The following is a 57671-nucleotide window of genomic DNA, read 5'->3' as shown; positions in this document are numbered from 1 at the left end:
AATCTGGCTAGTAATGATATCATGAATTCTGGTAAAACGGACAAGATCTTTGAGGATGCCTTAAAGAAATACTACAAGCATGTATACCCGGAGAGCACTGACCAGGATTACGAGGAATATAAAAAGGTGCTGTCTAAGTCCCAAAAGAATGACCTGGAATCTGAATTGAATGCTTTTTATAGTAAAGAAGTGGTATTGTATGGAGGATATCTGAATCAGATTGAGGTAAATGAGAAGGCGATAACGGCCCAAGCCATTTTGGAAGTGGCAACGGGGCTTGCTGGATTTGGTATTTCCAAGGGTATTATGAAGTTTGGTTCTAAAGGGGCTCAGAGTGTAGTTAAAGGTGCTGAAACTGTTTCTAAGATAGGAGATGACTTTGGAAAATTAGGAAAAGTAATTGAAAATCCTGGACTTAAAGTAGATTGGGGACAGTACTCAAAACATGGATTAGGAAGGATGGTGGAACGCAATGTTACAACAGATATGGTAAATGATTGGGTAAGAAATGGAAGGGTACTTCAACAGAGTGGTGGGCAATATCTATATATAACAAAAGAGGGCGCTGCCGTCGTCAATCCTAATGGAAAACTAATAACAGTTATGTCAAAGTATGATTTCGATGAAGTGATGGAAACAACTGTGACTAAGCTGTTTGGAAAATAGGGGAATGATAAAAATTGATTTATAGAAAAATGGAACAAATCATAAATGAATGGGATCCAATGAGTCTATTTCCACACTTTCCAGAGAATGAATATAGGACGGAGATTGAAAAAATTTATAATTCATATAACAAATCGTGTGACAAAGAGTCCCTTGGTAAACTTATATATAAAGTATTTGTAGATGAATTTGGAGATGATGTGTTTAAATTTGATGAAAAAAAATGTACAGAGATAGCCAGTTTGATTTTATTTGAGGAAAAGAATAGTTGATATATTTATACCCAACAAAATTCATAATATCTTGATTATTAGAAGCCACATGTTTGGAGATTTTCTGTACCGGTAGTGAAACAAATATTGGCTTACGATTAAAGAAGCCTAAGATAAAGCTAACCGCTTACCTTGACTGGCATTATTGCCGTTCAAGGTTTCTTTTTTTCGTTATGTCCTATAACGCCAAGACGAAGGTAACGACCGTGACGCTTGCCCCTGGCGTAACTGTTAATTTCAATGTAAGCAGCAAGTCAGATCAGAAAACAAAGGGCTATAGCGTTCAAAATGGACGGATTGTGCTGGATAACAAACAATATGACTAGCTGAAGTCATTACAGATAGTAAAGGTAACCTTGTTAATACATTTCCAGGAGGATTAGATTTTGGGGAGTGATTATATGTTCAAAATTATTTTGGAATCAGTAGATGCTAAACAACTGGATAAGGTGTATGAAAAGAATAATGTGAATTATTTAGTAAGAGATGAAGAAAATTTCGAAATATTAGGTGAGTTGTCTACTTGTGGTTATGATGTATTTTCAAGTGATGATATGGATAAATTGTTGTTAGAACTTGAACGATTGAAAGAAAAGGTACACGAAGTCCTAGCAGTTAAACATATTGAGGAAATAATATCATTAGCTGTTAGGTGTAAAGAGACGAAAGGCAGTAGATTAATATTCACTCCTTTTTAGATTAGATAATGTTTGTTAACCACGGCTAATGCCCAGTGTGTGGAAAGTCGTCGTTTTGATCGTCCATGATACAGCAAGATATTTATTCCATGAAATATTTTTAGATTAACATAATCGATTTCTATTTAAACCTTGATTGGCTTATTGCTGTTCAAGGTTTATTTTTAAGAGGACCCGCATGGGTATAATTTCAACCTGGGACGATTCATATCGGAGGAGACCTACAGAGGACAGGGAAGATAGTCCAGCCAGGTAAACTTTATTTTAGGTAGGAGGCGAATAAATTGGCAAGATTTTTATGTAGATGTGGTGAAACGTTATCTAATTCATTGACTCCAAACGATATCCAACTAAGAGTTTATACAGATAAAAAATGGGATGATATTATCAATTTAGGAACCATTGATTCAGTAGATATACCGTTCCCTGAATATGATGTTTGGCGTTGTCTCAAGTGTGAGAGAGTTTATGTATTTGATGGGGATACAGTAATAAAAACATATGTTTTAGAAACTGAAAAGTAATTTTTAGGTTAGCGCTCTATGCTGTGAATACCCAGTGTGGAATGCCCCATCCATATAACAGTAACACAGTTGGTACAAGTAATAATGGAAATATAATACCCTACCATGTAAAACGAGGGGAAGATTTATGGAATTTGTTAAATAGCAACAAGCATCATAAAACTATTAACCCGTTTGAGTAAAAGAGGAGGTAACCGCTATGCCCAAAATGACATGTAGTTGTGGGAATGGTCTTAATTTGCAGAAGATACCGTGCGAAATACAGTATAACTTTATTTCAGATGTGGATTATGACAAATTTCACGGTAGCATTGATGCAGAGGATTTATATCAAGAAATGAAAATGTTTTTCAAGTGTTCTGATTGCGGGAGTTTATGGGTGCTTTGGGATGGATTTGATGAAAATCCAATTCAGTATGTCCCAGTGCTGAAATAAAGTAAGATATAACCTTGATTAAGTAGGTGCTACTTAAGATTTTTTTTGGAGTAAACCTAAGAAAATTTACATATATTTACTTGTGCCGATGCACATTCATCAACAAATAGAGGGTGAAAAAATGGTTAAGGCTAAGCTTGCAATAGATTGCAACTTTTATCAAGTTGAACCGAGCAAACCTACGATATCTCCATTTGAGATTCAATATTTTGAATTGCAAGTAGGAGATGAAATTATTGGGTTTCAAGATGATCAAGAGTGGGAAGGTACTGTAAGCTACGATCCGACTTATCCAGATGAGATGCAGTGGTATCTGGACTTGAACAACAGTATCGAGCATCCTGTATCACAGGAAAGGATGGAAGGAAGAAGTGAAGGAGGTAGGGCTGCCATGCCTATCGGAGAAATTAGGGGAGAATTACTGGTTGTGGAAGCGATGCTTGCTGATGGGATGGATATTGACAAGGTTAGTCAATATACTCGACTATCAAGAACGAGGTTAGAAAACATTAAGAGAAGAAATAGTTGAATTTTATCCTTAGAGGTGCGTTATGAAGGAGGCGTATAGAGGGTGCCCACTGAGCTTGAATTTGTATGTGCAAATGAAATTTATGTCCAATTAGCAATTGGGGGAGAAGATGTTGGAAGCTAATAATCTACGGAATATATTTATTAAAGGAGTCAAAAAAGAAAAAATAAACTCTTTAGAGTATATAAAAGATCAGTTTGACTCATTTAATAAGAATATAGAGTATTTTGATGAGCTTATGAATGCCTTACTAGAATTGTCTTTTATTGAGACAGACAGTGAAGTGAAAATTGAAATTTTTGAAGTATTATTAAAGGCCGCTGTATTTCAAGACATAGATAATATTAACTTTGATAAGTTGATTGAAAATTTGGAGAACACTCATGAAGAGTGCTTAAGTAGATGTATTGACATATTAAGCTTTACCCATAAGGTAAATTATCTACCGATTATAGAAAGATACCTCAAGCATCCAAACCTGTATGTCCGCGAATCTGCTGTAATGGCAGTTAGAGAAATAACTGAATTTGAATCTTAAATTGTTCAACTGGAGGGCCTTTAGCTCATTAATCTAAAATAAGCTCCTAGCTCTAATATGCTAGGAGCTAATTGCTTAATGTCCAATTTTAACCTAAGCTTGCTAATTCCTTGGCCCTACCCATTCCACATGCGCCACGGCCCGGATCTCGACCCACTGCTCGGGGAAGGCCAGGTAGGTAACGCCGATCAGGCTGCCGGCGGGCCGGTGATGATCGCCCAGGTATTCCTTGAATAGATCGATGACGGGTCCCCCATGCTCTTGGGCGTTAGTTAGGTAGATCTCGACATAGGCGAGATTGGCTTTGGTGATGCCAAATTCTGTGAGTACACGGTCCAGGTTGTTCAGGGTCTGCTGGGTTTGCAACTTAATATCGCCAGCTCCGACGAACTCACCTGTGGCATTGTGAGAGAATTGACCTGAGATATAGAGCGTACCGTTGACGCTGTATCCTTGCGAGATGCCATGATCCCAGAGATTGTGGTTATATGTTTTGACGGTAGTCATGTGAACCTCTCCTTTACTTCAAAGTATGGTTAGTATAAACTGGGCACAAAGAAAGGGATAGTACGCACTTTAAAGATAGGTACTATCTGAAAGGATAGTGTGAAATATGGGCATATCCGATTTAAACGGCAAGGATACGCGTATTCAGGACACCCCGTTTGGCTATACAATGTCCGTAATTGGCGGGAAGTGGAAGATGGTGATTCTGTACCTCTTGGCCGAGAAGCAGCCGGTTCGCTTCAATGAGATGAAGAGACAGCTTGGGGCCATCACATACAAGACATTAAGCTCTCAGCTTAAAGAACTAGAGGCAGATGGGATGGTTGAGCGCATAGAATACCCACAGGTACCGCCCAAGGTAGAGTACAGCCTCACGGAGAAAGCGCAGACGCTACTGCCCGTACTGGAGCAGCTATGTGATTGGGGCATTAAGAACCATGACAATGGCTAAGCAATACGATTATGATCTTGTAGCATATTCCTAATAGGCGGTGAATTTGTGGGAGCCAGTATTAAAGATGTTGCGCGAAGAGCGGGCGTATCGGTCACCAGCGTCTCGCGTGTACTTAATGGAGAGAAATACATAAGCGAGACGCTATTAGCCAAAGTCAATCAAGCCATCGCGGAATTGAATTATACCCCAAGTCATATTGCTCGCAGCTTGAAGAAGCAGAAGACGGATATGATCGGAGTCATCGTTCCCGATATTACGAACCATTTCTGCTCGACCATCCTTAGCAGCATTGAGAAGACGGCAAGCGAGCATGGCTACAGCCTGATGATCTGCAATATCGCTGAGGATCTGGATAAGGAATATACGTATTTGCAATCCTTTCAAGAGATGCGGGTGGATGGCATTCTCATTATGCATCAGAAGGTGGATGAGCGGATCGTATCGTTGATGGAGAGCCTGACCATTCCTACGTTGTTCACTTGTGTTAAATCTCCTCTGCCTTCCAAGCGCTCCGTGCTGATCGATGATTATCAGGCGGCCTTTGACGCTACCACGTATCTGATCGATTGCGGACATCGTCAGATTGCTTTTCTTGGGGGGGATTTGAGGGATATTACGGCTGGTGATGCACGTTATCGTGGTTATGTGGATGCTATGCAGACTTATAAGCTAGAGGTGGACCCGCGGTATGTCCGGTTTGGGGACTATAAAATGGAGAGCGGCCGGAAGCTGATGTCCGATCTGCTTCAATTACAAGAGCTGCCTACGGTCGTATTTGCTGCAAGTGATGATATGGCTGTAGGTGCTCTGAATGTGGCTCTTGATTATGGACTGAGAGTTCCTGAGGATTTATCAATCGTCGGGTTTGACGGTAGTCGGATTGCAGAGGTGGTAAGGCCCGCCTTAACCACCATTCAGCAGCCCATGGAGGAACTTGGCCGAATATCACTGGAAAGCCTGCATGCTCTAATTGAGAAGCAGGATACAACTGTTCCTCCTGATCTTATCCTTCCGCATCTGCTAGTAGAGCGTGAGAGTTGCCGTAGACTATAGCTTGCCTAAATATAATAAATTTTACAAGAGTCGTAGCTTCCTTGAGGAAGGACGGCTCTTTTTGCATTTGCAAAGTTTAATAAGCCCTTAAACAAAATCTGAATAACATTTTACAAATGGCCGTTATGCTTATAAATATCGTTCTGGTATCGATACCAGAAACCTGAATGAAGAGAGAAGAGGTGACTCCAATTGGCCGTTCTACTCGCCACTGAAGGCAAATTGACGCCGGTTAGCTCCAAGACACATATTACCTATCAATTTCAATTAAATCACGAGTGCGAGTTCCTTGATATCGATTTTAAGTATGCCCCCAAGCAATACCAGGACAAAGCGGCCTCTCATGCGCTCATCATGGAGGCGATTGAGAAGTATGCAGAGCCGGAGTGGGCAGAGCCCTACAAGAAGAATTGGGAGGGGTTCTATCCGCTGCAAAATTTACTCACCCTCTCTGTGGACGGGCCTGAGGGGTTTCGCGGCTCAGCACATCGCCACCCGCCGGAGCAGCAACACCGAATATGTCTAGATGCTGGGCTGACCTCACCAGGTTTCATTCACGGCAAGCTAGCCCCAGGTGTTTGGAAAATAACGGTTAGTGTGCACTGTGTAGTCACGCCGGAATGTCGTTATGTGCTGGAAGTGAGAGGAGGAGAGATTGTTGACTGAGTGGATTCCGTTTGAACTGCACACTCACACCCCACATAGTGACGGGAGGCACACCTTGCTGGAAATGTGCCAGACAGCGGCTAGGCTGGGTCTGCAAGGCATCGCATTAACTGACCATAATACCGTGTCGGGGTTGATCGATGCAGAAGCAGTAAGTCAAGAGACAGGCATTGCCATTATCCCGGGTATGGAGTGGACGACTTTCTATGGACATATGCTGACGCTGGGCGCGCCTTATTGTGAGTGGAGAGATCTGGGGCAAGGCGATATTGCCAAGGGAATTGCCCGGGTACACGAGCAAGGAGGCATCGTAGGCATCGCCCATCCCTATAGCATGGGCAGCCCCATTTGTACGGGATGCCATTGGGAGTACACGATAGAGGATTGGGAGCAGGTGGATTACATGGAGGTATGGCATGAGACGATGCCTCCGATCAAGAACCATAATGTGCCGGCCCTGCGGCAATGGACGGATTTGCTTAATCAAGGATACCGGATATCGGCTACTTCGGGCCGGGACTGGCATCATTCCGGAGACCGCGATGCTTTGGCGGCATACACGTATGTCGGGCTTGAGGACACCGAGAGTCCAGCCTCTTCACAGGCGGTTGTAAAGGCTATTCGGCAAGGCAGATTATGTCTGAGTATGGGACCGGTCCTTGAGGTAAGCCTTCGTGTAGGTGGGAAGAGCTATCGACTAGGCGATGAAGTGCCGCTGCAGGAGGTAAACAGTAACGAGCCGGCGCAGCTATCCGTAAACATCACCCGTTCTTCTGTTCCAGAAAGACCTTGGGGGGCAGATGAGGGCTGTATGCTGATCATCACCTCGAATCTAGGCGAACTGTCCAGAGTGTCTGCGGCTGGGCGAACGCAATGGATAGAAGGCTTGAGTCTGGAAGGCTTGCGGTGGTTCCGGGTTGAGCTATTCGGTCCGATTCATGGCCTATTAGCAACGATAGCCTTCACGAATCCTATTTATGTTGAAATTTAATTTGTTCACCTTAGCATGGCCTATCTTTTTGAGCCAATTGATTCAAACCTTGATTTATACCATAGACACGCTAATGCTGGGACGCTATTCCGATCTGGCGGTAGCTGCGGTAGGAACCGTTGCCCAAATAATTACAACGGCTAATCTGATCTTCGGGTTCATCACCATAGGAGCCGGCATTATTATGAGCCAATTGTTAGGGTCAGGCAGGCCGCTGGAGGCAGGGCGTATCGCCAGGATAGCTCTGTTAGCTAATCTGTTCCTGGGTCTGATCGTAAGTGTGGGGTTGTTCTTTGGGGCCGAGCTCATTTTGCGGGCCATCTCTATGCCACCGGAGCTGATGGACTATGGGAAGACCTTCCTGACGATTACGGGCGCAGCTTCGGTGGCAGCGGCGTTTGTCATGACCGTGGAAATGATGCTGCGCATGAACGGGATGGTCAAGCGAATGCTGGCCTTATCACTGACGGTTGTCATCATCAATACCATCGGCAATTATCTGGTGTTATTCGGTCCCCTGGGTTTGCCTTCCTTCGGGGTACAAGGGGTCGCTTGGGCGACCGTTGTCAGCCGGTTTGCGGGTGTGGCATTGGCTGTGGTCATGCTGCTTCGCAGTTTGCGCCAGCATCTGTTTGCCAAGAAGCAGGATAGATTTCGCTTTGCGGATCTACGGGAGATTCTCCGGCTCGGGATTCCATCTGCAGGGGAGCACCTATCCTATTCCGCCTCACAAGTGGTGATAACGGCCATTGTGACGCTGCTGGGAACGGCGGCGATTACGACCAAGATATATACACAGTCGATTACCGGGTATGTATTCCTGATCTCCACCTCCATCGGCCAAGCCACAACCATTATGATCGGTTATTCATTGGGAGCAGGGCAGCGAGCCCAGGCCAAGCTAACGGGAAACAGACATTTACAGATTGGCCTGGTTATCAGCTTCCTGGTGAGCCTTATGCTCTATTTGTTCTCTGGCCCAATTATCGGGTGGTTCACAGAAGACCGTGTCATTATAGCGACAGCCCGGAATTTGCTGCTGTTATCCGTAGTGCTGGAAGCGGCAAGAGCCTGCAACGTCATTATGATTGCGGGACTGAATGCCAGCGGGGACGTCAGATTTCCGGTGATGGTTGGGCTCATTCTGATGTGGGGAGTCAGCGTACCGTTAGCCTATCTGCTTGGTATTGTTCTGGAGATGGGCATCTATGGCATCTGGCTGGCGTTCATTATAGATGAATGGATACGAGCGGCCTGTATGATCGTACGCTGGAGATCGGGAAAGTGGCAGAAGGTTCGTTTATCTGCAGTAACGAGGGAAGTACAAAAACTATAAAAACGGGGGAGGGGAGGACAGGTTCCTGTCCATGCTTATGTCCAAAACGGTAACGGCGGTACTGGAACAGCAGGCTAGCTGGAAGCGACAGAAAGTTTCCAAGAGAGAGCCAGGGCTGGCCTGGTATGTGTTCTTGATGCCGACATTATTGGGGATCTTGCTATTCATGGTGTATCCGCTGCTAGAATCACTTCGATTAAGCTTTGTCAAAGGAACAACCGAGCAGTTTGTTGGATTTAGCAATTATGCCAATGTTCTGCAATCGGGAACGTTCTGGTATGCCATGTATAACACGCTATACATGACCATTTTTCAACTTATCATTGCTATTCCCGCCGGGTTTGTCATCGCCTGCTTGATTAACAATTTAATGCGGGGCGGGGGCTTCCTGAAGGTATTATTCTATATTCCCAATGTCACCTCAATGGTGGCAGCGGCTACCGTGTTTTTGGCTATTCTTCATCCAGATGGCCCCATCAACTACGTATTGCAATCGTTGGGCTTTGAGAAAATTGTGTGGCTATCGCAGCCTTATTCGGCCAAGTGGGGCGTAATTATCCTGGCAATTTGGCACTGGCTGGGGTTTGTCATCATCATTAATCTCGCTAACCTGCAAGCCATCTCCCATGACTACTATGAGGCTGCTTCAATTGATGGGGCCTCACGGTTCCAGCAATGGCGGTATATTACGGTCCCCAATATGGTGGGAAGCCTGACGATTCTGTTCATTATTGGCTGGATTGGCGGACTTCAGCGATTTACCGATGCTTATATGCTGGGCGGGTTGCAGGGAAGTCCGGCGCGGTCTTTGCACACAGTGGTTGGCTTTGTGTTTGAACGAGGTTTTGGCGGTCATGAATATGGCCTGGCTTCCGCAGCCACGTATATTTTGTTCCTATTTATTTTACTCTTAACCTATTTCAACACCCTGGTTACGAAAATGAAAATCTAGAAGGAGGGTAGACAGCCCATGCTGAGCAACAGACAAGCAAGACAAATATCGGACGTTCTCTTATTCCTGTTCCTGCTCGCCCTTGGTATCATCATGCTCTATCCCTTCCTCTGGATGATTAGCGTCAGTCTGGAGCGAACGGCTAACGTCAGTATTCCATTCCCCCCGAGGTTGATCCCGGAGGAATTTTCCTGGTTCAATTATAAGCTGGTGTTTGAAAATGGGGCCTTGCTGAGCGCCTACGGAAATTCCCTAGTCATTGCTCTCTTTAGCGTACTGCTTAGCGTGTCTTCGGCGCTGCTTGGCGGGTATGCCTTCTCCAGAGGCAACTTCAAGGGCAAGCGGCTGCTATTCTTTGCGGTTCTGGCGACGATGATGATTCCCTTTGAAGCTAGACTGATCCCTATGTTCACGATGTTCAATGAACTTGGCATGATCAATACCAAGTATCCACTGATCTTCCCGGCGGTGATTAATGCCATGGGCATTGTACTGGCGAAGCAATATTTTGATAACTTGCCAGAAGGTCTGCGAGAGTCGGCCAAAATAGATGGCGCTGGTGAATTCAAAATTTTCTTTCATATTTTCGCTCCCTTAACCGGTCCCATTACAGCGACACTAGGAATTCTCTCCTTTCAGGACAGTTGGAATTCCTTTCTATGGCCGCTTGTGGTCATCAATGACCAGCATTTGAAGACGGTTCCCTTATTCCTGTCCAGCTTCTCAACTGAAAATGGTGGAAGACTGGCCGGAGTGACGATGGCCACGGCGGGAATGAGTATTTTACCTATACTTCTGGTGTTTCTGTTCTTCCAAAAATATATTATCCGCAGTATTGCTCTAAGTGGTCTGAAGGGAGAGTGATAGCAGGAACGTACCTAGGAGCGAGAAGCCATACAGATAACCGGTGAACCTTGTAAGCTTTGTAGCAGCACCAAAAATGCCAATTAATCAGGAGGGTATGCATGTACAACCATCGTAAGCTGAATTTGACAGTGATTCTTTTTCTAGCCTTGGCCTTATTACTGAGTGCCTGTGGAGGGAACGCGGCATCCAATGCTTCAAGCAACCAGGCAAACCCAGGAGCGAACACAGCCGGAAATAGTGGAAGTGAGGAAGCCAAGCCAGAGGAAGGCACCAAGCCATCGGGAACGCTTAAGGTTCAATTGGTTGGAGATTTCGTGCTTGAAGATAAGACTGATCCGGTATCGGGCCAAACCTCCCGGGGTGTGAAGGTACTTAAAGAGGAATTCGAGCGGCTTTATCCGGGGACAACCGTGGAATTCGTACTGATGGGCTGGGATAACTACAATGAGAAGACACAAACCATGCTTCAATCCGGGGCTGCCGATGTCTATCAGGTTCCGGGTATTACCTCCTTTACAGAGCAAGGGTTGCTGGAGCCGTTGCAGCCTTATATTGACAAGGATCAATTCGACTTGGGCGTGTATCTTGACGGTCAGGTGGAGGGCTGGAAGACGATGGGGCCAAGCGATCAGGAGCCGCAGATTTATGGGTTGCCTTTCATTGGAGATGCGCGCTTGATCGTGTATGATAGCCAGCTATTTGAAGATTGGGGCGTAGAACCGCTGTCGGAATCGCCAACCATGCAGGAAATCGTGGAGAAGGCGGCTGCAATGACTGGCAAAAATCCGAAGACCGGAGAAATGAACTACGGACTCACCTATAAAGGTGGGGATGCTGCAGACACCGTAATGAACATCAACGAGTCTTTGGGCGGCAAATGGGGTGAAGGCTTCCTGTGGAAGGACATGAAGCTGGAATTTGATAGCGAGACGATGATTCAATCCCTGGATTTGTTGAAAGAAGCGACAAAGTATGCACCTGAAGGGGTATTGGCGGGACAAGGTGCGGAGAACTTCCTGCGCGAGAATAACAATGTAGCCATTAACCTGCGTATCGTACCAGGCTTCATCAATGACATCGCCACCTTTGGCCTGGAAGATCGCTACAAAGCGGCTCTATTATTCAAAAATCCGACTACAGGCACGGGTGGCATGTTCGCAGGCAGTCCCTTCTCCATCGGAGCCTCAGCCAAGAATAAGGACCTGGCTTGGGAATGGGTGAAGTTCAGTAGCGGCGAGTTCTTCCAACAATATATGTGGACGGATCAGCGTTCACAAAGTATGCCGGTAGTCAAAGCGGCCAGAGAATGGGACAGCGTGAAGGAGATCCCGCAAATGGACATTATCCTGGAGCAAATGAGTCAGCTCTGGACGCCGCGTTATCCGTACCGTTCCGGGCAACCACGTTATATCCTGTCCGAAAATGTGGAGCGTGTCTTGCTGGGCGAACTCTCCGCAGCCGACGCGATGAAGAGAGCCCAAGAGGAAGCCACCGCTTGGCTAACTCAGCAGAACTAATATACTACAGCCCCTGGCTATCGCCAGGGGTTTTTCTATATTTACCCATAAAATATTAAACATAAATTTTGGATAAGGAGGGATATTAACATCAAAAAAAGAAGGTGACCTGCACGTGGAGATATATAATGCAAATGGTAACTATAAAGCTGGAGACATCGTGTATGTGATTTATCGCAACCCTCATACACAAGACGTAGCTAATGTACAGCAGGCGGCAGTCATACATGATCCTGAAAATCCAGGTGCGTTGGCCGTCTTTTTATATGAAACGTACTATCCATTAACGGCAGAAATGGCGGTATATACCACGGAGTCGGAAGCCAATGAGGCCTATAGCTACTATTTCGGCGGTACTGTGGAGGAGAGCTTTCAATGAATGCTCCTTTTATGCCGCGACTCGTTTATTTTGAGCCAGACGCTTTGGAGTACCCTTTAGGGGTAAGCCTGCATGAGAAGTTCCAGAAGATGAACCTGGACATTAGATACACCACATCGCACAATCAGGTGCGGAATCTCCCCGGTGACAGTGATTTGCAAAAATATCGGGTTGCGAAATCCACGCTGGTCGTGGGTGTACGTAAAACGTTGAAATTTGATACCTCCAAACCTTCCGCGGAATATGCAATTCCTTTTGCAACGGGATGTATGGGGCATTGTCATTACTGCTACTTACAGACCACCATGGGCAGCAAGCCTTATATCCGTACCTATGTCAATGTGGAAGAAATATTAATGGCGGCGGATAAATATATGGAGGAGCGGATACCTGAATTTACCCGGTTCGAGGCCGCTTGTACTTCAGATATTGTGGGTATCGACCACTTAACACATACGTTAAAAAGAGCGATTGAGCATTTTGGACAGTCCGAATATGGCAAGCTGCGTTTTGTAACCAAGTTTCACCATGTGGACCATTTACTCGACGCCAATCATAACGGAAAAACGAGATTTCGGTTTAGTGTAAATGCGGATTATGTCATTAAGAACTTTGAACCGGGGACATCCCCATTGGCGAAACGCATTGAAGCGGCTGGTAAAGTGGCACGTGCAGGTTATCCACTTGGTTTCATTGTAGCGCCAATTTATTTGCATGAGGGCTGGAAGGAAGGATACTATCATATGTTCGAGCGGCTGGATCAGGAGCTGGATGAGGGGGTAAGAGACGATATTACCTTTGAGTTTATTCAGCACCGCTTCACGAAGCCTGCCAAACGTGTCATTGAGAAAAATTATCCGATGACCAAGCTGGAACTGGATGAAGAGAAACGCAGATACAAGTGGGGCAGATACGGGATTGGCAAATACATTTATCAGAAGGATGAAGAAGCAGAATTGAAGGAGCATCTTCATGAATGTATGAATAAGTTCTTCCCCCAGGCGAAGCTGGAATATTTTACGTGAACAAGAATGACAGCCCCAGGCCATCGCTTGGGGCTATCGCAAACTGGAAGGAGTGCACCCGCGGAGCTGGCGAAACGCCCGGTTGAAGGTGCGCACATTCGTAAATCCGCATTCCAGGGCAATATCAAGCATGGTCTGATTGGAGGTGCGGATGAGTTCCTCTGCCCTATCTATACGGATGCTATTGAGATAAGAAGGCAGGCTCATGCCTGTGGTGTGTTTGAAGGTGCGTGAAAAATGATAGACACTCATATGTGCCTGGCGAGCTGCCTCCTCTAGCGTAATGGGACGGGACCAATGCTCCTCCAGGTAGTCAAGCGCTTCGCGCATGGCTTGGCGGCTTCCGCTGAAGCGATGGCTCTGGGAAAGGGTCAGTGGCTCACTAGGGACGTGACGAAGAATTAGCCCACTGAGCTGGTAGAGCAGACCAAGCATGATGGTTTCGTAATGGGCAGATTTGTCCCGTTCTTCACGAAGCAGCTCATGCATCAACTCCCCGGCCTGATTGGCAAGATGACCACCGCCCGTGTCAGGTCGCCCTGCATTTCCAACATAAGGAGAGAGCAGACGAAGATGGTCAGGCCATCCACCGGGAGCTCCGATAGTTTGCGGATTAAAGATGACCAGAAGCATAGTTGATTCTAGCCCTGTGCTGTCGTAATAATGAATATCCCCGCTGCTGCAAATCGCCATATCTCCCGCTTGCAGTAGCCAGCTTTCCGAATTGATACCTACTTGCACACTCCCCGCTGTAACATATATCAGTTCCACATCCTGATGCCAGTGAGCCAAGAACGAAAGGTCCTGCAATTGCATGGTACTGATGCGTAGGTTGCCTCCATAATAGCGCTGCTCATGATAAGCCTTCAACTTTGTTGCCCCCTGCTTATTATTTAAAATCATTGAACGAGTACATAAGTGATCGATTACTGGACTGCTAAGCATAAAATAGCAAAAAATGTCCGATTGAACAATGGATTTGGCGAGCTTTTCCCGGCTGTGCGGCTTACAATTTGAGTGAATAGATGGAAAGTTGCTGCAACTACAGTACGGGAAGGAGAACATAAACATATGGCTAGGAAGGCTTTAATTGTACAAGGTGGCTGGGACGGGCACGAGCCTGTTCAGGTATCCGAAATATTCGCTGATGTACTAAAAAAGGAAGGCTTCGAGGTAGAGATTTCGGACACGCTGGACCGTTTTGCGGATGAGGACAATTTGAAGAGTCACGATCTGCTCGTACCGATCTGGACGATGGGAGAGATTAAGGAGGAGCAGCTTCGCTCTGTGCTCCAGGCGGTACAGTCCGGCGTGGGCATTGCTGGCTGTCACGGAGGCATGTGTGATTCCTTCCGCAATTCAGTTGAATGGCAATTTATGACCGGATCACAATGGGTCGCCCATCCCTTCAATGATGGCGTCGAGTACGAGGTGAATATGGTGATGAACAGCTCCAGTCCGCTGGTTGAGGGGATTCAGGACTTCAAGGTCAAGTCGGAGCAATATTATCTTCATGTAGATCCTTGCGTGAATGTACTGGCGACAACGACCTTTGCGCTGAGTGAGGGGCCTCATTCTGCAAACGGTATCATTACGATGCCTGTCGTGTATACGAAGAAGTGGGGACAGGGCCGAGTGTTTTACAATTCACTGGGGCATCACGCCGATATTTTTGATATTCCAGAGGCGCGGGAACTGATGCGTCGTGGCTTCTTGTGGGCAGCCAAGGTGTAGGAACATTAAATTCAGGCTAAAGGCGGGATCATTGTTGAATAAAATCAAGGTTGGTATCGTGGGCTGCGGTAATATCAGCGGCATCTATCTGGAGAATCTGACGAACATGTTTGCAAATACAGAGGTCTATGCAGTTGCGGATACGATTCGTGAACGGGCGGAGCTTGCTGCGAAGACCCACGGCATTCCGCATGTATGGACAACAGAGCAGCTATTGTGCTCCCCGGAAATAGAAATTGTGGTGAACTTGACGACACCAGCAGGTCACTATGAAATTTGCAAAGCAGCCCTGATGCAGGGCAAGCATGTCTATGTAGAGAAGCCCTTATCACTGGAGTTCGAGCACGGGTTGGAGTTAACCAGACTGGCGGAGGAGAAGGGACTTATGCTTGGCTGTGCGCCGGATACCTTTCTGGGAGCTGGCCTGCAGACCTGCCGGAAGCTGATTGATGACGGCTTTATTGGCGATCCGATTGCCGCTACAGCCTTTATGCTGTGTCACGGACATGAGGGCTGGCATCCTGATCCGGAATTTTACTATTTAGAGGGCGGTGGCCCGATGTTTGATATGGGGCCTTACTATTTGACTGCACTGGTATCTTTGCTAGGCTCGGTAAAGACCGTATGTGGGATTGCCAGAAAGACCTTTCCACAACGAACGATTACGAGCAGTCCTAAGTTTGGTCAGCAAATAGAGGTGCAGGTGCCTACGCATGTGGCGGGAACGATGGAATTTGCTTCGGGACCGGTGGTGACGATGGTGACCAGCTTTGACGTCTGGGACAGCACTCTGCCGCGAATTGAAATTTATGGCTCGGCCGGCACGTTGATTGTTCCTGATCCCAATACTTTTGGTGGCCCGATTCTATTCAAGCCGGCTGGCGGAGAAGGCTTTGCTGAAATTCCGTTGCTCCATAGCCATGCCATGAACAGTCGGGGCATTGGCGTAGCGGATATGGCTGCTTGCATGGTTAGCGGGCAAAAACATCGAGCCAATGGGGAGTTAGCAAATCATGTTTTGGAGATTATGCACGCATTCCATATCAGTTCGGAGTCAAAGCGATACGCAGAGTTGACCACATGCTGTGAGCGTCCAAGACCGCTTGCACCTGGGCTGATTCAAGGCATATTAACTTAACCTTTAAACAAATGGATATTTCTTCTAATTTGTAAACGAAGCTTGTATAATGAAACTAGCTTGTTTATTGAGAGGAGACCTGCACCCGATGTCAATGTCTTTGCCGAGGAAAAGCCAGAAGGAACTAGGAATATCGCCAAGTAAAATCCTGGATTTTATTGATTACTTGGAAGCGCATTCAATAGAGGTGCATAGCTTTATGCTGCTGCGCCATGGTCATGTGGCTGCTGAGGGCTGGTGGCATCCGTATGGGCCGGAACTGCCTCATATGCTATTTTCGCTTAGTAAAAGCTTCACTTCCACCGCTATAGGTCTGGCTGTACAGGAAGGAAAATTGAGTGTAGATGATCCAGTCATCTCTTTCTTCCCTGATGAGCTACCGGCTGAGGTGTCGGCAAATTTATCTGCTATGCGCATTAAGCATTTGCTCATGATGGGGACGGGGCATACCTTCGATACAACAAGTGATATGCATCAGGCTCCGGACGGTAATTGGGCCAGAGCTTTTCTGGCGTTGTCCGTCGAGCTTGAACCAGGAACGCATTTTCTTTACAACACAGGGGCCACCTATATGCTCTCAGCCATTTTGCAGAAAGTAACGGGACAGACGCTGCTGCAATTTTTACAGCCTCGTTTATTTGAGCCATTGGGTATTACTAACCCTTCGTGGGAGAGCTGCCCGAAGGGCATTAATACAGGCGGTTTTGGTCTGAAAGTCAGAACAGAGGATATTGCGAAGTTTGGACAGCTATATTTGCAGAAGGGAATATGGCAGGGCCAGCGCTTGGTGAATGAAGATTGGATTGCCGAGGCCACAGCCAAGCAGATCTCAAATGGGGACGGCGGAGAGAGTGATTGGGCGCAAGGGTATGGCTACCAGTTCTGGCGGTGTCGTCATGGAGTGTATCGGGGGGACGGGGCATTCGGACAATTCTGCATCGTGATAGAGGAATGGGATGCTGTACTGGCCATGACCGGGGGAACCAATGATCTTCAAGGGGTCCTGAATGGAGTGTGGGAGCATTTAATTGCTGCATTCAAGAGTAGCGGCAGCGAGGCAGTGGAAGAGCCTGAGGCTGTTGAACTGCTGCAGGGCAGATTGAACCAACTGAAGCTGGAACCTCCTTGCTTGCAGCAGGAGCCACAGTCGCAGTGGGAGATGAACGCTAATAAGAGCTGTTATCGACTTGAGTCCAACCCATTGAAGCTGGAGACGATTCAGATTGAGTTCGTAGAGGATACGGCAATACTGCAAATTCGGGCGGAGGGTACGGACCACCGAATTGAGCTGGGCAGGCAGCGCTGGGTCCCTGGCAGAACCTCCTTCTTTGGCGAAGAGGAACAAATAGTGGGCTCGTATACCTGGAAGGAGCAAGGTCGGCTGTTGTTGACGATCCAGCGGGTTGAGACGCCGTTTTGCATCACGATATCTTCGGAGTATAGAGCGGCTGACGACCAAATAGAGCTTCAAGTGAGCTGGAATGCTTCCTTCGAGCCGGATGAACCTCCCGTTCTGCGGGGCAGACGGATCTAAAAAAATCTTCACAGGGTATTCCCTATATCTAAGAGAGATGTTATGATACAAAATAAGATAACAACTCCAAAGGGGAGTAGCTGTACAGTAAAGTCGTCATTACGGGATGAGAATCCTCGGCTTTATTGGCAACATTACGTTGTTAGCGAGACCTTTGCCTATAGTGGCAGAGGTCTCTTTTGTTAAGGTCTCTGCCGAAGTAGGCAGAGGCCTTTTTGGTTATATCGGGCTCATAGGTAGGGGTGCCAGGTTATCCGAGTCTATGGTTCGTAACGGAGGTGAGCCGTACCAGAAGGAGTATGAGGCCAGAAAAGGCTGGAGCAACGATAACAATAACTAGAGAGACAGGAGTGGTAAAATGGATATTTCAATTTTCATGGAATACGCTTGGGTACTGGTGGTACTCATTGTGCTAGAGGGACTGCTCGCTGCCGACAATGCATTGGTACTGGCGATCATGGTTAAGCATTTGCCGGATGACGAGCGGAAGAAGGCTTTGTTTTATGGTCTGACCGGTGCTTTTGTTTTCCGGTTGCTCTCGTTGTTCATTATTTCGTTCCTGGTTAATGTGTGGCAGGTGCAAGCGATTGGTGCCTTGTATTTATTCTTTATTTCACTGAATCACATTATCCGGAAGGTCCTTATGAAGAAGACAGAGCCGGCGCCGGAAGAAGCATTACTACCAGATCAAGTGAAGAAGAAGTCTGGCTTCTGGATGACGGTGTTAAAGGTAGAATTGGCCGATATCGCCTTCGCGGTTGACTCTATTCTAGCGGCAGTAGCTTTGGCCGTGGTATTGCCGGATACGCCGTTGCCTAGCATTGGCGGTATGGACGGCGGACAATTTCTGGTTGTCTTCCTCGGTGGGTTTATCGGGATGATCATTATGCGTTTTGCGGCTAACCTTTTTGTGGGACTGCTAAAACGCAAGCCGGGACTGGAAATCGCAGCCTTTGTTATTGTGGGGTGGGTAGGTGTCAAGCTGGCCGTGTATACGCTAGCGCATCCTTCCCTCGCGATGATTCCTGAGAGCTTCGCTAAAAGTCCGGCATGGAAATTAACCTTCTATGTGGTATTGATTGCAATTGCTTTGGCGGGCTGGTTCTTGTCCAAGGACAAGAAGGAGACGAATACCACTTCTGGCGAGAAGCTGGACGTTTCCCAGGCGGACAGCCAGGCATAACGTGGATTTCTACCTTATAAGAATTTATTGAATCAGGAAAATCCAGGAACAATAGCGATCGGAAGAACCCTACAAACCCGTAGGGCCTCGTCGGACACATGGCAAGAAATGATTTTGGTTTTGAGCCAATAATAAAGGACCTTTTAAGCTCGTGATCTATCGGTAGCTTTTGCTTCCAGTAGATCAGATAGGCTTGGAAGGTCCTTTGTGTTCTACGACTGGGTTACAGCTTAACCCAGGCCATCAAGCCATCCGGCTGGTCGGGATTGATGCCGTGGCGCTCGGCACTGGAGAGCGCAGCGATTTGCGGGATGAAGATGAACGGGATACCACGAACTGCGGCATCCAGCGGCTGATCGGTCGTGATGGCCAGATCCACGATATCCTGCGGCAGCACGTCTGCCCGGTCGGCAAAGGCAATGACGGTAGCTCCGCGTTCCTTGAGATCCTGCATGAGGTTGCGCTGATGGTCCACATCGTTGTCAGATAAGGCGGCGATAACGAGCGTTTCCCGCCCAATCGTCACCATCGGTCCATGGCGAACATCAAGAAGATGATAGGAATGGGCTTGTGTTTTGGCGATTTCCGTCAGAGCAATTGCTCCTTCCGCGGCCAGCCCCTGAAGCTCCCCGTCTGCCAGTACGACGGCATTACTCCAGGCAAAATCGGAAGTCCGGCGAATTCCTTCCTCGGTGCGAGCCATGTAGGCTTCACCTTGCTGAATGGCTGCTTGCAGATCGGCAATCAAGGCCTCATCACCAGCCAGAAAGGCGGCTAACAGTAGGTTAACAGCATAGAGATTGGTGACCGTACGAGTCTGGCAGACGCTATGATCGAAGGCCCACGGCAGGGCCAGAGCACAATCGGCTACTTGAGCGAGCGGCGAATTTTCTACACAGGAGATGGCTAGTACCGGCGTTCGCTGTATAGCTTGAACCTGGCGAAGGGCTTCCACGACTTCACTAGTGCTACCCGAACGTGACGGGGCAATGATCAACGTGCCTTCAAGCAGCGGACGATAACGCCGGGCATGTAACATCAGGTCCCCGGCAGCCAAAGCTACCGCAGGCAGGCCAGTACGTAATCGAAAAGTAAATGCCGCCGCCTCACTTAAGCAATAGCTGGAGCCACAGCCTACAAAGGTTACACTCTTCACGTCTTGCGCCTGGACAAAAGCAGTTAGTTCCTCACGCTTAGATAGCATATAATCGTAGGTTTGCTGTAAAGCCTGGTATTGGCCCTTAATTTCACTATAGGTCAAACTCATAATAGGTACCCTCCCACATACAAAATGAAATGACTCTTTATGTCAATTTTATAATTGATTCACTCAAAAAATCAACTAAAAGATAATTTTAATCAAAATAAATGGCTTAAACTCGCAAAATACAGATTTATTTTTTCTAAAATGATTGAAATTATCAAATAAAAAGATTATTATAATCACAAGTACAAAAATTATCCATTTTTCATGAAAGGAGGAATCGGAATGCCACTCATCTCGTCCACGGAAATGCTGCAAGTTGCTCGCAGGGAGAAGTACGCTGTCGCTGCCTTCAATGTACATACCCTGGAAATGCTTCAGGCGGTCGTCGAAGCTGCAGTAGAGACAGCATCCCCGTTAATCATCCAAACGACGGTAGGCACCGTCAAGCATCTGGGTCCGGATTACATTGCCCATGCCGCGAAGACGGCGGCGGATCGTACAGATTTGCCAATGGCACTGCATCTGGATCACTGCACGGATTTTACGACCATCATTCAATGCATTCGTGCTGGCTACACCTCGGTAATGATTGATGCTTCAATGTATCCTTTCGAAGAGAATGTAGAGCAGACCCGTAAAGTCATGGAGGTTGCCATAGCTTCCGGCGTTAATGTAGAGGCGGAGCTGGGAAAAGTAGGCGGGGTTGAGGACAACATCGTGGTGGATGAAAGGCATGCCTCATTGGCTGATCCCGAAGAATGCGTGCAATTCGTGGCACAGACGGGTGTACTCACGCTTGCCCCGGCTATCGGAACGGCACATGGTATCTACAAGGGACGCCCCGACATTGATTTTGCCCGAATTGCCCGAATCGCTGAGTTGGTTGATGTTCCCTTGGTGCTGCACGGCGGCTCCGGTGTTCCGGCCGAACAAATTCACCAAGCCGTGGCACTGGGCATGTCGAAGGTGAACATTGCGACCGAGCTGCGTATTGCCTTTTCTAATGCCATCAAGGGCGTATTTACGGATCATCCTGAAGAGAATGATCCCCGTAAGTATATGGTTCCGGCGAAGGAAGCGGTCAAACAGTTGGCTATGGAGAAAATGCGGCTTTGCGGCAGCATCGGCAAGGCTGGCATTGCGCGTTGATAACGGTGGCTGTATTGCAATCTATCCTGGCATCCTCCACAATAGAGCTAACACGGCTGGGCTTGTCTGCCCGGACACATTCAGAGGTTGTTTAAAGGAGAGAGCCATGCACTATTCAAAGGGTGAATTGCGCCGAGCGAAGACGCTCGAATTGATTAAATCCCACGGCAAAATTTCGTTGCAGGAAATCATCGAGGCGATGGGTTGCTCGGAGGCTACGGCCAGACGCGATCTGGATGTGCTGGAGAAGGCCGGAGGGATCATTCGTACAACAGGCGGGGCCATTTACGAAGGAGCGCTGATGCCTTCGGCTGCGGAGTTGCCTTTTGCCGCCAAGCGAGACTTTAAGCGGCTGGATAAGGAGCGGATTGCTCAAGCGGCGGCTGCACTTGTTCAGGAAGGGGATATTATTTGCCTGACCGGGGGAACCACAACGTTCTTTATCGCCAAAGCGCTGAAGCAGCGCCAGAATATTACGGTGGTTACTAATGCCGTGAATATCGCCTTTGAGCTTGCTGATGCCGAGGGAGTTCAAGTAGTGGTCATTGGCGGTGTAATGCGTGCCAAGAGTTATGAACTGAGTGGTCCATTAGCCGAGAATGTGATTGATAAGATCAATATTACCAAGATGTTTCTGGGGGTAGACGGAGTATCGTTGAACCACGGCTTCACGATGCACTCCGAGCTAGAAGCTCATATTGCCCAATTGATGATGGAACGTTCAAGCAGCGTGTATGCTGTATTCGACCAGAGCAAGCTGGAGAAGAGCGCTTTATTTACGATTACTCCGCTGAATCAGGTAACGGGTGTAATTATGAATAGACCGCCGGAGGGATGGTTTGAGCAAGCGTGCCGGGAGCAGCAGATTGCCATACATACACCCTTAGACCATACGGCTTCCGTATAAAATACGCCTGATATCCTCAAGCAACCTCCCCTTCAGATGCTGACTAATATGCGGAAGATAAGGGGATGTGCGAATGCGGTTATCCAAATGGATGTTACTACTTGCGGTGATTTGCGTAGTGTTCGTCGCGTCAGGCTGTACAGGCTCCTCGGCTACCAGCGGCAATACGTCCGCGAACCCGCAAGGCCAAGATAAGGTGAAGCTGGTCTTTTGGAGTCACCAGGAAGATGCAATTGTAAACGCATACAAAAAGCTTGTTGCTGAATTTCAGACCCAACACCCCGATATTACCATCGAGTATCAGACCTTTCCCTATGATGTATACAATCCGAAGCTGAAGGCATCCTTCTCGGCGGAGACACCGCCGGATATCGCCGAGATGTTCGGAACCTGGGTACCCGCTTATTCCAAAAATGACTTGCTCGTCGAAATACCTGATAGTGAACATGTGCAACAGGAGTATTATGACGCTCCTATAGGTGCGTATTTACGGGATGGCAAGTTATATGGCTTGCCGCTGGAATACAACATTGAGAACGGCGGAATGTTGATTCATCCGCAAATGCTCAAGGAGCAGGGCTTGGAGCAGCCCCCGTCCACTTGGGCAGAACTGGTCGAATACGCCAAGAAGCTGACAGTGCGCCAGGGGAATACCTTGCAGATTAAGGGCTTCGACTTCGTATCCTCCGACAATATTACCTTTACTTTCCTATCCTTGATTCTCCAGCAGAATGCTAGCTTCTGGGGCGAGAATGAGCATGTCAACTTCCGGACGCCAGAAGCGGAGAAGGCGATGTCTGAGCTGGTCTCTCTGATTGCCGAACACAAAGTTGCGGATTTGACGACCTTTGGCGGCGAACTCGATACCTCCGACTACTTCTTCCGTGGCAACTCAGCGATGACCTACCGCGGTCCGTGGACTATTTCGGCAGGCTTGAACAACTATAAGGTCAGCGATTTTGAATACGTACCTGTGCCTTCGTTCACGGATAATCCGCCTACCTTTGCGGCTGAATCCGGCTGGGGTCTGACCGTGGCGAAGCGAAGCAAGCAGCAGGAGGCTGCACTGAAGTTCGTACAATTCGTTTCACTCAAGGAGAATCTGGCTGCCTGGAACACGGACACTTTTACCGTTCCAGCCAAGAAGGAAATTGCTGAAGATCCTGAATTCCTGAACAACAATCCATATATGAAGACCCCGATCGAAGCTTTACCGCTTGGTCAATGGATCGGACCCGTAGCGGATCGCGACTATTTCTTCAAGCAGGTCAATGACCACTTTCAATTAATGGTTACGGGCCAAATGAGTGTGAAGGAAGGACTCGCGAAGATCGAACAGGCCATTAACGATAACCAGGACCAACATAAGCGATAGGGGTGTGTTCGGGCATGCGTGTTGCTGTTTCGGCCAATAAGGCCAATAAGTTGAAGCCAACGGGAAGAGCTGCAGGCCTGCGGGCCAAGCGGAGATTTATCCTCATCTCGCTCATACCTATTTTGCTATTGTTTGGCGTATTCGCTTTCCTGCCCATTGCCTGGAGCTTGGGGTTATCTGTCTTTCAGTATGATCCGCTTAGCTCCAAGGCTATCTTCGTAGGGGCAGAGAATTATATTCGCATGGCCAGTGATGCCGTGTTTTTGAAATCATTATGGATTACCTTCAAGTTCGTGGCGATTACGGTTCTGGTCAATATCGTGATTACATTATGCATAGCTTCCGCTATCCAGCGGGTCAGAATTCCTTGGCTCAAGAGCTTGTTCCGTACCTTGTTCTTCTTACCAACCATTGCACCGCTGGCAGGAACGGCCATCGTCTGGAGCACGATGTTTAATTACAACAACGGTCTGTTCAATCTCATTTTGTTGAAGCTGCATCTGACGCCCATTCAGTGGCTGGCTGATCCCCAGTACGCCCTTTATTCCGTCATTATGATGACCTTGTGGGCGGATATCGGTTACAACGTTGTACTGTTCATTGCCGGATTGGACTCCATTCCGGACATGTACTATGAAGCCGCATTACTGGAAGGGGCGGGGAGATGGCGTATTTTTTTTCAAATTACGTTGCCCTTGCTGCGTAGGACGCTGTTATTCGTGTCGGTAACGACGGTAGTTTCTTACTTTCAGGCATTCCCGCAATTTCAAATCATGACCAAGGGGGAGCCCTTCAACGAGACGCGGGTACTGGCGTTACATATTTACGATCAGGCCTTTGCCAGCTCCAATATGGGCTATGCCTCTGCCATGGCGACGGTGTTCCTTATGGTTATCCTGCTCGTCACGCTGGTGCAATTAAGAGGGGGACGCGCCAATTGGGAGCATTAAGAGGAGGTAGAGTCCATGCTGCATCGACGTAGCGCTTGGGATGGAGTAGTGATCCTTGTATTGGCTGTAGCGGCTGGCATCATGCTGGTGCCGTATGCCTGGATGGTTCTGTCTTCGCTGAAGAGCAATATGGAGATCGTAGCGGGTACAGGAGGCTTGATTCCCAGGGAGCCCAGTCTGGAAGGATATCGGACAGTATTCCGGGATGCTCCCTTTGTGACCTGGCTGTTCAACAGCTTGGGAACCTCCATCGTGATTACGGTTGCGACCTTGTTCACCAGCGCGCTTACGGGATATATTTTCGCCAAACATCAATTTAGGGGCAAGAAGCTGCTGTTCATTCTCATTCTGGCAACCATGATGATTCCATTTCAGGTGATTATGATCCCGACCTACCTCATTACGGCTGAGCTTGGACTCATTAACAATCTGATGGCCATCGTGCTGCCTTGTCTGGTGAGCTCCTATGGTGTGTTCCTGGCGAAGCAATTCATTGAGGAAATTCCGCAGGAACTGCTGGAGGCGGCCCGAATGGATGGTGCCGGAGAGTTCAAGCTAATGTTGCGTATTGTGACGCCGCTGATCTTGCCCATGCTGTCGGCCTTAGGCATCTTCACGTTCATGAATTCCTGGAACAATTACCTATGGCCTTTGATTGTGCTGAACGATGAGAGCAAGATGACGGTTCCGCTGGCCCTGGTCTATTTCAATGGAACGCATATGGTTAATTACAACGTAGTGATGTCAGCGGCGGTTCTGATTACTTTGCCGGTGATCGTAGTCTTTCTGATCTTTCAAAAGCAATTCATCAAAGGCCTGACCATGACAGGCATGAAATAGGAGTGTGGATAAGAGCGATGACGAAAATTTCCATTATCGGGGCAGGAAGTGCCTTCACAAGAGATATTGCGATGGATATTCTGATGATCGAGGGGTTGGACGGGGGAACGATTGCCCTGGTAGATATCGATGAGCGGCGGCTGGAGTTAGCACGCAGACTCGTCTTGAAGATCGTGGAGATGACGGGCAAATCGTGGCAGGTGATCGCTTCTACCGACCGCAGGGAGGTCATTGGGGGATCTCGGTTCATTATCAATCAGATTGAAGTTGGCGGTCTGGAAACGGTTCGCTATGAATATGAGATTCCATTAAAATACGGAGTCAACCAATGTATTGGAGATACGTTAGGTCCAGGTGGCCTGTTCAAAACGCTGCGAACGCTCCCCAGTTGGATCGAGATTGTCAGGGATGTGGAGGAGCTATGCCCGGATGGGATGATTCTGAACTACACCAATCCGATGTCAGCAGTTACGTTGCTTACCTCCCGGATTACCGAGCTGCCGGTGGTAGGGTTATGCCACTCGATTCAGAATTCATCGGCTCAACTGGCGGAATATGCGGGAATTCCTTACGAGGAGCTTCATTGGAGAGCCGGGGGAATCAATCATATGTCCTGGTTTGTGGAACTTAGCCACAAGGGACAGGATATATATCCTATCTTGCTGGAGAAGATCAAGGACCCTGAGCTGCTGCGGCAGGACCCGGTTCGTTTTGATGCCATGAAGTATCTGGGGGCCTTTGTCTCGGAATCCAGCGGTCACTTCTCCGAGTACATTCCGTATTATCGGAAGCGGCAGTCGCTGATCGATCAGCATTGCAGTACGGGGTATAATGGGGCAACAGGCTTCTATGCCGATAATTGGCCGATTTGGCGCAAAGAGAATGATGAAGAGATCGTGCGCCAGCTTGAGGGGACTTTGCCGCTGGAATTGCAGTCCAGCAAGGAATATGCCGCGGTTATTATTGAGGGCGTACTCAAGGGCGAACCCAAGGTAATCTACGGTAATGTCCCGAACCGGGGATTGATCGAAAATTTGTCACCGGATGGGGTAGTTGAAGTAGCTTGTCTGGTCGATGCCAAGGGGATTCAGCCTACCCGCTTCGGCAAGCTGCCGGAGCATTTGGCTGCCCTGTGCCGTTCGAATATGGCGTTCTTTGATCTGGCAGTAGAAGCGGTACGGCAAGGCGACAAGGAAATGGCCCGCCATGCCCTGATGGTGGACCCCCTGACGGCGGCAGTTTGCTCCCTGGAGGAGATTGGCCATATGTTTGAAGAGCTATATGAGGCGGAGCAAGGCATTGTTCCGGTGCTTAAATGATGGGAAGCCAGAGCCGAGAACTCATGGAATCGAGGCCAATGATTGTTGTCGCTGGAGAGCTGAATGTGGATATCATCGTATCGGGCAACGATGTGATGCCGGAATGGAATCGGGAGAAGCTGGTGGAAGGCTTTGAGATCGTGCTGGGATCTTCCTCTGCCATTACGGCTTGCGCACTGGCAAGTCTGGGGGCAGACGTGCGGTTTGTTAGCGTAGTGGGGGATGACGACTTCGGGCGGTATTGTACCAATGAGCTACAACGCATGGGGGTGAACACCGAGCATGTGATAGGGTTACCGGGGATCAAGACCGGGGTAACCTTGTCCTTCTCTACGCCAGCGGACCGGGGCCTGCTAACCTATGCAGGCAGCATCCCGCTGATGAAGCCGGAGCTTGTCCCGGAGAAGCTGCTTCGCGAGGTCCGCCACCTCCATTTCGGGTCCTACTATTTGCAGGACGGTATGAGATCCTATTGGCCCGAATTGTTTCAAAGGCTACGTTCAGACGGCATTAGTACGTCCTTCGATACAGGTTGGGATGTGGCTAACGAGTGGGATCGCGAAGGGATTAGCACGCTCTTGGGCCATACGGATTTGTTCATGCCCAGCGAGGAAGAGCTGCTGCATATTTTCCCGGCGGATCAGGTTTCTGATATGCTAGAGTCGGGGTTACCCCCGGTGGCCGGGCTAGTGGCCGTCAAGCAAGGCTCCCGCGGTGCTTCGCTACGTGAATTAGACGGGAGCGTGAGCTGGGCGGAGCCCTATCAGGTATCACCTGTAGATACGACCGGGGCAGGCGACTGCTTCAATGCGGGTATCATTTACGGTTATTTGCTGGGTCATCGTGGCAAGGAGCTAATACGATTTGCCAATGCTTGCGGAGCGGTATCGACGCTAGGAATCGGCGGCACAGGAAGCTTGCCGACGGTGGAGGCTGTCAGGAAGCTGCAGGCGGTAGTCAAAGCATGAGTTGCCTGCTAGTGCTGAAGCATAGCATGACGGGCAATTAGCTGCGATTTGATTACAGGGAGCCATCGACAATTTGAATTATGCAGACAAATCGCTCCATTAACAGCCGGAGGATTTATCTGATTTTCACTATATCAAATTGGATATATCCTTCAAATATTTCTAGTATATAATATATTTAGAAATAATTTACTATATTTGAATCTAAGGAGCTGACATTAATGTTGAAATTAAAACCATGGTCCATCGTCGTACTAAGCTTAATTCTGGGATTTGTTCTAGTAAGCACCTCGGTACATACGCCGGATGTATCGGCGGCCGGGGCTGAATATTATGTGGCCACGAATGGCAATGATTCCAATGCGGGCACCAGCACCGCGCCGTGGAAGACTTTGCAGCATGCGGCTGACGTGGTACCTGCAGGGAGTACGGTCTATGTTCGGGATGGCGTGTACAACCAGAAGTTGAAAATCACTCGTTCAGGCTCTGCGGCGCAAGGCCCTATCGTGTTCACTAACTATGGAACGGAACAGCCGATCATCGACGGTACCGGACTAACGGTTAGCGGCTCCCAAGGGCTGGTCGAGCTTGAGGACGTGAGCTATGTCACGGTTCAGGGCTTCGAAATCCGTAACTTTACTACAACGTCCCGAAACGCCGTGCCTGTAGGTATCTATGTGCATGGAGCAGGCGGATTTATTACGCTGGCTGACAATAAAATCCATGATATCAAGAACACAGCTACTCCAACAGGTAGCGATTTGCTTGGACGTGATGCCCATGGTATTGCTGTATACGGCACCAAGGCGCCTGCCTCGCTTCATGATCTTGTGATTAGCGGCAATGAACTCTACAATCTCGTGTTGGGCTCCAGTGAATCCATGGTTCTTAACGGGAATGTCGATGGTTTCGAGGTCCTTAATAACCTGGTGCATGACAATGACAATATCGGAATTGACCTGATCGGCTTTGAAGGGACGGCACCCAATTCGGCTTATGACCAAGCGCGTAACGGCCTGGTGAAGGGAAATCAGGTGTACAATATTACTTCCAACTATAATCCATCCTACGGCAAGACGCTGCCGAACAATAGTAATGGCGCTGACGGCATTTACGTGGATGGAGGCAAGGATAGCATTATCGAGCAGAACTACAGCTATAACAACGATATCGGTATTGAAATCGCCTCGGAGCATGCTGGCAGATCAACCAGCAATATTACGATACGCAGCAACGTCGTTTATAACAATCGGCTGACCGGGATTGCCATGGGGGGATATGATGATGAACGTGGTTCAACGGTCAATTGCAAAATTGTGAACAACACCGTGTATAAGAACGATACGGTAGGTGACGGCAGCGGACAGCTTTATGTCCAGTTTGATACAAGAAACAACATCATTAAGAACAACATCTTTGTCGCCAGTTCTTCCGATGTGCTGATTTATAATGAATATACAGAGAATTCAGGCAATGTAGTCGATTATAACCTGTACTTCACTTCCGGAGGCAGCAGCGAAGCGGGCTTCACGTGGAAGAACAACGATTATTGGGGATTTTCCGACTATAAAGCGGGAACAGGCAATGACGCTCATTCCCTGTTCCTGGACCCCAAATTCGTGAATGCCGCCTCAGGCAACTTCCATCTGCAATCCTCCTCGCCTGCCATTGATGCCGGTGATACGGATCATGCGATTATCGGAACAGAGGATATCGATGGAGATCCACGAGTACAAGGCGCTGCCGTCAACATTGGCGCTGACGAGTAAATGCCGATTCACTTTACGAGATAGCAAATAGCAGCTAAAATAATAAGACCCTAGGGCCAGCGGCTTTCCAGCCGCAGGTCCTAGGTTTTTTTTATCTCGCATGATTATTTCTTGTTGCTTTGTAATGAAAAGTTGCAGCAGGCGTATTAACTAATGAATTACTTGGCCAGGTAATACCTTGGCGAAAGGAGAGTCCTAAGTGATGCAGGAGCATATGGTGGTTCATCCTTTTATCCCGCAGGAGACTCAGGATGGGCCAGCAGCATGGATAGCTACGGGCGGAACGGCTGCTATTTTTGAAAAATACTATAAACGGATTTTCAACTATGTCGCCTACCGTGTTCCTGGTATTCATACTGCTGAGGACTTGACCAGTGCCGTATTCGAAAAGATCCTAAATAAGCTGGGCACCTATTCGGAAGCGAAGGCCCCCTTCGAAGTATGGCTATTCGCGATCGCTCGAAATGTGGTGAACGACTATTATAGACAGCAGAAGAGAAAACAGTTCTTCTCCTTGGAAATGGTGAAGGAATTGGTGTCGAGCAAAAGGGACCCGGAGAATCTGATGCTAAGAGAAGAGCAAAACGATCAGCTCATGCGCGCGTTGCGGCAATTGGATGCCCGGGAACGAAATATCATTGCCTTGAAATATGGAGCAAATCTTCGCAATACCGATATTGCCCAAATCACCGGGCAGAGTGAAAGCAACATAGGCGTTATTTGCTACCGTGCTATGAAGAAACTCAAGTCTGAGCTTGGGAGAGTGGATGAGTTATGAGCAAGAAGGAGGATCAGAGTCTGGCAGAGTTGGACAAACGACTGTCCCATACGGATTTCAGTCAATATGCTGATCGGCAAGCCATATGGTTGGCGGTGAAGCTATCCGAACAGAAACAGGAGAGGAAAAGGATGAATAAGAGAACACGGAGACGTACCGCCATTGCACTGAGCACTACTTTAGCTGTGGGTTTGTTAAGCATTATTATAGCGCAGCCCTCTGCGGCACAAAGTGTGATGAATAAGGTGCTGGCCACGTTCAATCTAGGCCATATTGAAGTATATCAAATGGAAACGCCTCAGGAATCTTCACGGCCAACGGAGCCAATTGAAGGTTCAAATGAAAGCTATACAAACGACGATCCCAATGTCATGGTGAGCAGGGAGGATGTTGAGACTGCTTCGGAAAATACGCTGATTCTTACGGATTTGTCCGAGGTATCCAAGTACGCCGAATTTAATGTGAAGCTCCCGCAATATTTGCCGGAGGGCTACTCATTTGATCGGGCAGAGCTGTATGGGGATAGCAAAGAGGTAAGCGGGAAGTACGTTAGTCTTTACTTTACAAACAAGGATAAGGACGGGCAAATTTTCATGCAGCAACGACTGCCGAGTGAAGAAACTGCCTTTGCAATGAGTGTGGAAGGCGAGGTTCAGGAGTTGACCATCAATGGGTTAAAGGCGGTAACGGTTGTAGGTAGAAGTATTGACTGGGAGAATTCAGAGGCATTATATGGCCTTAGTAGTAGGGACTTAAATCAAGAAGAGCTTATTCGTATCGCGGAATCCATTCAGCCTTAGGTAGATAATAAGAGCCAGACCTCTATGTGGAGGCCTGGCTTCTTTTAGCTTTCAAAATACTTTGCTTGAATATAGAAATAAGCAGGGCGCTCTCCACGCTGCTCAATAAGTGACACCTCAAGCAGATCCTTGATCATTTTCCTTATCGTAGCCGGTGATTTGCCAAAAATATCGATAAGCTCTTTAATCGTAAGACCAGCATGGGAATCAAAGAAATGATTTTGAGCTAAAGTAAACATCATGTCTCTATGGGTCTCCGTCAATTTTTGTAATCGGATGTCTTCTCTAAGTTTGTCCGCAGCCATCAGCAACAACTGCCGTTTTTCTTTGAGCTCGCTATTCATTTGTTCCAAGGTATCAATCATAATTTTAAGGAAGCATTCAATAAAATGATTCATCTCTCCACGGCTGCGAATGCTATTCGCGATTTCAAAGGCCTCCAAATATTTATGTTTATAGATGTTGCACCCTCTGGATAAGGAAAGTGTTGAAATATTTCCTAATTCCTTGGCTAAATACATACTGCTGATAAACCGGGATGTCCTTCCGTTGCCATCATAAAACGGATGGATATAGCCGAAATAGAAATGCCCGATGGCTACTTTAATTAAATGGGGAACAATATGATTGTCATTCATAAACTTCAACCAATGTTGGGTTAAGTTAATAATTTCAGATTCAGGGGTAACGCCTTCATGAATTATTTTTCCCGATCCTGATTTTTTTAGAAGATATGTAGCTTCTGCTCGGAAAATAGTTCCATCCGGCAACTCGTGTGCCTCGATCTCCCCATTTGTGATATCATCATAAATCTGCCGTATATCCTTGGGAGTGCTTGGTAAACGAACATCCTCATCTAGTAAATGAAAGTATGACTTAATCATGCTATCAAATCTCTGGTTGGTTTTCTTGTTTAACAGGACTTCCCGAGTGCTTCGAGCGATCTCTTCCCGAGTGCTTGTGACACCCTCCAATTGATTGGTATTGTACAATTCATCAATTAAACATTCATGAATGAATTGCCGCTGTGCTACAGAGGGGAGTGTATTAAAGGTTTCAGCCAATATATTAGAAGTAATGTGCAGGTCTCCAACCATTTGCAACATGGCATTAGAGGGAACATAAAATAGTTCATAGTTGTGGCGCTGGTTTATAGGCTTAATGGTTAAGTCTACATGGATAGCCATATCAGAGTGGAACCTGGCATGATAGGTTTTCTCGAATTCGCTAGCACTCTTCTCATGAAAAACCTTATGTAAGTATTTCATTCTTCTCCCTCTCTTTCCTAATGAATATATAAAGTATATAAATCTACTTAGAATATATCTTGGTCAGTTCTATGTGTCAATTATGTCCTTTTTTATTATATTGGTCAGGATATTTATTTGCTAAACCTTCCCCGCTGCTTTTATCTGTCCTCTCCCTGTCCGGTCCGTGACCCATGTTTGTCCGTTTATAGGCCGATGGCGACCGGAAATCCGCGATACAATGATAGTGTCGAAGAAGAAGGATACAACAACATAAAGCTTACGCAGGGCCGTGAATGAGACTTTCACGGCCCTGCTGTTTTCTCGCCGGTTCCAGGTATTTGGACCGGCTATTCGTGTTGGCGGGACCCCTTGCACCGGTTCAACGAACCCACAAAGGCGCTATAGAGGAAGGGCGTTCTTAGCATAAGGCAAGCCGAGGTCCCTCCACGAATAACAGATCGCAAAATGTCTGGAACAAGGCGGAGACAGCCATGCGCTAAGCGAAGTCGAAAGCAGGTGAGGAGTGTATTTTGACACAGATGACTTTGAATGACGTTGTACAGAGCCTGGCTCATGTGCTCACTACCGGTATTCCGGAGGTTCCCGTGCATACGGAGAAGCAGCCTGGGGACACCGAAGGGCCCTATCTACTCGTACAACTGGCGAAGTCGGAGCAGAGCCGAGAACTTCATCGAAGGTACAAGCGTACTCATTCGCTTGAAGTGCAATTCGTTCCAGATGGAGCGGATAGCCGGTTGTCTACCTATGACATGGCGGAGCGCCTTTATGAGCTGCTTGCTGACTTTGGCATGGGCGATGGTCTGATGCCGGGTAGCGCTTTGGCCGCACAGTGGCAGGAAGATGGGGTACTACACCTGCAACTGACATTTACCCAAATCGTCTGGTCGCAGGCCAGCGAAGAGATCAAGATGGGAACGCTCCGGCAGGAGGGAGAGCTTAAAGATGGTGTTTAAGAAGAAAAAGGTAGCCCAGCCTGTGCAGCGGACTTTCTCCAAAGCACAACTGCTGGCAGCTAACCGTTTCAGCGGTGTGGAGAAGGATATTCTGCATGTCGCGCTGACGGATGAGGGAATTTATACGGCGGCTCAAGCAGAGCAAGCCGTGCAATCATTTATTCAAAGAGGAGTGAAGGAACATGGCTAACGGCACATGGACAACGCAAAATAAAGTATCCCCAGGGACGTATATCAACTTCAAATCAGCAGCCCGTGCAGTGGGTACAGTGGGGGAACGAGGGGTGGCTGCTTTTCCGGCACCATTGCCTTGGGGCCCTGAGGGAGTTATCAAATTGGAGGCGGAAGCTTTCCTGCAAAATGCAGAGAAGCTGCTGGGCTTCGGGGCAGCCGATGCCAGAATCCGTCATATCGCAGCGGCCATGGCTCATGCCAGCCAAGTGCTCATTTACCGGCTTGGAGCCAAGGGAGCTGAACAGGCCCAGGCCACAGTAGGTGAACTGACAGCTACGGCCAACTACGGCGGTACACGTGGTAACGACCTGCAGATTATTGTACAAGCTAGCGTCGACGAGCCGGATCACTATGAGGTCCGTACTTTGCTGGAAGGCGAAGAAGTAGATACGCAAATCGTAGGCTCCATTGAAGAACTGGTGAACCACGACTTCGTTACCTTTACGGGCAGCGGGGAGTTGACGGAGACAGCCGGAACGGCGCTTACGGGCGGTGTGGATGGTCCGGTAAGCAATGGCGATTGGACCGCAGCGCTGGCAGCTTTGGAAGCTGAAGAGTTCGATGTGCTGGGCGTACCCACAGATGATGCGGCGATCAAGCAACTGGCTGTAGCTTATACGAAGCGCCTGCGTGAGCAGGAGGGCAAGAAAATCGTTACCGTACTTTATAACCATTCTCAAGCCAATTACGAAGGAATTATCAGCTTGAAGAACAGCATTATTACGACAGACGGCTTGACCGTGGAGCCTATTTATCTGCTATGGGAAATTACTGCCATGGAGGCAGCCGCCAATGTCAACGAATCCCTTACTTATACGGAGATCCCGAATGCAGCGGACGTATCGCCTAAATTGACTTATAGCGAGATGATCCAGGCACTGCAAAACGGGGAGCTGGTGCTTACCGCCTCGAACGGCCAAGTGCAAATTCAGCAGGATATCAATACATTGACCACTTTTACGCCGGAAAAAGCCAAGCATTTCAGCAAAAACCGCGTGGTACGGGTGCTGGATACGATTGCCCGTGATCTGCAACGAACCTTTGCTTCGAGCTACCTCGGCAAGATCGGCAACAATGCGGATGGCCGCAATTTGCTGAAGGGCGAGGTGCTGAGCTACCTGGGCAGCTTGCAGGGCATCGGTGCGATTCAGAATTTTGATGCGGAGAGCGACCTTGAAGTGCTTCCAGGCAACGAAGGCGATGCCGTCGTGATCAACCTGAATGTACAGCCGGTGGACAGCATCGAAAAAATCTACATGACCGTGACGGTCAACTAAGGAGGACGAAATCATGGCAGGCTCTTTTTTTAATGTGAAGGATGCAGTAAGTGGCAAGCAAGCCAAAGCTTTTATCAAAATGGATGGACGTACGGAAGAATTGTTTTATGCCAAAACACTGGAATCGACGATTGAGAAGACCAAGGTAGACGTGCCTACGCTGGGCAGAACCAGCACACCGCAACGTTCTGCTGGCTGGAAGGGTACAGGGACGTTGACGATTTATTATGTCTCCTCCTTCTTCCGCAATCTGATGCAGGATTATGTCAAGAACGGGACGGACTTCTGGTTCGATCTGATGATTACCAATGAGCAGCCGGGGAGCGGCGCGGGCAAGCAGACGGTGTTCCTGCGGGGCTGCAATATCGACAGCATTATCGCGGCTAAATTCGATGCGACTGCTGACGACATGCTGGACGAGGAAATTCCGTTTACCTTTGAAGACTATGACATTATCGAATCGTTTGGCACTGTTCAGCCAAGCAACTAAACCCATTTAGGAGGAGATTCACGAATGAGTGCTTTAACTGCTTTTTTTGCCCAAAATGCCGCCGCCGGACAGGTGGAGGAAGTTGTCGTTTCCGATCGTTTCAAAGATGAGAATGGAGCTGCCGTGCCTTGGCAGCTCCGCAGCATGACGGAAGAGGAGAACGAGACCATTCGCAAATCCTGCCAGCGCAAGGTGAAGGATAAGGGTGTGGTCAGCTACGAGACGAATACGGATGAGTATTTGGCCAAGCTGGCGGTCGCAAGCGTCGTGTTCCCGGATTTGAAGAACGCGGAGCTTCAACAATCCTATCAGGTGATGGGTGCGGACCAATGTCTGCGCAAGATGCTGCTGCCGGGTGAGTACGCTACGCTGGTGCAGAAGGTGCAACAGATTAACGGCTTTGACAAGAGCATTAATGAGCTGGCGGACGAGGTAAAAAACTAATCGACGAGGGCGATGGCGAGACGACCTGCGCCCTCTTTGCCTTAAACCGTTTCAACCTGATGCCATGGGAATTCGCTGCCCTGGGCATCAGGCAGAAGGCGGCCTTGGTCGCGATGATCCAGGAGATCATTAAGACGGAGAAGAAAGCAGCGAAGAGAAAGTGAATTTCCTGCCAGGAAAGAAGGTGAAACCTTGGCGAGTGCAAATTTGATGCTTCAACAAAATACGCTTTTTCAAACCTATATTCAACAACAGAATGTGGCTATTGCTAATTCGATGATTGTGTTTCAACAAGTTAATAACATCAATCAAGCTCAGACCAAGCTGAATAAGACCATGGACGATTCCGCCAAGAAGGCGAATGCATTCATGGGTATCTTTAATGGTCCGGCACTTGGGAAAATAGCAAAGGCGGGCAGTGCACTTCTGGGAGGTATGCTTCAGGATGGGGCGGATCAACAATCCGTCCTGGACCAAATGTCCCTTCGAGCCGGAAGCAAGGGGGCAGGGCAGGCCATCTTTGACCAAACGGCCTCGCAGGCTCTGAAATACGGTCAGGATGTGAAGACGGCTTTGGCAGGAACACAGGGGTTGATGGCAAGCACCACCGATCCAGCCCAGTTGGAACAACTGAATATGCTGGCAATGCGTATGTCGCAAATGAACCCGGATATGGGATTAAAAGGGGCAACTGATGCGCTATCCAAGCTAATGACAGGCGATAGCAAGTCCCTGGGAGAGGATTACAAAGTTGAGGCAGGGGATCAATCCGCATTAACCACCGCATCCAACGCGGGAGATATTAACGGCATGATTGCGGCGATGGATACGTTGCTGAACAAGCAGGGAATTACGCAGGCCGCGTTTGATACGATGTTAGATTCACCAGCCGTGAAATGGAAGAGCGTAGTGGATGGCTTTAATTTTCAATTAGCCTCATTAGGTCAACAAGGGATGAATGCGCTCACTCCTGCAATAGACGCACTGTTGAGTATGCTGAACAGCGAAGCGTTCAATCAGTTCATCAGTGGAGTAGGCGCAGCCTTTGGCTTTGTAGGCTTCCTGTTGGGTGAAGTCATGGCAGGGGTTGCCTCCTTTGTAGGCTCGCTAACTACAGGTGGCTCCTCTGTGAACATGATACTCCTTGGAATGGGAGTGGCACTAGCCGCATTGGGCGTCATGCTATGGGCCATGGTGGCTCCGGTGGTCGCACAGGGTATTGCTTGGTTGGCTGTGAATTGGCCTATTCTGCTGGTAGTGGCTGCTATTGCGCTCATTATTGGGGCTCTTATCAAGTTTGGAGTGTCTGTGGAGTCTATCGTTGGCTTTGTTGTGGGTTTATTTTATGGCTTATATGCTGCTATTTATAACTACGTTGCTATCTCCATCAATTTATGGATTGCCCTTGCCGAATTTCTAATCAACACCTTCCATAATTCGGTGTACAACATTAGGAAGTTTATCTTTGATATGGGACTGTTCTTTGGCGAACATATGTATAAAATGCTCCTTGCCACTGAGGACTTTGCCAGCGGATTTGTAAGTATCATTCTGGACGCGGTAAATGGAGCCCTTGGCGGCATTAATTTACTTATTGAAGGGTTCAATAAACTGACTGGTGCTGATATTTCAGCCATTCCATTACTTAATAAACCCGACATGCACGTGTTGAGTGATAAGCTCAGAGTTAAGCTGGACAGTATGGTGGCTCCGGAGGCTCCAGGTGATCCGACTCAACTGGGAAGAATGGAGACCAAGGATATACTAGGAGCTTTTAATCAAGGCAACCAGGCTGGGAAGAACCTCGTGAGTAAAGGAACGGATTTTCTTGATTCAGCAAAATCCGGCCTCGGCAATACGCTGGGCGGGATGCTGCCAGGCAGCCCGGGTACCGGGGGCACGGCTCAGCTAGGAACTCAGCCAAATATGAATATTTCCCAAATTGGCAGTGTGGGTAATGTCGGCAGTGTGGACCGCATTAATGAGACGGTGGATATTTCTTCGGAAGACCTCAAAATGATGCGTGAACTGGCGGAGGTAACCGCGATCCAGAACTTTACGACGCTGACACCAACGGTGACGGTTAACACAGGGCCGGTCTCCAAGGAAGTTGATATTCACACCATCGTGACGCAGATCGAACAGGTATTGGAAGAAGAGATCGCCACCAGCGCAGCGGGGGTGTATGCATGAGCTATACATTAATGCTGTCCTATAACAATGGAGCAGAGAGAATTTTTCTACCGGTGCTCCCTGAGAAGATTGAAGTGAACCAAAGTGGCAACAGCAAAAGCTACGATATCTCCCAGCTTGGCGAGGTTCAGGTGTTGACAGGACATAAACTGCTCGATATTTCATTCTCTGGTATTTTCCCGGCCCATCCTCTGTATGTGAGCGGGCAGGAGCGAGTTCCTTTTCTGGAGCCGAGCAAATATTACCACACATTGGAGAACTGGCTGTCTTACCAGAAGCCGATTCGACTGACCTTTAGCGGGTCCACGCTCAATCTTGATTTACCCGTGAGCATTGAGAGCTTTACGTATTCGGAATCGGGCGGTGCCGTTGGCGATATCAGCTATACCTTAAAGTTGAAGGAATACCGCTTTTATGCCGCAAAGAAAACGCCGGTGGAACAGTCAGGGGGAGCGGCAACTGCGGCTGCTCCGGCAGCAGCAACAAATGCTCCAACACGTCCCGACACCAGAGTACAGCCCAAAACCTATACGCTGGTATCCGGTGACAGCCTGTGGAAGGTGGCGCAGAAGGTGCTGGGTAGTGGTACCCGCTACAAGGAAATACAGAAGCTCAACGGCATTCAGGACAGTGAACTGACCCGGCTGCCTGTCGGCAAGGTGTTGAAGCTGCCATGAGAAGAGGTGAGTCGTTTGCTGCAAGTTTTACTGGATGATACGCTGGGCACGGTCTGGGATATTTCCGAATTGGTCTCAGAAGCAACCTGGAAAACCACGCGGGTGATTCAACCCGGAAGTCTCGACTTCCGCATGATTGCCTCGCCGCAGATTACCGTGGCTAACGGCAACATCGTCCGCGTGAAGTGGGATGAGGTTCCGTTGTTTTATGGCTATGTATTTTCCATCAATCGCGGGCAGGGTGAGGAGATTTCGATCAAGTGTTATGACCAAATGCGTTACTTGAACGCTAAAGATACTTATGTGTTCAAGAATATCACCGCTGCGGCCGCCGTGAAACGAATTACCGATGATGTCGGCCTGAAATGGGGACATGTTGCCGATACGAAATATGTTATTCCAACGCTGATGGGCGATGGAAAGAAGCTGCTGGATATCCTGTCAGAAGCTTTTGACAAAACGGTTATTAATACCGGTATCATCTACACCCTTTACGATGAGTTCGGAGCACTGGCCGTACGGGATTGTGCCAAAGAGATGAAGCTGAATTTGCAGCTTGGTGATCAAAGCCTGCTGTACAGCTACTCTTATGAGCATAGCATCGACAGCGACACGTATAACTACTTCAAATTGGTGCAGGACAACCAGGAGACCGGGCATCGTAATGTGTATGCCGCCAAGGATGAAGCCAATATCGCCAAATGGGGCAAGCTCATTTATTACGATAAGGTGGACGATAACCAGAATGCGGCTCAAATTAACAAGTTGCTGGACATGCTCCAAAAGCTGAAAAACCGCGAGACGCGGCGACTTAAGCTGGATGTGCTTGGTCAGCCGCAGCTTCGTGCAGGTTGTCTGGTTGCGGTGAACATCAGTGCTCTGGGGATGAACCAGGACTTCTTGATTGACGAGTGCTCTCACCAATTTCGTGGGGGCGAATATACCACTTCTATAGATTTGAAGGTGATTTAATGGGGTTGGCGAACAAAATCCGTCAGCTCGGCGCCGGGGCGGTCGATGCGTCCAGCCCGGTGTCTGTGCTGTTCGGTAAAGTGATGAATACGGCTCCGCTGGAAATCCTGGTCGATCAACGTTTTACCATCGATCAGGATTTTTTGGTCGTTACGCAGCAAATGACCCGCTATGAATTGGACCTGAAGCACAGGCACAGGACCAGTGCGGAGGATACCCAGGAGTCGCTGGTCGATAAAGTTGTTATTCGCGAGGGCTTGCAGGCCGGGGACAGCGTATTGCTGCTACGCATGCAAGGCGGTCAAAAATACGTCGTATGGGACAAGGTGGTGAGGTGATGATCCCACAAGGAGGAAGCTTGATGCCGGACACCGTCCCGGTGGAGCAACCAAGCCGTACCTACAAGCTGGATGTGAGGCAAGGCCGTATGGCGGGAATGGCGGACGGACTGGATGCGGTAAGGCAGGCGGTTTATAAAATATTGCATACCGAGCGTTTTGCCCATTTGATCTACTCAGGAGACTACGGCTTTGAGCGAGCAGGATTGCTTGGAGGCAATCCTGACTTTGTACGTTTGGAGTTAGGACGCCGGACTCGCGAGGCGCTGCTGGCTGATGAACGGATCTCGGATATCACAGATTTCCGGATTGAAATGCAAGGAGATGAGGCGGAGGTCAGCTTCACGGTGCTGTCCGTGTATGGGGATTTCCGCATGGAGGTGAATATGAATGTATGAGCATGAGACTTACGAAGCCATTCTCTCCCGGATGCTATCCCGGGTGCCGGATACGATTGACAAGCGGGAGGGCAGCATCATCTATGATGGGCTAGCCCCGGCGGCGGCCGAACTGGCTCAGATGTATATTGAGCTGGATCTTAGCTTTGGCTTGTCCTTTGCGGATACCGCTAGTGGGGATTATTTATCGCGTCGTACCGCCGAATTTGGCGTAGACCGGCAGCAAGCCACGAAGGCTCGCCGGAGAGGACGCTTCTATGGAGCCCAAGAGGCCCCAATCGATATTCTCCCGGGCAGTCGGTTTTCGCTGAATGATCTGGACTATACTGCCATATCACGAATCACGATCGGGGAATGGGTGCTTGAATGTGAAACACCGGGAGCCGTCGGCAATCAACAGTATGGGGCTTTGCTGCCCATTGATTATGTACCTGGCTTGGTTCGCGCAGAGCTAGCGGATGTGGTTATTCCCGGTGAAGATCAAGAGACCGATGAGGCCTTGAGACTGCGTTATTACGAGACCGTTAATGAGCCTGCCTTTGGCGGAAATGTGGCGGATTATGAACAGACCCTGAATAAGCTGGAGGGTGTGGGAGCCACCAAGGTGTTCCCGGTCTGGAACGGCGGCGGGACCGTCAAGTGTACGGTCATCACTTCTGATTGGAGTGAGCCATCTGAAGCATTTCTCGCCGAATTGCAAACGGCCATAGACCCTACAATGAACCAGGGCAAGGGTTATGGTACAGCCCCGATTGGGCACACCGTTACGGTGACTGGTGTAGCTGGGGTTACCGTAGATGTGGCAACGACGGTTACGCTCGCTCCAGAGACGACCTCCGGTCAAGTGCAGGCCCCGATTGAGGAAGCGGTGACGGCTTATCTGCTGGGATTACGGCAAACCTGGGCCGACACGGAGCAAATTATTGTACGGGTGGCCTTGATTGAGGCTGCCATGTTGCAGGTCCCCGGCGTCATTGATGTGACGGAGACAAGGCTGAACGGGGTAGCGAGCAATCTCACGCTGGCGGCTGAGGAGATTCCGCGTGTGGGGACGGTGATTGTTCATGCCTGAACGCATTTTACCCTATCTTCCTGACTATTACGGGGAGGTGCTGGATTTTATCCAGTTGGCCCGCACCGAGGATTTGGAGCTGGATCAATTGGAGGGAGCGGTGGAGCAGCTATTTGCCGATCAGTTTGTAGAGACGGCCGGGCTTCAGGCGATCAAACGCCGGGAGCGTATGCTGGGTATTCAAGCCGATCCTGCCGTGGAGACATTGGAGTTCCGTAAGCAGCGAATTCTGAACCGCTACCGGACGAAGCCGCCTTTTACCGTGCGCTGGCTGCAAGAACAACTTGACCGTCTGGTTGGGCCGGGCATGACCATTGTGTCGGTGGACCCGGATCGGTTCATGTTGTATGTCACGACGAGCATTGAGAATGCCAATGTCTTCAAAGAAGTTCAATATACGCTGCAAACGGTGAAGCCGGCGAACATGGTCTATCAGCAAAACACGGCGCTCCATGACCGCATCGGTCTGGAAGAGCATGTCGCCAGCAGGTCCGTGACCTGGAACTATAAGCTGGATGGTTCATGGCAACTCGGGGAGAAGCCGTTTGCCACACTCGGAACGGAGGTGCGCGTGATATGATAACCGCCACTTTTAAACAAGAAATTGCCCAGTACGTCCATTCGCGGCTGGCGAAGGTCGTATTGAATGGCAGCTATGAAATTACAGAATTTCAGCAGAGTGTCGTTAACGACTCCACCGTGGTCTTGCAATATCTGATCCCGGCGAACGAGCTGCCGATCATCACGCAAATCGAGCTACGGGATGAGACCGATGCCACACTGTCTATCCACACGGTAAACTTACCCGTGCCATCGGACACGCTCATGCTACAAACGTTACAAATCAAGGAGGTCAACAACTGATGGCCAAAACCGATTGGAGATTTACAGATACCGTCATCCCGGAGGACCTCAATGGAATCGGGGAAGAACTCAACGGACTACGCACCGAAATATCCACCCGCTTCGACCACGAAGCCAACACTCCCCTCACCCTCCAGCCCGGCCTCCAGGTCGTCCACGCTGAAAAGGACGCCCGCTTCAAGCTGGGCGAGATCCGGGGACGGACGTTGGTGAATTTGTTGGGGGTAGCAGGGGATTGTGAGAATGAGACACTATACTCTCAGTTCTCTGGCTCTGCTACACCTACATTTTTTACAACAACAGTGGATGACGCACATTCGGGAACTCGTGGTATTCGGGCTACTTGGGATACGCCTGACATGGGTAGCTCTTTTGCCAAATATGCACCTATCTCACTAGTAGAAGGAAGGACGTACCTTGCTTCTGTATATGTAAAAACAAATAATACAAAAATGGGTGGTAGAGTTGCTATTCGCAAAGCAACAGGAAATGTATCTGCCCCTACAACCCAGCGTAGTACTTCTTACACGTACAGCTATCTTAAATTTATTGCTGACGGTACAGAGTCAGGAGTAGGCTGCTTTTTTGAAGTTAACAACCTACAAGGATTTATATCTTATGACTCGGTTTGTGTCTATGAATTATCTAGTGAGGAGTCTATAGCCATTGATGGCATGTCACCTGAGCAAATCTCTGAGAGATATCCATTTGTTCCTACAGGCATCATTGGAGTGGAAAATCCTTATGTAATTAATACGTCGGGGAATTTGCTGCCGCCTTTCTATGAGTGGAACCTAAATGCTAATCTCATAAATAAAAAGCTAGAAGGGCCATACGAATTGGTGGTTGAAGCAGGCGAAACTTTTCAGTTCAACTATTGCTTAGTTAATGTTCTGCCCCATTCGAACTATGCTTTAAATGTAGAGCACAATGGTTACCTAGGAGTATACCAAAAAGACTTAAAAACGGTTATTTCATACTATTCAAATAACCAATCACATACATTTAACACCGGTGATAATTCAATTGTAGCAATTTGTTTCAGTAATCATCAGCTAGGTGCAGGAGATTATTATTTCAAGCAGCCCATACTTACTATAGGAGCAACTCCGATGCCATTTCAGCCTCAGCAAAAATCTATGGTTGCTTTTCAAACAAAATTATATGCAAATCCTCAAGATGGCAGTGATGCAGATTTACTATTTGAGCGAGACGACATATATTATAAGCTGTTAAAGTGGAAAAGTTATATTATAGATGGTTCCTTTAACTTCTCATTCTATACAAGCTATGCTGGTGGAAAAAATATATCTGTGGTAAAAGGTGCTCCTGCTGATCGAAATCCTAATATTCTTCCGCAAATCATAAAATTCTCAGATACTCCTATTAGACCAGATTCTCCATCAACAACGGCTGATAGATTTAGCTCTGTTAATTGGAGAAATTTGAGTTCACAATATCTCGGTATAAGTATGTTTAATACAGATACTGGTTGGGGAGAAGAGTATGTACCTACTGCTGAGGAGATTAGGGCTTACTTTATGGGCTGGACTATGAGTGTGGCAGGCAGCGCAAGAACAGTTCCTTATAACGGAGTGGGAACTAAAGTTTGGGTTAAAACCACTATGGTTAAAAGCCCAAATGTTACAATGTCATCAAGTGACTATACGTCTGCTTTGCCAATTGATCCTGCGGGTATAGACAGCGCAGGGATATCTTTTTTTCCCTACCAAGTTCTTTACCGTTTAGCCAAAGACGAAGTAGAGCCTGTAATAAGCGAAGGGTCATTATTACTTAATGAGGGCTACAACCTCATTATGGTAGGTACGGGAATTGTTTTGCGTGAGACAGTGCATCCCGGTGGAGGAACAAATAAATTTATTGCTGATACGGGAGAATCCTCATCACTTCTTAAATTTGCACCGAGGGACATCATGAAAGTATATAAAAATTCCTTTGACAATTCTCTGAATTGGGTATTTTATAACTCTGGTGTTAATATGCAGGGTCTGAAAAAGGCAACGATTGAAACTAGTAAGTTCGACTACGCTGCATCATATACCGCAACTTATCTCAAATTAGCCAACTCACCGATACCACCAATCATTGGAACGATAGCCGATAATGAAAAGACTCAAATTCGTAGTTTAACCAATGAACTGGCAAGGGTAAGGCAAGCAGTGTCAGTGCAAGAGCAGAGGACAGGGGCAAGGTATGTAGAATTATTTAATGGTAGCGTGGGGGTAGCGGAGACAATAATTGAGCTTAACTCTGACGTTAAACAATTTGATTTTCTAATTGTCACAACCAATAATAATGGATATACCGATCATATTTGGCAGCACCAATTGCGTGATAATATGTATGTAAGGCAAGCCAATATTGCTGATTTGGGTAATTCCAGAACCCTTAATTTCTCAGAAATGCGGCTAAACCGAGTTGATTCAAGAAAGATAGTTTTTAATTTTACCAATCTCTGGAGTTGGCCTGCAGCGGATAGCTATGTAGCACCTACAGCAACAGCTAATAGCACTTCTAGTGATACGCTAAAATTAATTAAGGTAGTTGGAGTAAGGCTATAATCTTCTGCTATTTTAGTGTCGCTTGCATTGGGGGGAACGTGTTCTAACGAAGGCGAGCGAGTGATGTTTATACTAGCTTTATTGGGCTAAGATAAAGAAATGCGATTATGCTATGCAGTGAAGTGGCATTGCCAAGCAAATACTGTATTACGTAACTTTAAGCAGGTCGATCCTGGGGGATTCTCCAAGGTCGGCCTATTTTTTTGCGTGATTCCCCCGTGGCCCACATTCCTCATTGGCCTGGTGAACACTAACGCTCCTTTCTACCAACCTCCTAACAAATTCCGTCCACCACGGCCACAGTCAACAATCTTAGCAACCCACAAAAGCATCCATGGTCCCTTTCCCCCTCTAGCGAACAAAGCTATACTAAAACCAACGCAAAAGAGCAGATAAGGGAGGAATCCAGGAATGAATGAGGAACGCAAGGATGAGATCGGCAGAAGATTTATTCTGACTCCGGAGTTTGTGGTAGAGGAGCTAAATCAGCTCTCCATTCAGGAATTGAACTTTTTAGTACATACCGCCAAAAGGTTCAAAGAGGAAGAAGCCTTTCCCCATATCTACCTCGATGAACGTATTCAAAGTTTCACTACTACGCTACACGACAAATTTAAAGCTGCCGAAGCACTTTATGTTGCATACGACAAAGCTACACAGTACCCGTACATTGATGGTGAGGGCCGGGTGTGGATTTTTTCCCAGAAGGAATTTGCCGACAGTGCCCAGGACTATTTCATGCAACAACTTGTTATGCTGGAGATGAAAAAGATCGGACAGAAGGAAATCCTTCCTATCCTTGGTTTGTTTCATGTGTGGGGACTCCCTGAGATTTTACTGGATAACGGACAATATCATGTTGACCTCAAGCGGGACGAACTGTTGCCACCGCCCGACTGGAGCGGAACGCCAGAGATCAATATTCCTGTCACCAATCCGGGGTTACAACGAGCACTTCTGCAATTTTTTCAAGGCCTGCATGCACCATCCGGAAGTCAGGAGGCGAGAGAGCAACTGTTGAACGGTCTGGAGGCGCAAATGCTGGATGAGGTACTCCAAGCCAGATATCTGTTGCCTATGCAGCTACAGGAAGCTAATCCCTCCACTGCTGATGCCGAAGGACGTAAGACACTTAAAGAAGGTACAGTTCTGCAATTTGGCGTTTTGAGTGCCGAGGATGAATCGTCCTGGTTGCCAGCATTTACAGATTGGCCCGAATTTGAAAAAGTCTACGACAAAACCATCTGGAGCAGCAACATTGGCACCTATGAGGACCTGCTTACCGTATCTGCTAATATGAGTGGTGTGGTTATCAACTGCCGGGGCGTCGCCCTGCGCATTGATCCCAGCAACCGGGAGCGGATTGAAGCGTACCGCAAGGCACGCGACAGCGCGGGGGAGAACGGAGCTCATACAGCAGATCAGGTGACAGAAACAGTGGAAAAGGTCGTCGTCCCCAAGGATACGAAGGTCCTGCTCGGTGAGCCGGCCAACTATCCTACAGCCATGATCGAAGCGGTGAAGTCTTGTCTTAAGACGCAAAAGTCCGTCAGCGAAGCGTATCTGCGGCTGATGGTTCAAGGTGAGACGCAAAGTTATCTGCTGATCGTGGACACGAATGACGAACCCGAAGCGGTGTTTGGAGCCATTTCTTCGGCGGCCGCTCCTCATTTGCAAGGGATGCCACTTAACCTGGTCAAGCTGGAAGGAACCTGGGCAGAAGAAGCTGCGAACCTTACGCCTTTTTATAAAAAGAAGCGGTTTGGCCTGTTTTAGCGGAGATTACATTAGCGATTATCCCTAAAATAAACTCTAATACTCGAACTAACTGGAAAAGCTCCCGTTAATCTACCGGTAAATTGCCGAAATACTTAAGTTATATGGAATTTCTCCCGCTAATATCTGCGAAATGGTTGGTTTGCACCGAAAACAGGCAAAATAGATGGAGGAATTCCAGCTAAACAGCAAATTTCCAAGAAAAAGTGGAATTTAACGGGAGGATTTCCTGCTAAATGATGTAGTACGCCACTATAATGAAACTCATCAAGCCACTCACCCAGCTACTCACTAAGCAACTTAGCAAGCGATACAGCCCGTAATTAAAGCAATACCACATAGCCACATAACAGCAACGAAAAGACAGAGAGAGCGGAGGATACCTATGACGATGTCCGGCGAAAAAAGAAGCGGCTGGAACCTGAGCAACAGCTATACGGAATTACCCGACATGTTCTATACGCGTCAAGAGGCGAAGCCGGTCCGGTCGCCGCAGGCGGTCGTCCTGAACCGGGAGCTTGCGGAGCAGCTCGGGCTGGATGCTCAGGCGCTGAGCAGCGAAGAGAACATTGCCATGCTGGCCGGCAACCGGCTGCCGCCCGGGGCGGAGCCGCTGGCCCAGGCCTACGCCGGGCACCAGTTCGGGTATTTCACGATGCTGGGCGACGGCCGGGCCTTGCTGCTGGGTGAACAAACCGCGCCTTCCGGCGCGCGGTTTGACATCCAGCTCAAAGGCGCGGGCCGGACGCCCTACTCCCGCGGCGGCCGGCCGCTATCTCGCGCTGCTGCGGGCGGTGATCCGCCGCCAGGCGGAGCTGATCGCGAGGTGGCAGCTTGTCGGCTTTGTCCATGGCGTCATGAACACCGACAACATGACCCTCAGCGGCGAGACAATCGACTACGGGCCTTGCGCTTTCATGGACGCCTATGACCCGGCGACCGTGTTCAGCTCCATCGACTCGGGCGGGCGTTATGCCTACGGCAACCAGCCCTATATCGGAGCGTGGAACCTGGCTCGCCTGGCGGAGAGCCTGCTGCCCTTGCTGCACGAGGATACCGAGGCAGCCGTGAAGCTCGCCGAGAACGAACTGGCGAGCTTCGATGATTACTTCCAGGCAGCTTGGCTGCAAGGCATGCGCGGGAAGCTGGGGCTCTTCGGCGAGCAGCCGGACGATGAAGCCCTGATTCAGCGCTTGCTGGAATTAATGCAGCTTCATCAAGCGGATTTCACCAATACCTTTCTGGCGCTGACCTTTGGCAGGCTGGAGGAGCCAGCGATGGCTGGCACACCGGAATGGGCAAGCTGGCTGGAGCAGTGGAAGACCAGACTGAGCGCACAGGAGCAGAGCCGTGAAGCTTCTCGCCAGCTCATGCTAAGCAGCAACCCGGCGGTCATACCTCGCAACCATCGGGTGGAGGAAGCCTTGGAAGCTGCGGTGGAGCGGGATGATTATACCGTGATGCATCGCTTGCTATCCGTATTGTCGGCCCCTTACGCTCATACGGGGGAGCAAGCGGAATATACAGGCTTACCACCTGCCTGTGATCGTCCTTACCGCACCTTTTGCGGAACCTGAATAGCTGCTGGGACTTAGCTAGTTTGCTTTTAGCCTGGTAACCTATTTATAATGGACAAGACATGATAACGAGCCATAAGCAGGCTGGTACGACAGCGTGATTCAAGGGCACAAAGGGCATGATATAGCTGGAATCATCTCAGACCTACGGAAGTCTTCTGCTACAGAGGGCTTCTTTGCGTTCCAGGCCCTTTCTTGTAAAAGGTGCGCCTGACAATAAGCCTTCATGATCTCGCCAAAAACAAAGGAGCGGTCATTCGCATGATTATTTTTCTCTTCACACTCGGGATTCTCATCCTTGGTATCTGGTTGTTCCTTAGGCTGAACCCGGCCTTTGGCGGCAAGCCGTCACCGGAGCAGCTTCGGCGGTATGCCCAGTCCCCCAACTGGGACGGTCAGAAATTCGCCTACCCCGAGCTTACCCGTTCCTTTCAGGTTTCCCTGGGAAATATGTTGTCATTGGTACGCGATTATATTCGCGGTAATGACCGCATTCGCCCCTCGCGGCCGCTTCCGGTTGTGAAGCTGGAACCTTCGGTATGGACGGAGCCTAATGGCGATAGCATCGTCTGGCTCGGACATTCGGCCTTGCTGCTGCATATCGGAGGCAAGCGGCTGCTGCTCGACCCGATGCTGGGTACGTCGCCGACCCCGGTTAAGCCCTTTGGCGGAAAACGTTATGCTCCCGAGCTCCCATTTGATATAGAGGCACTGCCGCAGGTGGATGCTGTTTTGTTTTCCCATGATCACTACGATCACCTGGATTACGGGACGATCACCAAGCTTAAGGACAAGACGAAGCGGTTCATCGTGCCATTGGGCGTAGGCTGTCACCTGGAACGGTGGGGGGTAAAACCGGAGCAGATCAGCGAGCATGACTGGTGGGATGAACTGGAATGGGAAGGGCTTAAGCTCGCTTGTACGCCAGCACGCCATTTCTCGGGCAGAGGCAGGGGCAAGCGGGATCGCAGCCTGTGGTGCTCATGGGTGATTTATTCACCGGAGCGACGAATATTTTTTAGTGGGGATAGTGGATATGGCCCTCATTTTCAGCAAATTGGGGAAAAGTATGGGCCGTTTGATCTCGCTCTGATGGAATGTGGTCAATATGATGTCCGCTGGGTGGATATACATATGTTGCCGGAACAGACGGTTCAGGCCTATCTGGACGTGCAAGGGAAGCGGCTGCTGCCTATTCATTGGGGAGCCTTTACGCTTGCCCTGCATGATTGGGATGACCCGATTCGGCGCGTGGTCGCACAAGCGGAGATGAGTAGGGTGCCAATGGCTACACCCCAAATTGGTGAGGTACTGCGGCTGAAAGCCGCCGCAACAGAATTGAACGCATGGTGGAAGTAATAAGAGGGTATTTCCAAAGTGATCTTTTGGGAATACCCTCTTTTTGCACATATACATCCTCATTTTGTTGCTTTTTTTCCGCAATATGGCATGAATATCCCCTTTTTAAAGTGCATTGCGCAAAAACAAAGCTTGCATTGCCCAAATTTGGAGACAAGCGGCGCGGAATCAAATTTACAAAGGTTTTCCCCCTCTATATGATGGCAGTGCAAGCGGAATAACGGCAAAAAGCCGCATCATCGAAACGATCAAGAAGGGGTTGAAGTCAAGTGAGTGGAGCTTTTGTTGTACCCGACAAATGGAATTGGTTCACAGATAGTCGTTATGGCATGTTTATTCATTGGGGCCCATATGCACAGTTTGGACGGGGCGAACAGGTATTGTTCCGTGAGCATTTAAATCATGAGGAATATGCGAAGCAGGCTTGCGCCTGGAACCCGGAGCATTTCGATCCCGAATTGTGGGCTTATACGGCCAAGAAGGCAGGCTTCAAGTATGCTTGCTTCACCACAAGGCATCATGACGGATTCTGTATGTGGGATAGTGCCTACACGGATTACAGCAGCGCCAAGCAAGCCGCCGGACGCGACTTTGTGAAGGAATATACCGACGCTTTCCGCAAGGCGGGGCTACGCGTGGGCTTGTATTATTCCTGGATTGATTGGCGGTTGCCTGCTTACTTTGACGGTCCGCAGAAGGACCCCGAGGGCTGGGAGAGAATCAGAACCTATCTGCACAATCAGGTTAAGGAATTGCTCACCAACTACGGGCAGATCGACCATTTCTTTTTTGACGGGGTATGGCCGCGCAATGCCGATGACCTGCAAAGTGTAGAGTTGCTGGAGGAAATGCGTAAGCTTCAGCCCAATATTCTCATTAACAATCGGCTGGGTTATTCCAATAAAATCGAAGGCCACCGGGCCGATGGCGGCATTGGTGCAGGGGATTCGGATACGCTAGGTGACTTCGGCACACCTGAACACGCCATCGCTTCGGAAGCGACCCGGCTGTGGGAGTCTTGTCAGGTAACGACTTGGCGTTTATGGAGTCATGTGATTGGCGAACGTTGGCGCAATACCGATGTCCTGCTGGATATGCTGTGCGAATGTGCAGAAAAGGGAGGCAAACACGGAGGCAATCTGCTCCTTAATGTAGGTCCAACCGCAGACGGACAGCTTCCGCCTGAATTTGTGGAACGTGCGCTTGAAATCGGCCGCTGGCTGGACGTACATGGGGAAGCGATTTACGGCACGGATGGCGGCTCGTTGACCGAATTTATTACTCGGGGTCGTCAGACGATGAAGGATAACCGGCTATATCTGATTATCCGGTTCTGGGATGGCCGTCCTGAGCTGAAGCTGCGGGATTTGACAAGCCGTGTGCTGGACGTGGAACTGCTGACGACAGGTCAGTCATTGCCGTTCGAGCAGGAGGGCGACACGCTGATCATTAACGGTCTGCCACGGGAAGCGCCGACGCGTTTGTTCCCGGTAATCCGCATTACCTGTGACGGCAAGCCCACCACGAATGAGTGGGGAGAGTATCGACTCTGGGAAGGTGAGCCGGAGCGCGTGGCGGCTTGGGCTCGGGAGCGACGTGGCGGTTCTGTATATGTCGATGGGCGAGAGCGGTAGCAACAATAAACCCTTTATTTTCAGGAGGAAACAGCTATGAGTGTAGCAGAAGAGCGACTGGCGGCAGCAGGAATCGTATTGGGTGAGGTTCCACCTGCCGTAGCTAATTATGTGCCAGCCAAGCAGACAGGCAATCTCGTATATACCTCCGGGAATGACTGCCGGGTGAACGGCGTGTTGATGTATACGGGCAAGGTAGGTGCTGAACTCACGATACAGCAGGGGTATGAAGCTGCCCGTCAAGTGGCAATCAACCTGTTGACGGTGCTGAAGGCTGAGTTGGGCGACTTGGACCGCGTCAAGCAGGTCGTCAAAATGTTGGCGTTCGTCAATTCCGCTCCTGGATTCGTGGAGCAACCCTTCGTAATTAATGGAGCTTCGGACTTGCTGGTGGAAGCGTTTGGCGATGCTGGTAAGCATGCGCGTTCCGCGTTATCGGCGAATGAGCTACCTTTTAATACCCCGGTCGAGATTGAATTAATTGTGGAAGTAGATAGAGAGAGATGAGCAGCCTGGGTAAAGGAGACAGCGAGCAGATGGTGCCTGACATCAACCGTAATCGTGTTGCAGAAATTTTACAGCAGTTGGTCCGTATCCCCAGTATTAATCCGGCGTTTCCCGGTGGGACGGGAGAAGCTGAATTGGGGCGTTATGTGGAGGAATTCCTGCTTCGTCTAAATTTACCTGCTGAACGTCAGGTAGTGGCCGAAGGGCGCTTTAATGTGCTGGGCACACTGCCCGGCCGCAGCCAGCGCAAGCTGCTGCTGGAAGCTCATATGGATACGGTTCAGACCATCGGCATGACCATCCCACCCTTCGACGGCACGATAGAGGGCGGTAAATTGTACGGACGGGGAGCCTGTGATACCAAGGCTTCACTGGCCGCTATGCTGGCCGCAATTGAAGTGCTGGCGCTGGCTGGCATCCGTCCGGAAGTCACGATTGAACTGGCGGCGGTTGTCGATGAGGAAACAACCTATATCGGGGTATCCGCTCTTGCGGAGCGGATTAAGCCAGACGCTGCTGAATATATTGGTGCCGTAGTGGGCGAGCCGACAGGTCTTGATATCATTTCGGCGCATAAGGGTTGTTGCCGATTTTACGTCGATGTCAACGGCATAGCCTGTCATAGCTCCAATCCGGCGCTAGGGATTAATGCGATTGACCAGACGAGTAAGGTGCTGTCATTTGTGAACGAGCTACATGAGCGGCGTTATCCGCAGCGCGCCCATCCATTGACGGGTCCGCCGACGGTCTGCGTAACCGGCATTCAAGGTGGCGTTGCTCCCAATACGGTGCCTGCGCATTGCCGAATCACGGTCGATCGGCGTACGGTTCCCGGCGAAGAACCGCTTATAGTCTACGAGGAAATGAAACGCGAACTGGAGGAGCTAGCAGGTGCCGAGGGCTTGGAGTTAACTGTGAGTGAGCCGTTTGTAATCGACTATGCCATGGAGACGGATCAGAAAGAGCCGATCGTTCGCTATTTATTGACGGCAACGCAGACATATGAGCCGCAAGCGATCATCCGGGGCGCAGCCTATTGCAGCGATGCCAGCAAGCTGGTCAGAGTAGCTGTGCCGTCCGTGGTATTTGGCCCGGGCCATATTTCGGAAGCGCATACGCAGGACGAATGGATTGAGCTGATCCAAGTAGAGCAGGCGGTTTGCGCCCTTCGTGATTTGATACTGAATGTGAAAACGATTTAAGTCGAGTTAAGTCGAGCTAAAGAATAGGAAGGCGGGTCCACATTGAACATATTGCTATTCTACGATCAATCCTTTCCCTTTGAGGGCAAAAGGCCAGAGGCCTCATTTCTGACGGCGGCGTCCGCATGGGCCGAGGTGGTTGATACCGAAGGACTGGTGTCCAGACTGCAAGCGAACAAGTGGGACACGCTTGTATGGCTGCATGGTCCATATTTCCCCAAGGAGGCCTGGGCGGCGGTACGCGCCCATCTCCAGTCCGGTGGGGGTCTGCTGCATACGGGCGGGGCTCCTTTCCGGCGGCCAGTAGTACAGACGGACACAGGAGACTGGCGCATAGAACGCGAGCAGGTAGGCTACCACCAAGTGCTGGATATTCATGATGCTTTGCCTGTTGATGTCTCGCTCGTCCAGACCCAAAAAGCCGGGGAGGAGTTCCCCGTACTAAGCGGTAAAGAAAGCTGGTTTGGCATCGAGCCTACCTGGGGCCTCACTTTGCATCCGAGCAAAACAAGCGATATTCCCGCTGAGATGGGATCATGTGGGCCAATGGACTCTATCATTACACCGCTGCTGATCGGTGTTGATGCTACTGGGCGGGAGCGCGCTGCCTCCGTGGTACTTTTGGAGCAGAACAAGGGAATTTATGCCGGCGGACGTTGGGTGCTCGTCAATCAGGAGATCCCAGCTATTGTTGGCGGTGCGGAAGGAGCCGAGGTGCTGCGAGAACTGGCATTGTTCACGGGCTATGGCGTGACGGAAATCTGGCTCAAGCCTAATTATGCTTGCTACGAGCTTGGAGAGCAGCCGCTACTTACCTTGCAATTGCAAGCCCTTTCTCGCACGGAAGCGGGCGGGGAGAACCGTTGGAGCTTTGAAGTGGAGGTGCGCAAGGACGGGGTGGATGAGCCCGTTTGGACAGCCAGCCTGGAATTTGCAGCAGGAAGAGACGTTCCTGACTTGCAGCCCGTTCGTCTTCCGGTGAAGATAGCCGCTGAGCCGGGATTGTACCGGGTCAAGGCCTCTGCCTTGTCTGCCAAGGGAGAGCGCCGGGTGCTTATCCAGGCCTTCTGGGGTATGGACCGGGAGCTGCTGCAAAGCGGAGAGCCGCTAAAAGCGGGACGGGATTACTTCGAACGCGGCGGCAAGCCCGTGCCGATTGTAGGCATGACTTATATGACCTCAGATGTTTCGCGTAAATTTCTGCAATTGCCGAATGTGGAGCGCTGGGAACGGGATATGGGCGAAATGAGCCGGGCCGGCATTAACCTGATCCGGACAGGCATTTGGACGGGGTACCGTCAGATTATGTTTGCCGACGGTCACGCTGTTGAAGATGCACTACGCGCGATCGATGCTTTTATTTTAACAGCCAAACGGTTTGAGCTTGAAGTGACCTTCACCTTCTTCTCCTTTGCTCCCGAAAGCTGGGAAGGTGTTAATCCGTATCTGGACCCGCGTTCGCTTGAGGCACAGAAACGATTTATCGCAGCCATTGTGTCGCGTCAGCAGGGGACGACCAATGTGCATTGGGATTTGATCAACGAGCCGAGTCTGTTCGATCCGGCCCGTATCTTTGAAGGCCCAGTTACCGCACGAGACAACTATGAGCAGCAAGCTTGGTCAGAATGGCTGAATCAGCGTTACGAGGGCGATCTAGCGGCTCTGCAAGAACGTTGGAATATGACGCCTGAGCAATTGCCGGACTTTGCTTCCGCTCAAGCGCCGGACCCAGATGACAAGGTGTTTCGCAGTGTGGTGCAGCCGAAGAAATGGGCGCGTTGGCTGGACTTTACGTTATTTTCGATGGACATGCACAATCGCTGGGCTTCCGACCTGATCGGCACCTTGCGGCGCATTAATCCGGAGCATCTGGCGACGGTCGGACAAGATGAAGGGATCTGCTCACAGCGTCCATCTCCGTCGTTCTACGCCCAGGAGGTTGACTATACGACGGTGCATTCCTGGTGGCAAAATGATCATCTGGCCTGGGACGGCCTGTTCACGAAGACGCCGGGTAAGCCCAATCTGGTGCAGGAAACGGGCATTATGCATATACAGCATCCAGATGGACGCGCTAAACGAACCGAAGCCGAGCTGCGCAACATTCTTGAACGTAAATATGCGTATGCCTTTTCGACCGGGGGGGCCGGTGCTGTGCAATGGATTTGGAATATCAATTACTACATGAACAATGCCAACGAATCGAACATAGGGGCTTTGCGCGCTGATGGCACGCAGAAGCCGGAAGCCGATGTGTCTTATGATTTTGGCAGCTTTATGGGTGAGATTGGACAGTGGTTCAGTGGCCGGAAGCTGGAGGAAGTGGCGGTGGTCTATCCGTACTCCAACGACTTCTCCAACCAGCCGTTGGCATATGGAGCAACGACCAAGGCCATTCGTACCCTTGCGCATGTGATGAATGTGCATCCGCGTGGCATCGGGGAATATCACTTGTTTGAACTGCGCGAGCAGTCAGCCAAACTGATCATCGTGCCAAGCGCCCATAACTTTGACGATGGGGCTTTTGCCGAACTGATCGCGCTGGCGGAGCAAGGTGCTACTGTCCTGTGGAATGGCCCGATTCGTCTGGACGCGCATTGGGGAGAGGCCGCGGATCGCTTGCGAGAGGAACTGGGTGAGCTGCACCAAGGCAATGTGCTCAGGGAAGAGGTGCTGGAACTTGGTGGCATTCCGCATTCTGTAGCCTTCGGAGAGCGCAAGATTAATACGCTGGTCGTAGAGCGTCCAGCCACTTATGACAGCAAGCCGGGAAGCGCGTTGCAGCAGATCGTAGTAAGTCTGGGCGCTGGCAAGCTGATTTACAACCCGTTGCCACTGGAACTAAATGAACGGGATGAACCGATTATTGCTGCCTATCGGCACGCTTTGGCCGAGAGTGGTGTAACCCGAGAGCTGGAATGGCTGAAGGGTGGGAAACTGCCAGGGATATATGGACGCAAGCTGAGCTTTGAGCAAGCCAACCTTTATATTTTTGTCTCGGAGTTTGGAGCAGATGCCGAGATTGCGGTTCGAGATCCCGAGACGCAGGCGTCTTATCAGTTTATCGTGGAACGCGAGCGGACCGTCATGTTCGCCACAGACAAGCAAGGGGAACTACTGGCTGTGTATCGGCCCGAACAGGTTCTAATTGAGCGAATTTAACTAAATAAGTTTATTTAAGGAAAAGCATAACAAGCAAGCGAGAAAAATGATTCTGAAGAAGGTCAAAGCTTTCTGCAAGAAAGCTGCACCCTTAAGCATATGCTTGTTCGCCTTTGTGAGCAACAGCGATCGTAAGAACATTTTCTCGTCTGCTTCTTTGCGTTAAACATAAGTTCAACTTATTTTGACTAAAGGAGATGTTGACAAATGAGTTATCGCAATGCTTCGCTTCCTGCGAAGGAACGCGTGCAGGATTTGCTATCCAAAATGACGAGGGCTGAGAAGATTGGACAACTCGTTCAGCCTTTTGGCTGGAAATGCTACCGCAAGCTGGAGGACGGAACCGTAGAGGTGACGGAGGCCTTTAAGGAGCAGTTGAAAGCAGGCGGCGTAGGCTCATTGTACGGAGCGCTGAGAGCTGACCCTTGGACAGGCGTCACACTGGACACCGGGTTGTCCCCGCAGCAGGGGGCAGAGGCTGTCAATACAATTCAGCGATATGCGGTTGAACAGACACGGCTCGGCATCCCGATTCTATTTGGCGAGGAATGCTCCCATGGCCACATGGCTATTGGCGCAACTGTATTCCCGGTTCCACTAACGATTGGCAGTACGTGGAACCCGACCTTGTTCAAGGAGATGTGCCAAGTCGTAGCTGCGGAGACGAGGGCACAGGGCGGGGCGACGACTTATTCGCCGGTGCTCGATGTAGTGCGGGACCCACGCTGGGGACGAACAGAGGAGAACTTCGGGGAAGACCCCGTGCTGGTAGCTGAGATGGGTGTGGCCGCTGTGGAAGGACTTCAGGGTGATGATCTGGCATCGGAGAGCAGCGTCTTGGCTACGCTGAAGCACTACACCGCCTACGGCAGCTCCGAAGGTGGGCGTAACGGCGCACCGGCTCATATTGGCTTGCGTGAGCTGCATGAGGTTGATCTGTACCCGTTCCGCAAGGCGGTGGAAGCGGGGGCCGGCTCCGTCATGCCTGCGTACAATGAAATTGACGGTGTCCCTTGTACGTCCAATCGTTATTTGCTGCATGATGTGCTACGTGAGCAATGGGGCTTCGACGGCTTTGTCATAACCGATTGCGGCGCCATCAACATGCTGGTTAATGGCCATAACACGGCGGCAACAGGAGAAGAAGCGGTGGCGGCTTCCCTTAAAGCCGGAGTGGAGATGGAAATGTCCGGCGAAATGCTGAACAAATACGCAGATTCAGCTATAGAACAAGGCTGGATGGATGAAGCCGACCTGGACTTGGCTGTCGGCCGCGTGCTGGAAATGAAATTCAGATTGGGCTTGTTCGAGCGACCTTATGCGGATTCCGAGCGTGCCAAGGTCGTGATTGGGCGGCCCGAGCACAAGCAGTTGGCCCGCCAGGTGGCTGCTGAGGGAATCGTCCTGCTGAAAAATGAGCAGGCTACATTGCCGTTATCGCGCAAGCTCAGCAAGCTGGCCGTGATTGGCCCGAATGCCCACGCTCCATACCATCAATTGGGTGATTATACGTCGCCGCAGCGTAGAGAGCAGATTGTTACCGTGCTGGACGGATTGCGCGCGAAGCTTTCAGCAGAGCAGGCGGAGATTTTGTATGCGCCTGGCTGTCGGGTGCGAGGTGAGGATCG

Annotated in this window: 58 protein-coding genes and 1 pseudogene (2 of these 59 running past the window's edge); 55 read left to right on the top strand and 4 right to left on the bottom strand. The window is 49.4% G+C overall.

Going from position 1 to position 57671, the window contains the following annotated elements; translation table 11 throughout:
• The 8 genes from BN3279_RS08910 to BN3279_RS08875 form a co-directional block, all read left to right on the top strand.
• Positions 1–666, top strand: partial view of an RHS repeat-associated core domain-containing protein gene (locus BN3279_RS08910; RefSeq protein WP_059050262.1) — the final stretch only. 9045 nt of this gene lie to the left of the window's left edge; only the last 666 of its 9711 coding nucleotides appear in the window; its start codon lies beyond the left edge, outside the window; it ends in the stop codon at positions 664–666.
• 29 nt (positions 667–695) lie between these two features.
• Entirely contained in the window at positions 696–938 is a 243-nt protein-coding gene (locus tag BN3279_RS08905; protein WP_187377755.1) for a DUF1871 family protein, read from the top strand.
• 173 nt (positions 939–1111) lie between these two features.
• Positions 1112–1264 (top strand): hypothetical protein, encoded by a 153-nt coding sequence (locus BN3279_RS23740; RefSeq protein ID WP_157686445.1) that lies wholly within the window; start codon positions 1112–1114, stop codon positions 1262–1264.
• Between the two features lie 60 nt (positions 1265–1324).
• On the top strand, positions 1325–1636 hold the full coding sequence (locus tag BN3279_RS08895) for a hypothetical protein (RefSeq protein ID WP_059050259.1): 312 nt from the start codon (positions 1325–1327) through the stop codon (positions 1634–1636).
• A 284-nt stretch (positions 1637–1920) separates the two neighbouring features.
• Positions 1921–2160, top strand: coding sequence for a hypothetical protein (locus BN3279_RS08890; protein ID WP_059050258.1), 240 nt, complete (start codon positions 1921–1923; stop codon positions 2158–2160).
• A gap of 199 nt (positions 2161–2359) precedes the next feature.
• On the top strand, positions 2360–2596 hold the full coding sequence (locus tag BN3279_RS08885; RefSeq protein ID WP_059050257.1) for a hypothetical protein: 237 nt from the start codon (positions 2360–2362) through the stop codon (positions 2594–2596).
• 88 nt (positions 2597–2684) lie between these two features.
• Entirely contained in the window at positions 2685–3125 is a 441-nt protein-coding gene (locus BN3279_RS08880) for a hypothetical protein (protein WP_148466819.1), read from the top strand.
• A 112-nt stretch (positions 3126–3237) separates the two neighbouring features.
• Positions 3238–3663: a hypothetical protein gene (locus BN3279_RS08875; RefSeq protein WP_187377754.1), complete on the top strand. Its 426-nt coding sequence runs from the start codon at positions 3238–3240 to the stop codon at positions 3661–3663.
• A gap of 102 nt (positions 3664–3765) precedes the next feature.
• Here the strand turns inward: BN3279_RS08875 and BN3279_RS08870 are convergent, their stop codons facing one another.
• Positions 3766–4170: a RidA family protein gene (locus tag BN3279_RS08870; RefSeq protein WP_059050254.1), complete on the bottom strand. Its 405-nt coding sequence runs from the start codon at positions 4168–4170 to the stop codon at positions 3766–3768.
• Positions 4171–4276: 106 nt separating this feature from the next.
• On the opposite strand from BN3279_RS08870, the gene BN3279_RS08865 reads away from it, so the two are divergent.
• The 10 genes from BN3279_RS08865 to splB all read left to right on the top strand — a co-directional run bounded on the left by BN3279_RS08865 (position 4277) and on the right by splB (position 13410).
• Entirely contained in the window at positions 4277–4621 is a 345-nt protein-coding gene (locus BN3279_RS08865) for a winged helix-turn-helix transcriptional regulator (protein ID WP_059050253.1), read from the top strand.
• A 48-nt stretch (positions 4622–4669) separates the two neighbouring features.
• The gene (locus BN3279_RS08860) at positions 4670–5677 is read left to right on the top strand and encodes a LacI family DNA-binding transcriptional regulator (RefSeq protein ID WP_059050252.1); all 1008 of its coding nucleotides are present in this window, start codon (positions 4670–4672) and stop codon (positions 5675–5677) included.
• A gap of 192 nt (positions 5678–5869) precedes the next feature.
• Positions 5870–6343 carry a hypothetical protein gene (locus tag BN3279_RS08855; RefSeq protein WP_059050251.1) on the top strand — a complete coding sequence of 158 codons (474 nt, stop codon included), beginning with the start codon at positions 5870–5872 and terminating at the stop codon, positions 6341–6343.
• Positions 6336–7334 carry a CehA/McbA family metallohydrolase gene (locus BN3279_RS08850; RefSeq protein WP_082672991.1) on the top strand — a complete coding sequence of 333 codons (999 nt, stop codon included), beginning with the start codon at positions 6336–6338 and terminating at the stop codon, positions 7332–7334. The genes BN3279_RS08855 and BN3279_RS08850 overlap by 8 nt, the downstream gene beginning before the upstream one ends.
• A 28-nt stretch (positions 7335–7362) precedes the next feature.
• Positions 7363–8670, top strand: a complete 1308-nt coding sequence (locus tag BN3279_RS08845) for an MATE family efflux transporter (protein ID WP_232436791.1) — start codon at positions 7363–7365, stop codon at positions 8668–8670.
• A gap of 37 nt (positions 8671–8707) precedes the next feature.
• Complete coding sequence (locus tag BN3279_RS08840) at positions 8708–9622, top strand: carbohydrate ABC transporter permease (protein WP_059050504.1); 915 nt, start codon at positions 8708–8710, stop codon at positions 9620–9622.
• An 18-nt stretch (positions 9623–9640) separates the two neighbouring features.
• Complete coding sequence (locus tag BN3279_RS08835; protein WP_059050249.1) at positions 9641–10486, top strand: carbohydrate ABC transporter permease; 846 nt, start codon at positions 9641–9643, stop codon at positions 10484–10486.
• A gap of 101 nt (positions 10487–10587) precedes the next feature.
• Positions 10588–12006 (top strand): extracellular solute-binding protein, encoded by a 1419-nt coding sequence (locus BN3279_RS08830; protein WP_059050248.1) that lies wholly within the window; start codon positions 10588–10590, stop codon positions 12004–12006.
• Positions 12007–12121: 115 nt separating this feature from the next.
• Entirely contained in the window at positions 12122–12385 is a 264-nt protein-coding gene (locus BN3279_RS08825; RefSeq protein ID WP_059050247.1) for a transcriptional regulator SplA domain-containing protein, read from the top strand.
• On the top strand, positions 12382–13410 hold the full coding sequence (splB, locus tag BN3279_RS08820; protein ID WP_059050246.1) for a spore photoproduct lyase: 1029 nt from the start codon (positions 12382–12384) through the stop codon (positions 13408–13410). The genes BN3279_RS08825 and splB overlap by 4 nt, the downstream gene beginning before the upstream one ends.
• Before the next feature lie 33 nt (positions 13411–13443).
• Here splB and BN3279_RS08815 read toward each other — a convergent pair whose 3' ends face one another.
• A complete protein-coding gene (locus tag BN3279_RS08815) occupies positions 13444–14280 on the bottom strand; it encodes an AraC family transcriptional regulator (RefSeq protein WP_059050245.1) in 837 nt (278 codons plus the stop codon).
• Between the two features lie 201 nt (positions 14281–14481).
• Here BN3279_RS08815 and BN3279_RS08810 point away from each other — a divergent pair, with 201 nt between their 5' ends.
• The 5 genes from BN3279_RS08810 to BN3279_RS08790 all read left to right on the top strand — a co-directional run bounded on the left by BN3279_RS08810 (position 14482) and on the right by BN3279_RS08790 (position 18999).
• Positions 14482–15144 (top strand): ThuA domain-containing protein, encoded by a 663-nt coding sequence (locus BN3279_RS08810; RefSeq protein ID WP_059050244.1) that lies wholly within the window; start codon positions 14482–14484, stop codon positions 15142–15144.
• Between the two features lie 34 nt (positions 15145–15178).
• A complete protein-coding gene (locus BN3279_RS08805) occupies positions 15179–16282 on the top strand; it encodes a Gfo/Idh/MocA family protein (protein ID WP_059050243.1) in 1104 nt (367 codons plus the stop codon).
• A gap of 88 nt (positions 16283–16370) precedes the next feature.
• The gene (locus tag BN3279_RS08800; RefSeq protein WP_059050242.1) at positions 16371–17816 is read left to right on the top strand and encodes a serine hydrolase domain-containing protein; all 1446 of its coding nucleotides are present in this window, start codon (positions 16371–16373) and stop codon (positions 17814–17816) included.
• A 106-nt stretch (positions 17817–17922) separates the two neighbouring features.
• Positions 17923–18156: a hypothetical protein gene (locus BN3279_RS23980; RefSeq protein ID WP_059050241.1), complete on the top strand. Its 234-nt coding sequence runs from the start codon at positions 17923–17925 to the stop codon at positions 18154–18156.
• A gap of 18 nt (positions 18157–18174) precedes the next feature.
• Positions 18175–18999: a TerC family protein gene (locus tag BN3279_RS08790; RefSeq protein WP_059050240.1), complete on the top strand. Its 825-nt coding sequence runs from the start codon at positions 18175–18177 to the stop codon at positions 18997–18999.
• Between the two features lie 223 nt (positions 19000–19222).
• Here BN3279_RS08790 and BN3279_RS08785 read toward each other — a convergent pair whose 3' ends face one another.
• Positions 19223–20266 carry an SIS domain-containing protein gene (locus BN3279_RS08785; protein ID WP_059050239.1) on the bottom strand — a complete coding sequence of 348 codons (1044 nt, stop codon included), beginning with the start codon at positions 20264–20266 and terminating at the stop codon, positions 19223–19225.
• Positions 20267–20488: 222 nt separating this feature from the next.
• Between BN3279_RS08785 and fba the strand changes: the two genes are divergently transcribed.
• The 10 genes from fba to BN3279_RS08735 all read left to right on the top strand — a co-directional run bounded on the left by fba (position 20489) and on the right by BN3279_RS08735 (position 31061).
• Positions 20489–21355 carry a class II fructose-1,6-bisphosphate aldolase gene (gene fba / locus BN3279_RS08780; protein WP_059050238.1) on the top strand — a complete coding sequence of 289 codons (867 nt, stop codon included), beginning with the start codon at positions 20489–20491 and terminating at the stop codon, positions 21353–21355.
• A 106-nt stretch (positions 21356–21461) separates the two neighbouring features.
• Positions 21462–22262, top strand: coding sequence for a DeoR/GlpR family DNA-binding transcription regulator (locus BN3279_RS08775; RefSeq protein WP_059050237.1), 801 nt, complete (start codon positions 21462–21464; stop codon positions 22260–22262).
• A 73-nt stretch (positions 22263–22335) separates the two neighbouring features.
• Complete coding sequence (locus tag BN3279_RS08770; RefSeq protein WP_059050236.1) at positions 22336–23637, top strand: ABC transporter substrate-binding protein; 1302 nt, start codon at positions 22336–22338, stop codon at positions 23635–23637.
• Positions 23638–23651: 14 nt separating this feature from the next.
• Complete coding sequence (locus BN3279_RS08765; RefSeq protein ID WP_059050235.1) at positions 23652–24587, top strand: carbohydrate ABC transporter permease; 936 nt, start codon at positions 23652–23654, stop codon at positions 24585–24587.
• Between the two features lie 15 nt (positions 24588–24602).
• A complete protein-coding gene (locus BN3279_RS08760) occupies positions 24603–25427 on the top strand; it encodes a carbohydrate ABC transporter permease (protein ID WP_187377753.1) in 825 nt (274 codons plus the stop codon).
• A 17-nt stretch (positions 25428–25444) separates the two neighbouring features.
• Positions 25445–26746, top strand: a complete 1302-nt coding sequence (locus BN3279_RS08755; RefSeq protein ID WP_059050234.1) for a family 4 glycosyl hydrolase — start codon at positions 25445–25447, stop codon at positions 26744–26746.
• A gap of 23 nt (positions 26747–26769) precedes the next feature.
• Positions 26770–27714: a carbohydrate kinase family protein gene (locus BN3279_RS08750; protein WP_089153454.1), complete on the top strand. Its 945-nt coding sequence runs from the start codon at positions 26770–26772 to the stop codon at positions 27712–27714.
• 221 nt (positions 27715–27935) lie between these two features.
• Positions 27936–29483 carry a right-handed parallel beta-helix repeat-containing protein gene (locus tag BN3279_RS08745; protein WP_059050232.1) on the top strand — a complete coding sequence of 516 codons (1548 nt, stop codon included), beginning with the start codon at positions 27936–27938 and terminating at the stop codon, positions 29481–29483.
• Positions 29484–29685: 202 nt separating this feature from the next.
• Entirely contained in the window at positions 29686–30261 is a 576-nt protein-coding gene (locus BN3279_RS08740; RefSeq protein WP_059050231.1) for a sigma-70 family RNA polymerase sigma factor, read from the top strand.
• A complete protein-coding gene (locus BN3279_RS08735) occupies positions 30258–31061 on the top strand; it encodes a DUF4367 domain-containing protein (protein WP_059050230.1) in 804 nt (267 codons plus the stop codon). Before BN3279_RS08740 ends, BN3279_RS08735 begins: the two co-directional genes overlap by 4 nt.
• Before the next feature lie 44 nt (positions 31062–31105).
• On the opposite strand, the gene BN3279_RS08730 is transcribed toward BN3279_RS08735, so the two are convergent.
• Positions 31106–32329: a Fic family protein gene (locus BN3279_RS08730; protein WP_059050229.1), complete on the bottom strand. Its 1224-nt coding sequence runs from the start codon at positions 32327–32329 to the stop codon at positions 31106–31108.
• Between the two features lie 521 nt (positions 32330–32850).
• On the opposite strand from BN3279_RS08730, the gene BN3279_RS08725 reads away from it, so the two are divergent.
• From BN3279_RS08725 to BN3279_RS08620, 22 genes and pseudogenes are all read left to right on the top strand, one after another.
• Positions 32851–33285 (top strand): phage tail terminator family protein, encoded by a 435-nt coding sequence (locus tag BN3279_RS08725; protein ID WP_059050228.1) that lies wholly within the window; start codon positions 32851–32853, stop codon positions 33283–33285.
• Complete coding sequence (locus tag BN3279_RS08720) at positions 33278–33475, top strand: hypothetical protein (protein WP_222860881.1); 198 nt, start codon at positions 33278–33280, stop codon at positions 33473–33475. The genes BN3279_RS08725 and BN3279_RS08720 overlap by 8 nt, the downstream gene beginning before the upstream one ends.
• On the top strand, positions 33468–34796 hold the full coding sequence (locus BN3279_RS08715) for a phage tail sheath family protein (protein WP_059050226.1): 1329 nt from the start codon (positions 33468–33470) through the stop codon (positions 34794–34796). The genes BN3279_RS08720 and BN3279_RS08715 overlap by 8 nt, the downstream gene beginning before the upstream one ends.
• Positions 34797–34809: 13 nt before the next feature.
• A complete protein-coding gene (locus BN3279_RS08710) occupies positions 34810–35286 on the top strand; it encodes a phage tail tube protein (RefSeq protein ID WP_059050225.1) in 477 nt (158 codons plus the stop codon).
• A 24-nt stretch (positions 35287–35310) separates the two neighbouring features.
• Positions 35311–35730 (top strand): phage tail assembly chaperone, encoded by a 420-nt coding sequence (locus BN3279_RS08705; protein WP_059050224.1) that lies wholly within the window; start codon positions 35311–35313, stop codon positions 35728–35730.
• 192 nt (positions 35731–35922) lie between these two features.
• A complete protein-coding gene (locus BN3279_RS08700) occupies positions 35923–37923 on the top strand; it encodes a phage tail tape measure protein (RefSeq protein WP_059050223.1) in 2001 nt (666 codons plus the stop codon).
• Complete coding sequence (locus tag BN3279_RS08695; protein WP_059050222.1) at positions 37920–38600, top strand: LysM peptidoglycan-binding domain-containing protein; 681 nt, start codon at positions 37920–37922, stop codon at positions 38598–38600. The genes BN3279_RS08700 and BN3279_RS08695 overlap by 4 nt, the downstream gene beginning before the upstream one ends.
• Positions 38601–38606: 6 nt before the next feature.
• Positions 38607–39572, top strand: a complete 966-nt coding sequence (locus BN3279_RS08690) for an XkdQ/YqbQ family protein (RefSeq protein ID WP_232436790.1) — start codon at positions 38607–38609, stop codon at positions 39570–39572.
• 5 nt (positions 39573–39577) lie between these two features.
• Positions 39578–39910: a DUF2577 domain-containing protein gene (locus BN3279_RS08685; protein WP_392396850.1), complete on the top strand. Its 333-nt coding sequence runs from the start codon at positions 39578–39580 to the stop codon at positions 39908–39910.
• A 23-nt stretch (positions 39911–39933) separates the two neighbouring features.
• Positions 39934–40308: a DUF2634 domain-containing protein gene (locus BN3279_RS08680; RefSeq protein WP_232436789.1), complete on the top strand. Its 375-nt coding sequence runs from the start codon at positions 39934–39936 to the stop codon at positions 40306–40308.
• Positions 40301–41380, top strand: coding sequence for a baseplate J/gp47 family protein (locus tag BN3279_RS08675; RefSeq protein WP_059050218.1), 1080 nt, complete (start codon positions 40301–40303; stop codon positions 41378–41380). The genes BN3279_RS08680 and BN3279_RS08675 overlap by 8 nt, the downstream gene beginning before the upstream one ends.
• The gene (locus BN3279_RS08670) at positions 41373–41960 is read left to right on the top strand and encodes a putative phage tail protein (protein ID WP_044480734.1); all 588 of its coding nucleotides are present in this window, start codon (positions 41373–41375) and stop codon (positions 41958–41960) included. Before BN3279_RS08675 ends, BN3279_RS08670 begins: the two co-directional genes overlap by 8 nt.
• Positions 41957–42244: a hypothetical protein gene (locus BN3279_RS08665; RefSeq protein WP_059050217.1), complete on the top strand. Its 288-nt coding sequence runs from the start codon at positions 41957–41959 to the stop codon at positions 42242–42244. The genes BN3279_RS08670 and BN3279_RS08665 overlap by 4 nt, the downstream gene beginning before the upstream one ends.
• Complete coding sequence (locus tag BN3279_RS08660) at positions 42244–44826, top strand: hypothetical protein (RefSeq protein WP_059050216.1); 2583 nt, start codon at positions 42244–42246, stop codon at positions 44824–44826. The genes BN3279_RS08665 and BN3279_RS08660 overlap by 1 nt, the downstream gene beginning before the upstream one ends.
• Positions 44827–45237: 411 nt before the next feature.
• Positions 45238–46602, top strand: coding sequence for an enhanced serine sensitivity protein SseB (locus BN3279_RS08655; protein WP_082672989.1), 1365 nt, complete (start codon positions 45238–45240; stop codon positions 46600–46602).
• A gap of 391 nt (positions 46603–46993) precedes the next feature.
• Positions 46994–48179 (top strand): annotated as a pseudogene (locus tag BN3279_RS08650) (protein adenylyltransferase SelO).
• Between the two features lie 261 nt (positions 48180–48440).
• Positions 48441–49538 carry an MBL fold metallo-hydrolase gene (locus BN3279_RS08645; RefSeq protein WP_059050215.1) on the top strand — a complete coding sequence of 366 codons (1098 nt, stop codon included), beginning with the start codon at positions 48441–48443 and terminating at the stop codon, positions 49536–49538.
• A 269-nt stretch (positions 49539–49807) separates the two neighbouring features.
• The gene (locus BN3279_RS08640) at positions 49808–51172 is read left to right on the top strand and encodes an alpha-L-fucosidase (RefSeq protein ID WP_059050214.1); all 1365 of its coding nucleotides are present in this window, start codon (positions 49808–49810) and stop codon (positions 51170–51172) included.
• A gap of 36 nt (positions 51173–51208) precedes the next feature.
• Entirely contained in the window at positions 51209–51679 is a 471-nt protein-coding gene (locus BN3279_RS08635) for a RidA family protein (RefSeq protein ID WP_059050213.1), read from the top strand.
• Entirely contained in the window at positions 51676–52881 is a 1206-nt protein-coding gene (locus BN3279_RS08630) for a M20 family metallopeptidase (protein ID WP_232436788.1), read from the top strand. Before BN3279_RS08635 ends, BN3279_RS08630 begins: the two co-directional genes overlap by 4 nt.
• A 42-nt stretch (positions 52882–52923) precedes the next feature.
• Positions 52924–56043 carry a beta-galactosidase gene (locus tag BN3279_RS08625; protein WP_059050212.1) on the top strand — a complete coding sequence of 1040 codons (3120 nt, stop codon included), beginning with the start codon at positions 52924–52926 and terminating at the stop codon, positions 56041–56043.
• A gap of 207 nt (positions 56044–56250) precedes the next feature.
• A protein-coding gene (locus tag BN3279_RS08620; RefSeq protein WP_059050211.1) for a glycoside hydrolase family 3 N-terminal domain-containing protein crosses the window boundary here: on the top strand, positions 56251–57671 show its 5' portion. It continues 874 nt past the right edge of the window; 1421 of the gene's 2295 nt are visible here — the first part of the coding sequence; the start codon lies at positions 56251–56253; its stop codon lies off the right edge, out of view.

The sequence above is a fragment of the Paenibacillus senegalimassiliensis genome (genome assembly GCF_001486585.1).
GTDB classification, from domain to species: Bacteria; Bacillota; Bacilli; order Paenibacillales; family Paenibacillaceae; genus Fontibacillus; species Fontibacillus senegalimassiliensis.
This window is presented reverse-complemented; position numbering and strand designations above follow the sequence as displayed.

Coding starts and splice junctions, on each gene's coding strand:
- BN3279_RS08905 (WP_187377755.1), top strand. CDS start 696: ATGGAACAAATCATAAATGAATGGGATCCAATGAGTCTATTTCCACAC.
- BN3279_RS23740 (WP_157686445.1), top strand. CDS start 1,112: ATGTCCTATAACGCCAAGACGAAGGTAACGACCGTGACGCTTGCCCCT.
- BN3279_RS08885 (WP_059050257.1), top strand. CDS start 2,360: ATGCCCAAAATGACATGTAGTTGTGGGAATGGTCTTAATTTGCAGAAG.
- BN3279_RS08880 (WP_148466819.1), top strand. CDS start 2,685: ATGCACATTCATCAACAAATAGAGGGTGAAAAAATGGTTAAGGCTAAG.
- BN3279_RS08870 (WP_059050254.1), bottom strand. CDS start 4,170: ATGACTACCGTCAAAACATATAACCACAATCTCTGGGATCATGGCATC.
- BN3279_RS08865 (WP_059050253.1), top strand. CDS start 4,277: ATGGGCATATCCGATTTAAACGGCAAGGATACGCGTATTCAGGACACC.
- BN3279_RS08840 (WP_059050504.1), top strand. CDS start 8,708: ATGTCCAAAACGGTAACGGCGGTACTGGAACAGCAGGCTAGCTGGAAG.
- BN3279_RS08835 (WP_059050249.1), top strand. CDS start 9,641: ATGCTGAGCAACAGACAAGCAAGACAAATATCGGACGTTCTCTTATTC.
- BN3279_RS08830 (WP_059050248.1), top strand. CDS start 10,588: ATGTACAACCATCGTAAGCTGAATTTGACAGTGATTCTTTTTCTAGCC.
- splB (WP_059050246.1), top strand. CDS start 12,382: ATGAATGCTCCTTTTATGCCGCGACTCGTTTATTTTGAGCCAGACGCT.
- BN3279_RS08810 (WP_059050244.1), top strand. CDS start 14,482: ATGGCTAGGAAGGCTTTAATTGTACAAGGTGGCTGGGACGGGCACGAG.
- BN3279_RS08800 (WP_059050242.1), top strand. CDS start 16,371: ATGTCAATGTCTTTGCCGAGGAAAAGCCAGAAGGAACTAGGAATATCG.
- BN3279_RS23980 (WP_059050241.1), top strand. CDS start 17,923: ATGAGAATCCTCGGCTTTATTGGCAACATTACGTTGTTAGCGAGACCT.
- BN3279_RS08790 (WP_059050240.1), top strand. CDS start 18,175: ATGGATATTTCAATTTTCATGGAATACGCTTGGGTACTGGTGGTACTC.
- BN3279_RS08785 (WP_059050239.1), bottom strand. CDS start 20,266: ATGAGTTTGACCTATAGTGAAATTAAGGGCCAATACCAGGCTTTACAG.
- fba (WP_059050238.1), top strand. CDS start 20,489: ATGCCACTCATCTCGTCCACGGAAATGCTGCAAGTTGCTCGCAGGGAG.
- BN3279_RS08775 (WP_059050237.1), top strand. CDS start 21,462: ATGCACTATTCAAAGGGTGAATTGCGCCGAGCGAAGACGCTCGAATTG.
- BN3279_RS08770 (WP_059050236.1), top strand. CDS start 22,336: ATGCGGTTATCCAAATGGATGTTACTACTTGCGGTGATTTGCGTAGTG.
- BN3279_RS08765 (WP_059050235.1), top strand. CDS start 23,652: ATGCGTGTTGCTGTTTCGGCCAATAAGGCCAATAAGTTGAAGCCAACG.
- BN3279_RS08760 (WP_187377753.1), top strand. CDS start 24,603: ATGCTGCATCGACGTAGCGCTTGGGATGGAGTAGTGATCCTTGTATTG.
- BN3279_RS08755 (WP_059050234.1), top strand. CDS start 25,445: ATGACGAAAATTTCCATTATCGGGGCAGGAAGTGCCTTCACAAGAGAT.
- BN3279_RS08750 (WP_089153454.1), top strand. CDS start 26,770: ATGGAATCGAGGCCAATGATTGTTGTCGCTGGAGAGCTGAATGTGGAT.
- BN3279_RS08745 (WP_059050232.1), top strand. CDS start 27,936: ATGTTGAAATTAAAACCATGGTCCATCGTCGTACTAAGCTTAATTCTG.
- BN3279_RS08740 (WP_059050231.1), top strand. CDS start 29,686: ATGCAGGAGCATATGGTGGTTCATCCTTTTATCCCGCAGGAGACTCAG.
- BN3279_RS08735 (WP_059050230.1), top strand. CDS start 30,258: ATGAGCAAGAAGGAGGATCAGAGTCTGGCAGAGTTGGACAAACGACTG.
- BN3279_RS08730 (WP_059050229.1), bottom strand. CDS start 32,329: ATGAAATACTTACATAAGGTTTTTCATGAGAAGAGTGCTAGCGAATTC.
- BN3279_RS08725 (WP_059050228.1), top strand. CDS start 32,851: ATGACTTTGAATGACGTTGTACAGAGCCTGGCTCATGTGCTCACTACC.
- BN3279_RS08715 (WP_059050226.1), top strand. CDS start 33,468: ATGGCTAACGGCACATGGACAACGCAAAATAAAGTATCCCCAGGGACG.
- BN3279_RS08710 (WP_059050225.1), top strand. CDS start 34,810: ATGGCAGGCTCTTTTTTTAATGTGAAGGATGCAGTAAGTGGCAAGCAA.
- BN3279_RS08705 (WP_059050224.1), top strand. CDS start 35,311: ATGAGTGCTTTAACTGCTTTTTTTGCCCAAAATGCCGCCGCCGGACAG.
- BN3279_RS08695 (WP_059050222.1), top strand. CDS start 37,920: ATGAGCTATACATTAATGCTGTCCTATAACAATGGAGCAGAGAGAATT.
- BN3279_RS08680 (WP_232436789.1), top strand. CDS start 39,934: ATGCCGGACACCGTCCCGGTGGAGCAACCAAGCCGTACCTACAAGCTG.
- BN3279_RS08675 (WP_059050218.1), top strand. CDS start 40,301: ATGTATGAGCATGAGACTTACGAAGCCATTCTCTCCCGGATGCTATCC.
- BN3279_RS08670 (WP_044480734.1), top strand. CDS start 41,373: ATGCCTGAACGCATTTTACCCTATCTTCCTGACTATTACGGGGAGGTG.
- BN3279_RS08665 (WP_059050217.1), top strand. CDS start 41,957: ATGATAACCGCCACTTTTAAACAAGAAATTGCCCAGTACGTCCATTCG.
- BN3279_RS08660 (WP_059050216.1), top strand. CDS start 42,244: ATGGCCAAAACCGATTGGAGATTTACAGATACCGTCATCCCGGAGGAC.
- BN3279_RS08655 (WP_082672989.1), top strand. CDS start 45,238: ATGAATGAGGAACGCAAGGATGAGATCGGCAGAAGATTTATTCTGACT.
- BN3279_RS08645 (WP_059050215.1), top strand. CDS start 48,441: ATGATTATTTTTCTCTTCACACTCGGGATTCTCATCCTTGGTATCTGG.
- BN3279_RS08635 (WP_059050213.1), top strand. CDS start 51,209: ATGAGTGTAGCAGAAGAGCGACTGGCGGCAGCAGGAATCGTATTGGGT.
- BN3279_RS08630 (WP_232436788.1), top strand. CDS start 51,676: ATGAGCAGCCTGGGTAAAGGAGACAGCGAGCAGATGGTGCCTGACATC.